Consider the following 54,769-nt stretch of genomic DNA (forward strand, 5'->3'; position numbering starts at 1 on the left):
CGGTGGCATCGACCTGCGCACCCTGCGACGGCTGTTCGACATCGCCTTCGACGCCGGGGTGAACCTGGTGGATACCGCCGACCTGTATTCCTACGGCCTGGCCGAGGAAATCGTCGGCCAGGCGCTGGGTGACAAGCGCGACAGCATCCTGTTGGCGTCCAAGGGGCGCAGCGCCATGAGCGACGACCCCAACGACAGCGGCGCCTCGCGCTATCACCTGATCCGCGCCTGCGAAAACAGCCTGCGCCGCCTGGGCACCGATCACCTGGATCTCTACCAGCTGCACAACTGGGACGGCGTCACGCCCATCGAAGAGACGCTGGAGGCCATGACCCACCTGGTGCAAAGCGGCAAGGTGCGTTACTTCGGCACCAGCAACTACACCGGCTGGCAAATGATGAAGACCCTTGGCAAGGCCGAGTTGCACGGCTTCACCAAGCCGGTCAGCCAGCAGATCTACTACACGCCGGAATCCCGCGAGGCGGAGTACGAACTGCTGCCGCTGGCGCTCGACCAAGACGTCGGCACCCTGGTCTGGGGCCCCATGGGCGAAGGCCTGCTGACCGGCTCGACCCGGCGCGGCAAGCCAGCGCCGAAGGGTACGCGCCAGGGCAGCGACTGGCCCGAGCCCTATGTCCACGATCCCGAGCGCGCCCTGGACATAATCGAGACCCTGGCCGCGGTGGGCGATGCCCATGGCGTGTCGGTGGCCCAGGTCTGCCTGGCCTGGCTCAAGGATCGGCCAGGCATCACCAGCCTGATCGTCGGTGCCCGTAGCGAAGCCCAGCTGCACGACAACCTGGCAGCCATGACGCTGGCGCTGACAGCGGAAGAGTCCGCACGGATCGAGGCGGCGACCCGGCGTGAGTCGCTGTATCCCTATTGGCACCGTATCGTCGCCGGGATGGATCGGCTGGATCCGGCCGAGCAACCCTTCCTGGCCGAGCAGCGCAAGACCCTGGAACAGCGCCGCGACAAATAGCTGAGCGGGTGACGGTCAGGCTGGGGGAGGGCCAGGCCTTGGGGTACTCTGGGCCATCCCCTTGCGGAGCCGTGCGATGAAGTCGCCTGCCGTCCTGTTCGCGCTTGTCCTCTCTGGCGTTTCCTGCTGGCACGCTGCGCCTGCCTGGGCCGATAACAACTATCGCCTGGGCGGTGGCTATGTGACGCCACCGCCGGGTGCCGCACCGCCGCCCATGCCCGCACCACCACCCGGCAACGGGGGACGCTGGCAGGGGAATGGGCAGGGTGGTTGGAATGGTAGTCCGCCCGGTCGCGGCGATGCGCCTGGACGCGGCAATGGTCCAGCCCTGGAGCGCTGGGAGCGCAATGATCCCCCACCGCCGCGGCCAAACTATCAGCCGGCCTGGCAGGATCGCCCCGTGCCGCTGCCGCGTCCGGGCTACATGATGCCGGCCCCTCACCAGCCCGGTCGGAATTATCCGCCGCCACCGCCTCGACCGGATCGGGACCCGAATTGGTCCGGCCCGCGTCCCGGTTGGGGCGCCAATCCCCAATGGCGGCCCGGCTTCGAGGTGCCCGGCGTACCGGCCGGCTTCACCCGCATCTGGTACCGCGACAGCCAGTACTACTATGCCGACGGCTACTGGTATCGACCCCAGGGCCCGCGCTATGTGGTCACCCTGCCGCCGACCGGCGTAAGGGTCAGCGCGCTGCCGGCCTTTGCCGAAACGCTGTGGATGGGCGGCACCACCTACTACTTCGCCGCCGGCAGCTACTACCGCACCGATCCGGGTGGCGGTTTCGTCACCGTCGCCGATCCCAATGTCGCGGCAGTGCCCGTTACCTCTGCCGCGCCTGCGTCCACGGGCGTCGGCTACGACGCCTACGACGTCACCGCCTATCCCTTGCAGGGCCAGCCACCCGGGCGCTACGCCACGGACCGATACGACTGCCGCCGCTACGCCGCCGGGGATTCCGGTTTCGATCCCGAGCGGCCGGGCGCGGTAGGCGACCCCTACCTGACCCAGCGTTTCCGCCAGGCCCTGGCCGCCTGCCTGGCGGGGCGGGGCTATCGGGTGGAGTAGCGATCAGTCGTTGCTCAGTTGCACCAGGGTGAAGAGTCCGAAGGGCGGTACGCTGCTGCGACTGGCGCGGCGCAGGTCCTCGCGGGAGAGGATGGAGTCCATGGCGAAGTCAGGGTGCCAGCCGAGCTTGCGCGAGGCCGGTGCCAGGGCCTTCTCCGCCAGCAGGCGCATGCCACGCTCGGCCTGGAAGTGGTTGACCAGCAGGAGGTGACCGCAAGGCTTCACTACCCGCCGCATTTCCTGCATCAGTTTGCGCGGATTGGGTACCACGGAGGCCACGAACATGGCCACGGCGATATCGAAGGAGCCGGTGGGCAGGCCGGTTTCCTCGGCGTTGGCTTCGAGCAGCGCCTCCACCGTGGTGATCTCATCGCGCGCGACCCGCTCCCGGGCCTTGGCCAGCATGTCCGGCGAGAGGTCGATCCCGGTGACGCGCTTGTCGGCGCCATAGTGGGGCAGGGCGAGACCGGTTCCTACCCCGACTTCCAATACCCGGGTACCCGCCAGGGCATTGACCGCCGCCACCGCACGCTTGCGGCCGGGCGCCGAGACGCCACCGAACACCCGATCATAGACATTGGCCCAGCGCCGATAGGCGGAAATGATGGCGGCATTGTCCAGCGCGGAGTGCGGCGCAGAGGTGTCGGCGGTATTTAGCGAATAATCGATTTTCTTCGAGTCGTGCATAGCGGCCTTGTCATTGTCGGTAGATGAAAGCAGAGGCGTTACGGAGCTAACTCTGGGCGGTGTGCGAAAGCGGAAAGTGCGGTCGATTGATGGACATCAGGCGCTTCGCTATTTCGTTGCATAGATTGCAGTGCGGCCTGATGCCCTGGTATCCGGGGCCTGCAGGCGAGATACGGTGAAAATTCCAGATCTCGTAGATACAGCGTTCTGGTTGTTTTAAACAATTGCCGTTTGTTTGGCTAGTTAAGTCGCCCTTGGTTTCTCATTGATGAGAAGTTGATGCTTTTAATTGTTTTTTAATTGTTCGTTCTTTTAATTTAAACGCTACTAAATTGTTTGTTCGTTCAATCAATCGGATTGAGCGGAGCACAAGGGGTACCTGTACGTTTTGCCAGCCGAGCGGCCAGGAAGGGGCCGTGTGGCAGAGAACTCCAGAAGCCCAAAGAGGAGGGGCGAGCAAGGCGGCCGTGATCCGAGCGCTTAGGCCGCTGTTGCAAATAGCTTTGATTATTCTTGGAGCGCGATCCGATCAAAACCCGCGCTTTAGAGCATCCGGGCAAGGTGAAAATGGTTGGGCGGGATATAGATAGCTAGCTTTATTTGCGTTCTATAAGCTAATTCTCAGCGCCCCTCTCATGCATTTAGCGTGTCTTCAGCCCGTCCAGTCATCCCACCCAGATGGCCGAGCATCACGCTATTGCTGCTATCCAGACCGCTTTGGCACCGCATTCCCCCGACTCCGTTACCCACAAGGCAAGCCTGGCATGCAGAAGGCTACGGGCTTCCTATTTCTTTATCGGTAAGGATTAGGTTGCTGTTATACGTTGCCATATTGGAGCGCTGTACCTACGGCTGTAGAGGAAAGTCCCCCATGGCAGAGGTCAGGCGTGGCACTGAGAGCCTAAATTGTTCGCTGGTGAATGCTGCTTTCACTCGGCCCTGACAGCTTGCTCGACCTCCTTGTCAGAGCTGACACAAGGCAGGGCGGTTGCACCGGTCATCATGCTTTCGGGGCCGAACATCACGCGTCTGCTGACTTGTGTTGTCCATGGATTCAGCATGGTAGGCACAGGTATCAGCGGAACACGTCCAGGCTTGTGACGCCGGGTCGATACGTTATTGTCTGAACGCTCAAGGATGACGACTGAGTGCTGTCTCGCTGCGGAAGGAGTTTCCCAGCTTGCGCTTTTCGCTTGGGTACCCCGTCATGAAAAGTAGGTTCTTACGTCCAGCCCAGGGTTTCACCCTGATCGAGATGTTGGTGGTCGTTGCCTTGTTGGGAATCTTCCTGGCCATAGCAGCGCCCAATTTCGCCGGTCTAATCCGTTCCAACAAGGTCCAGGCCGCTGCCGATGAAATGGTAGCGGTGTTGCAGTATGCGCGTGGTGAAGCCATCACCCGAGGGGTGACCGTAACGCTGACGGCTGATAGTGCAACCGCCTGGAATGCCGGCTTCAGTATCACCGCAGCGGGACAGATACTCAGGCGCATCGACGCCGGCGGTTTACAGAGTGGCGTAACGGTAAGCGCGGGCGTCGCTCAGGCAAGTTTCAGCGCGACGGGTACCACCGGTGCCACAACCAGCCAGTGTTTTACCCTTTGCCCAACCGATCAGGCAGGGCAATGTCGTTTTGTGGGTGTCAGTGTGACCGGACGTATCACCCAGCCATCCACCGACAAGCCACAGTCGGGAGAATGCACATGAGGAGGCTCCAGTCGGGCTTCAGCATGATCGAGGTGTTGGTCAGCGTCGTGCTGATCTGCGTGGGCATGCTCGGCATCGCTGCGTTGCAAAGCAAGGCGGTGCCTTTCACTCAAGACTCCATCCAGCGCAACGCTGCCATGATGCTGACCAACGATCTCCTAGAGCTTGTGCGTGCCAATCCTGCGGCGGTTGATAGTTATCTCAAGGCGCCTGGCAAAGGCTTCGCCAATGCACCGGCGAGCTGTCGCCCGACCCCAGCTGTTGCGGCCGACCAGCTTGCCTGCTGGGCAGCCCAGGCCGGTTCGCTGCTACCCGGTGCGGCAGACCTGTTGAACAGCTCCTTCTATGTCTGCCAGAACGCTACTCCTGGTCCCGCCGGTGCCGCGGCGTCCTGTAGCGGCGGCGACTACCTCGAGATCCAGGTGGCCTGGACCGCTCCAGTCGACAGCTGTCTGGACAGCGGTATCCCGACCGGCAACGGTACCAGTTCCATCTGCACCTACCGTTTGCGAACTCGACTCTGAAGGCCTGTTCGATGCTCAACCGCCTCATGAACGTAACGGCCCGGCAACGGGGACTGTCCATCGTCGAGCTGATGGTTGCCCTGGCGATCAGCAGCTTTCTGATCTTGGGGGTCACTCAGCTCTACATCAACAACAAGAAAACCTATCTGTTCCAGCAAAGTCAGGAGGTCAATCAGGAGAATGGCCGCTTCGCGCTGGCGCTGCTGAATCAGGAGCTGGCCAAGTCAGGTTATCGACGGCGACCGGACATTGCCGTTACTCAGGATTTTCCGGCTGATAGCGGAAGCTCGGGAACTGGGAACGCACTGGATTGCAACTTCGCTGCGGGCGCATCGGTGATCGGTAATGCCAGTAGTATCTGTATCCGCTATCAGGCGCGTGATGCCCAGGAAACCGATTGCCGTGGTCAGGCGCTCAGTGCCCAGTCGACCACCTTGGCCAACAACGCGGATGCTCCCTACGAATACTCGAATACCAGTCAAAACGCGGTCATCGTCGAGCGCTTTTCCCTGGCGGTTGATGCCAACTTCACCACTGGCACGGCTAACGAACGTCCAAATGCCCTGGTCTGCGCCAGCAATTTGCTAGCCTGCGGGAATGGGGTCTGTACCCGGATCAACGGTGATACCGATACCGCTCAGATGATCAGCGGTATTCGCGACCTGCGCTTCGACTACGGGGTCGGTGTCGACAGGAGCGTTTCCTCCTTTACCCCCACGCCCTCCACCAGTGCGGCCAACCTGATCCGGGCCGTGCGCTATTCGGCCCTGCTGCAGTCGGTGGCTCAGGGATTGCGAGATACCAGCGAAACACCGCCTGTCCTTAGCCAGTGGAACCAACGTTATTCCACGACTTTTACTGGCAATAGCTATCTGTACCAAGTCGCCCAGGACACCATCACCCTAAGGAACCTGATGCCATGACCGTCTCTCGACGCCAATCAGGAAGACGACAGCGTGGCGCGTCGTTGCTGATCGCGCTGGTGCTGCTCCTACTGTTGACCATTCTGGCCTTGACCAGTTTGCGGGGCGTCACCCTGGAGTCACGTGTCATGGGCAATATCAAACAGCAGCACAATCTGCAGAGTGCTGCCGAGACCGCGCTGAGGGCCGGTGAAGGCGTAATCGGTAAGGCCGTGGCCGCGCCAGACCTGACGAGCACCTGTACCGTGACCTTCTGTTTTCCCTATCAATTGCGCAATAACGCCTATCTGAACGCCAGTGGTGTTGCTCTGGGCAGCGAGAAGATCGGTGATCGCAGCGTACCCCTGGGATACATGACGCCGCTGTTCCGTAACGGCGATCCCAGCGCCACATTGAATGGCTACAGCATCCTGAGTTCCGGCACCACGCCTGAGACGCCCAATGCGCGCTGGTACGTAGTCGATCTGGGGCCGCTCGATACCGGTAGCGAGAACAATTGTGCGCTGACCGGATGCGGTACCCGCTACTACGAGGTGGACAGCTGTGCCGGCGCAGGCTGTGCGACCAACCAAGTCGGCCAACGGATCACCCTGAGATCCGTCATGGCGAAATCCTTCTAATCGGCAGGAACGCTATTCATGAATGCTCGTGGTCGCCGTTGCCTCCTGTTGTCTGCTCAGCTGTTCGCCTGGTCAATCGGTGTGCAGGCTGCTACCAACTTCCCTACCCAGACCCCGCTGTTCGTCAATAGCGCGGTACCACCACTCAACATGCTGGTAGTGGAACGCGACCATAAGCTCTATGCCCCTGCTTACAACGATGCGGCGGATCTGGATGGCGATGGTCTTTTGGATATCTACTACAAGCCCGCCTCCATCGACTACACCGGCTATTTCGATTCTGGAAAGTGCTATTCCTACGATACCCTCAATGGCTACTTTGTCCCCAGGAGTGCGGGGACGGCAATCACCGGTAGCCTCACTACCGGCACACCCAAGAAGTGTGGTACCAGCAATAGCAACGCGCCTTGGAGTGGGGATTTCCTCAATTACTTGACCACGTCGCGGATGGACGCGCTGCGCAAGGTACTCTATGGCGGATATCGCGACGTCGACACCGTCAGCAGCACTGTGCTGGAGCGCGCCTACGTGCCCGCTGATGCCCACTCCTGGGGCAAGGAATACAAGAGCAACTTGCGCGACGGTTACAACATTTCCGATTACGCGCCGATTGCTACGCCCAGCAACAGTTCCAGCAACTATGTGCTGTTCGCCAATACCACCTATGGCAACCAGCCGAGCCTGAGGATCATCCCGAGCACCTCCGATATCCGTATCTGGGGCTGGGTATCACGCGAGTCGACTCAGGGACAGAACACCGCAACCACCACCGCCTTCTCGGATGTGGGACTGTCAGCGACCGCCCCTGCAGGCACCCTTGTTAGTGCGTCCGGTCGCAACGTCTACAGCTTCAATGTGCGGGTCCAGGCGTGTGTCGGCGGGCTGTTGGAGAGCAACTGTAAGGCCTATCCCAACGGTCAGTACAAGCCGACTGGATTGCTGCATGACTATGGCGAAGGCAATCAGATGTACTTCGGTCTGTTGACCGGTACCTACAGCGACAACTTGCAGGGCGGCGCGCTCCGCAAGGCCATCAGTTCCTTTGGTAGCGAAGTCGATGGCAATACCGGAATCTTTGGGGTTGCCTCCACCTCAGGAGGGACCACGACCTATACCAAACAGGGCATCGTCGCCACCCTTGATGGCATCCAGTACTCTCAGGACAGTGCCTGCGCAGGCTGGGGTACCCCTGGCAATGACCTTGCCAATGGCAAATGTTACAACTACGGCAATCCGCTGGCGGAGATGTCCTACGAGGTTCTGCGCTATTTCAGCGGTGCTACTGCGCCTACCTCCGGCTATGCCTCCGGTTCGGTGGATAGCAGTTTGGGGCTGCCAGCGGTCACTACCTGGAGCAACCCCTACAATACTTATCCCTCCTGTTCGAAACCGTTCCAGACGCTGCTAAGCGACGTGAATCCAAGCTACGACTCGGACCTGCCGGACAGTGCCTTCAGCGCTACGTCCGTGCCCGCCACGCTTACGGGCTTTAGTGCGCGAACCTTGGGGCAGGCCATCTGGGACAGCGAAGTAGGCGGCAGTCGTAACATCAATATCGGCGAGGTGGCTGGTAGCAGTACCGACTACGCGCCTACTGCCAAGACAGTGACTGGGTTTGGCACGTTCCGTGGCCTGCCCGATGAACCTACTCGGCAGGGTACCTATAACGTGGCCAGTGTTGCCTACTACGGCAACAAGACCGCCTTGACCACCAGTGGACAACGGGTGAAGACCTTTGCTGTCGCGCTGTCCTCCACCCAGCCGCGCATTCAGCTGACCACCAGCCGCGGTACCTTGACTCTGGTGCCTTTTGGCAAGGTAACCAGCCAGGGTTCCAGCTATCAGGCAACCGAGCAGATCACCGGCTTCTATATCGACACCATGGCCAATCTCAGTGGCATGGCCGTAGATAGCACCAAGAACAATGGACGGCCGCTAATTAGCTTTCGCGTGGTCTACGATGACGCCTCCCAGGGCGGCGACTACGACATGGACGCCATCGTGTATTACACCTTGGCCGCCAACGCCGACGGTACGGTCACGGTCACCAGCGATACCCAATACTCGGTATCAGGTAACGATTCCCACATGGGCTATACCATGTCGGGCACCACGGCTGATGGTATCTACCTAGAGGTGACGGGCGGTGGTACCTCCTTTAACAGCGGCAACCAGCACAACCCGCTGGATACCCCGCCCGGCCGGTTGCCAGGCGCTTGCGCGAATAATCCCAATGCCTGTCCGGCGTTACCAGGGCGTAAGAGCAACAGTGTCGTGGTGAACGGCAGCCCCCTGACCACGCGTATTTTTACCCCGTCTTCCAGCTCCCTGGTTACCAATCTGCAAAATCCGCTGTGGTACGCAGCCAAATGGGGCGGCTACAACTACTCCAGCAGCAAGCCTTTGCCGGTCGCTGGTGACTGGGATTCCAACAAGTCTGGTACGCCGGACAACTACTTCCTGGTCACCAATGCCTCGACGCTCAAGACCCAGCTGTCGAACGCCTTCAACCAGATCCTGCAGAGCAACAACTCGGTAGCGGCTCCGGCAGTGCTGCCCTACCAGAGTACCAGCAGCGGTACAGCAACCCGCTACGACACCTACGCTACGGCCATGAACGCCAGTTACTGGAGCGGTGACCTGACCAAGAGCACCATTGAGATAACGCCCAGTACTACTGGTACTGCGACCAAGACCACCACCACGGTATGGAAGGCCAGTGCCCAGCTACCCGCCTGGAGCGCGCGCAACATCCAGATGGCCGCAGTTCCTGGAACGGGGAGTGGCCTGCAGGCTTTCACCTACGCTGCTCTGACAGGCCGTACTTATGGCGGGATCAATCTGCAGTCCAGCCTGGATGCGAACAAGGTCAATTTTCTCAAAGGTGATAACAGCCTGGCGACTTCTACCTATCGGCAGCGGTCGAGCCCACTGGGCGACATCATCAACTCTGCGCCAGCCTTGGCCAATGGAGCCCAGTATCTGACCAGTGCGGCAAACGCCCTTGAAAGCGGCAGTGACTACGGTGCCTTCAAGACCAGTCAGGCTACCGAAGCACCGGTGGTCTATGTGGGTGCCAACGACGGGATGCTGCATGGCTTCAATGCGATCTCAGGTCAGGAGACCTTCGCCTTCGTGCCCACGGCGGTGATACCCAATCTCTACCTGTTAGCCAAGCCGAACTACAACAATGCGACCGCTTCGCAGCACACCTACTATGTGGATGGCTCGCCAGTGATCGCTGATGTTTATTTTGGCGCCGCCTGGCACAAGGTATTGATCGGCACCCTCCGGGGCGGTGGTCGTTCGATCTTCGCTCTGGACATCACTGATCCGGATGCCATCAAGCTGCTCTGGGAGTTCAGCGGTGAGGCCAGTAGCGCTGGCGGCAACAGCCAGACCAATGCAGCGCTGGGCTACAGCTTTGGCACACCGCTGGTATCACGTCTGCACACCGGTCAATGGGCGGTGCTGGCTGGCAACGGGTACAACGGCAACGGTGGCACAGCGTCGCTGCTGATTCTCGACATCGCCACGGGCCGTCTGCTCAAGAAGCTGGATGCCGAGACCGCCACCCAGAGCAACGGGTTGTTCAATCTCAAGGTGCTGGACGTCAATTCCGACGGTATCGCCGACTACGTCTATGGCGGTGATCTGAAGGGCAACCTCTGGCGTTTCGATCTGCTAAACAACGGCAATCTCACCGCTACGGCGACTGTCGACAATTTCGCGGTTTCCTTCGGTGGCAAGCCGCTGTATGCAGCGCGGAGCAGCGACACCAGTGGCGTTATTCAGCCCATAACGGCAGCACCCTCGGTGATCAGGCATCCGTCCGGTACCGGCTTTATCGTGATGTTCGGTACCGGCAGCTACTTTGCCACCGAGGACAAGACCTCGACGGATCTGCAGAGCGTTTATGGTATCTGGGACAAGAATGTCTCGACTGCCTCGGTATCCAATACCGTCGCGACGTTGCCCGTGCTCAAACGCAGTAACCTGCAGCGGCAGAGCATCACTAGCGAGACCGCCGTAAGCGGTAAGAGCGCGCGGGTGCTGAGCAATACGGCGGTGGACTGGACGACGGCCAGTGGCTGGTATCTGGATCTGCAGAGCAATAACCAGTCGGTTGGCGAGCGAGTGGTGGATCCAATGACCGCCAGCGGCCAGACACTCGTGTTCAGCACCGTGACGCCCAATGCGGATGTATGCTCCTCTGGCATCAGCGGCTGGGCCTATGCGGTCGATCCGGCGTCCGGTGGCCGTACCAGCTTCAATGTCTTCGACCTCAACGGCGATGGCGTGGTCAACAGCTTGGACAGCCCCGATGGCATGGTCGTCTCAGGCTTCGGTACGATCGCGGGAGGGACTACCCTGTCAAACAATCAGATGGTCACTACAGACGGCATCTCTACTACCGTTAACAGAGGTGGCCAGATGTCCGGCCGGCAAACTTGGCGGGTAATACCGCAACAGTAATGAGTTCGGGAGACAATAGCAGCATGACCAGTACCCGAGGCTTCACCCTGATCGAGCTGATGATCACCGTTGCCATCGTCGGCATCCTGGCCGCCATCGCCTATCCGAGCTACCAGAACTACATCCTGCGCAGTCATCGTTCAGAGGGCATGGCCCTGCTCAGCGAGGCCGCGGCTCGGATGGAGCGTTATTATGCGCAGAACAGCACCTATTCTACGGCCACACTCAAAGGCTTGGGCTTAACCAGTGACGCCGACGCCAAGACCCTGGACTCGTCGAACAAGTACTACGCCCTGAGTCTTGGCACGCCAACCGCCACCGCCTACAACCTGAGCGTGGTGCCGAAGAATGCGCAGGACAAGGACACCTGCGGGACCTTGACGCTGGATTCGACTGGCCTGCGCGGTGCAGCGGGTACGACCGCAGATAAAGACGCCGCGACCGTTACCAACTGCTGGCGCTAATCTTCCCGCCCCTGCACCAGGCCGGCATCCCGGTCCTGTTCCACCCGATAGCCGCCGAAACCCAGGGTGACCCGCTGGGTGGCGTCGGCTTTGCCGGCGTCCTGGGCTTCGTGTTCGACCACCAGACGGTTGAGGCGGTTGAGCAGGTGCATGGATTCGTCGTAGGCGGTGCGGTAGAGGCTCAGGGTCGAATCCTGGGTCAGGTTGTGGCCGTAGACCACATGGAAGGTGAAGTCCGGCGCGGCGCGGTCCTGCAGGTAGAGGCGCTCGAAACCCGCCAGCAGGTCGCCGGTGAAATGCGCCAGCAGCCGGCCCGCGCCTTCCTGGCTCTCGGTGCCGCGCAGCAACGAGCGTGGCGTGAGCACCACCCGGTCTTCGTCGTCGAGGCGGGCATAGCCCTTGCGCAGCCATTCATCCAGCACGGTCCGGGCGCGGACGTCGCTGCCGACGCTGGCGACCAGGGCGTCGAAACTCTGCTCGCCACCGCGGCGCTGGGTGCGGGGCAGGGGGCGCAGATTGCCCTCGGCGTCGAGCAGGTCCAGGCGTGAGGTCCAGGCGCTGAGCACCTGCCATTCCAGGCTGGGCGTGCAGGGCGTGCGTTCCGGGCCGGCTTCGCGCAGGGCGCGAACCTCGCGACGGGGCAGGCCGGTCAGCACCGAGATACGGCTGTCGGAATTGGGCTTGTCGCGCAGGGGTTCGAAATCCTGGGCGACCTCGAAGTAGGTCTGGCGCAGCAAGCGATCGAAGGCCTGGTAGGTGACTCCGGAGGCGATGGCGATACGCACCAGCCGACCGATCAGGCTACGCAGGAGCAAAGGGACCTTGGTGGAAAGCATGGGGGAGGGCTCGACGCGACAGACGCCCCGTCATCTTCGCGGGGGCACGGGTGTCAGTCAAACCAGCCTGTCACAAAGTGTCGCGGACGCAGCCTGAGCTGTCGTCCGCAAGGTAGGGCCATCCCTCAGCCTGGGGTGCCCGATTCGGTTTCGCCAGCCACGTCCGGATCGTCCGGAAATTCCTCCGGCTCCATGTCGGCATAGGGCAGCTCTTCGGGGGGCGGGGTGTTGCTGGGGTTGTCGTAGGTCTTCTGGTCAGCGTCGCTCATGGTGGACTCCTGGGGTGGGTGACCATATCGAACCCCCCTTGGTCAGCGGCGTTCCCATGCGCCTGTCGGCAGCGACCTTGTATCGGAGGTGACCGTGGCCGGTTGAACGTCGTTAGCGCGATAGCGGTCCATTGGCTGACCGTCGCGTCCGATTGACGGCACCCGAGGAGTCCCGAGATGACCACGCCTGCCGCTGTCCACCCGCTGCCGTTCCAGCCCGCCTTCGAACAGGCGCCGGATGATGAAGCCGAGACCGTTCGCGAGATGGTCGCGGCCATGAGGGACATTACCGAGACCACCTATGCCAATGGCGGCCATGCCATCCGTAGCGTGCACGCCAAGAGTCATGGTCTGCTCACGGGCCAGGTGACGGTGCTGGATGGTCTGCCACCGGCCTATGCCCAGGGCGCCTTCGCCGTGCCGGGCAGCTATGCCGCGGTGCTGAGATTCTCGACCAATCCCGGCGACATCCTGGCCGACAGCGTCTCCACCCCGCGGGGCCTGGCGCTCAAGCTGATCGACGTGCCGGGCGAGCGCCTGCCTGGCAGCGAAGGGCAGGTGACCCAGGATTTCGTCATGCAGAACGCGCCGGCCTTTACCGCGCCGGATCCCAAGACCTTTCTCAAGACGCTCAAGCTGCTGGCCAAGACCACTGACCGTGGCGAAGGCCTGAAGAAGGCAGCCTCGGCGGTGCTGCGCGGTGCCGAGAAGGTGGTGGAGGCCTTTGGTGGCGAAAGTCCCACGCTCAAGAGTCTCGGCGGGCACCCGGAAACCCACATCCTTGGCGAGACCTTCTACACCATGGTGCCCTTCCTCTACGGCCCCTATTTCGCCAAGCTCAGCGTGGTCCCGGTAGCGCCCGAGCTGACTGCCCTGACCGATGCCCCGGTGGAGGTCAACGGCAAGCCCGACGGCCTGCGCGAAGCAGTCAACGCGCATTTCGCCCATCAGGGTGGCGTCTGGGAGATCCGCGTGCAGCTGGGTGTCGACATCGAGCAGACGCCCATCGAGGACGCCTCGGTGGTCTGGCCGGAAGACCTGACCCCCTATGTGACCGTTGCGCGCCTGGAGGTCCGGCCGCAACCGGCCTGGAACGAGGCACGCTCCCGCGAGGTGGACGATGGCATGGTGTTCAGCCCCTGGCATGGCCTGGCCGCGCATCGCCCGCTGGGTGGGATCATGAGATCGCGGCAGCCGGCCTACGAGATGTCTTCGCAGTTCCGCAGCGAGCGCAACGGTTGCCCGTTGCATCATCCGCGTGGACCGGTGGAACTGTAGACGCGGGCACCTAGTTGAGCGTGGCGAGCTCGGCGTCATCGAGTTCGCGCGCGCGCACTGCGGCCGGACGGCTTACCAGTCCGGCGACATAGCGTTCGAAGTGCGGCCGCTTCTCGATGGTGCCAAAGGCCATGCCCCAGGCGAGATGAGCGCCGACGTAGACATCGGCCGCGGTGAAGCGGTCGTCCACCAGGTATTCACCGGGTGCTAGGGCCGCTTCGAGGGTATCCAGCACCTCGGCGAGACTGCCATAGCCGACCGCGCCGCGTTTTTGCGGATCTTCGGGCAAGGTGACGCCCAGCGCCTGGTTGGTGGTCGCCGCTTCCAGCGGACCGGCCGCGAAGAACAGCCAGCGGTAGTAGCTGCCACGTGCCGGATCGCTCAACGGTGGCGCGAGACCTGCGGCGGGAAAGGCGTCGGCGAGATAGGCGCAGATGGCCGCCGTCTCGGTCACCAGGGCCGCGCCGTGCCGCAGCGCGGGAACCTTGCCCATGGGATTGATGGCGCGATAGGCCGGCGATTTCATCGCCGGGCCGTAGTCGATCCGCTGCACCTCATAGGGCTGCCCGAGCTCCTCCAGCAGCCAGCGCACGACGCGTCCGCGGGACATGGGATGGGTGTAGAGCACAGGCCGGTCGAACATGGTGGAGCTTCCTTGAGTTGTCGTACCGCTAAGCATAGGTAGGCGCTGGTCCAGCGTCCATGCAGAGGAGAGTGGGCACCCTTCTGCTAGACTGGTAAACCTTTACCAGCCGTTTCCAGGACTCCCGTGCCCGCATCCTTCGAATCCCTGCCGCTGGCCGAGGCCATGCAGGCCAACCTGGCCGAACTCGGCTACCTGAGCATGACGCCTATCCAGGCGGCCAGCCTGCCGATCATCCTCAAGGGCCAGGACCTCATCGCCCAGGCCAAGACCGGTTCGGGCAAGACGGCCGCCTTCGGCATCGGCCTGCTGACAGGGCTCAATCCGCGCTATTTCGGTTGCCAGGCCCTGGTGCTGTGCCCGACGCGCGAGCTGGCGGACCAGGTCGCCCGCGAGTTGCGCCGCCTGGCGCGGACCACGCCCAATCTCAAGATCCTGACCCTCTGCGGCGGCATGCCGCTGGGGCCGCAGATCGCTTCCCTGGAGCACGGCGCCCAGGTGATCGTCGGCACCCCGGGCCGGGTGCAGGAGCACTTGCGCAAGGGCACCCTGGTGCTGGACGGGCTCAATGTCGCGGTGCTCGACGAGGCTGACCGCATGCTCGACATGGGCTTCATCGAGGCCATCGCCGATATCCTCCGGCAGACCCCGGCGCGACGGCAGACGCTGCTGTTTTCCGCCACCTACCCGGAGGGTATCGAACGCCTCGCCGAGGATTATCTGCGCGCGCCGCTGCGCATCAGCGTCGAGAGCCAGCACAGCGAGACCCAGATCCGCCAGCGCTTCTATGAGATCGCCGCCCAGGACCGCCTGGCCGCCGTGGTGCGCCTCCTGCGGCACCATCGCCCGGCCAGCGCCGTGGCCTTCTGCCAGACCCGCCAGCAGTGCCAGGAGGTGGTCGAGGCGCTGCATGCCCAGCGCATCTCCGCCGCTGCCCTGCATGGTGATCTGGAACAGCGCGAACGGGACCAGGTGCTGGCGATGTTCGCCAATCGCAGCCTCTGTGTGCTGGTGGCCACCGACGTGGCCGCGCGCGGCATCGACGTGGCCGGCCTGGAAGCCGTGATCAACGTGGAGCTGTCCCGTGATCCGGCGGTGCATGTGCACCGCATCGGCCGCAGTGGTCGTGCCGGGGAACAGGGCCTGGCGCTGTCGCTGGTGGCCCCGGCCGAGGCCAGCCGCGCCCAGGCCATCGAGGTACAGCAGGGTTCGCCGTTGGACTGGCAGCCGCTCGGCGCCCTGCGTGATACCCCGGAACCGCTGGTGCCGACCATGCACACCCTGGCCCTGGCGGCGGGCAAGAAGGACAAGCTGCGCCCGGGCGACATCCTCGGCGCCCTGACCGGCGACGCTGGCCTGCCCGGTGCCAAGATCGGCAAGATCACCCTGTTCGACAACCAGGCCTTCGTCGCCGTGGAGCGCGACATCGCCCGCCAGGCACTGCAGCGCCTGAGCGAGGGCAAGATCAAGGGGCGGTCGATCAAGGTGCGGATGTTGTAGGCAGGAAAGGCCGTAGGTTGGGTTGAGCGCAGCGAAGCCCAACGGTGACTTAGCGTACCTTGGGCTGTTGGGCTTCGACGATAAAGCCGTCTCAACCCAACCTACGGCGCTAACCGGTGGTGTAGGCTGGGTTGAGCACAGCGAAGCCCAACGGTGACTTGGCGTACCTCAGGCTGTTGGGCTTCGACGATGGAGCCGTCTCAGCCCAACCTACGGTGCTAACCGGTGGCGTAGGTTGGGTTGAGCGAAGTGAAGCCCAACGGTGCCTCGGCGTACCTCGGGCTGTTGGGCTTCGACGATAGTGCCGTCTCAGCCCAACCTACGGCTGGTCACATCCTTCGATGGGCTTAATCGCGGCCATGGTGGTCCGCCGATGCGGCCGCTCCTACAAACCCTGAAACCTGTAGGAGCGGCCCATGGCCGCGATCAGCTCACGTCTCAATCCCCATCCGCCGTCTGGCCCGATGCGAGGAGCCGTTGCGCACCGCCCAGCGCAGCACCGGGGCGGTCGCGCCGATGCCCGTGCGAATCAGCCGCCGTTGCAGCGGGCCCTGCTGGAAACCCAGCTCCTCGCTGGCCCAGTCGGGCAAGAGGTCGATGCCGGCCTGCATCATCAGGGCACCGAAGGGCTTGGCCAGGGCGCTGGGCGCGGGTGCCTGCAGCAGCACCCGGCAGACCTCTCGGCTGCGGTCATCGCAGACCAGCTGCGGACGAATCGCCTGGTAGTAGGCGGCGATCTCCGCCCGCGAACGAGGGACCTCGGTCGCACCCAGGCGCTCGGCCACCAGGGCGATCTCGGCGTAGTAGCGATCCTGTTCCGTCCCTGAAAGGTGCGGATCGTAGTAGCGCAGGTAGGCCGCCAGGAAATGACTGACCTCGGCCACGTGCACCCAGGTCAGCAGCGCCGGGTCTTCGGCGCTGTAGGGACGGCCATCGGCGGCTTGGCCTCGAATGTGGCGGTGGATGGCCTGGACCCGGGCGATCAGCCGCTCGGCGTCGCCGCGGCTGCCAAAGGTGGTGGCGGCAATGAACTGGCCGGTACGCCGCAGGCGGCCGAGCATGTCTTCGCGAAATTTCGAGTGATCCCAGACGCCCGCCAGGGCCAGCGGATGCAGGGTCTGCATGAGCAGGGCGGCGATGCCGCCGATCAGCATGCAGGTGAAGTCGCTGTGCACCCGCCAGGGGACGCTGGCCGGCCCGAACAACCCGGGATCGCCCACCGGCTGTTCGTAGTCGACCTCACCCAGGGATAGGCCGGTGAGGCTCATCACCTGCCGCTCGATGCGGCTGCGGATCAGCTCCATGGGCTAGCGCGGCAGCAGGTAGAGGGCGGCGTACTGCAGCAGCATGATGGTCTTGCCATCCAGCAGCCGACCGTCGCGCGCCATGGCCAGGGCTTCGTCGAAGGGTAACTCCAGCAGCTCGATGTCCTCGCCTTCCTCGTGCAGGCCACCGCCCTCGGCGATGCGCTGGTCGGCCTGGTATTCACCGGCGAAGAAATGCAGCAGCTCGGTCACCGAGCCGGGGCTCATGAAGGCGTCGAACAGGTGCTGGACGTTGTCCAGGCGGTAACCGGTCTCTTCCTCGACCTCGGCCTTGATGCGCGCTTCGGGCGCGGCCGCGTCGAGCAGGCCGGCGGGGGTCTCCACCAGCAGGCCGTCGTCCAGGCCGTTGCCCAGGGTGGGCAGGCGGAACTGACGGATCAGCAGGACAGTGCGTCTTGCACGGTCGTAGAGCAGGATGGTGGCGCCATTGCCACGGTCGTAGGTCTCCCGGGTCTGGCGTTGCCAGCTGCCGTCGCGGCGCAGGTAGTCGAAGGTGGTCTTCTTGAGCAGGCCCCAGTCATCGGAAAGGGTCTCGACCTGCTGGATGCGAAAGCGGGGGGTGTCGGGCATGGGGGCTCGTCTGGGCGGAAGGCGTCGGGCCACGTTAGCAGAAGTGCTGCCTCTTTGACGCCCGGGCCGTGACCCCGGGTTCCGCCCAGCCGCCAGGACGGAACCGCTATCGACCGCTATCCACTAGAACCAGCGGTCGTTCTTCTTCCTGCCGCGGGTCATGGAGGGCAGGATCAAGCCGGCCAGCAGGCCCGCGCCGGCAATGCTGCCGCCATAGACCATGTATTGCATCAGCGCCTGCTTGTTCTCGTTGCCAAGTTTGGCCTGGGTGCTGCGCAGTTCCGACTGGGCCTGGGTGAGCTGGGCGTCGAGGTCCTTGCGGCGGCTCTCCAGTTCGTCGATCTGCTGCTTGCGCGAATCCAGGGTCTCCTGCATGCCCTGGACGCGATTCTTCCAGCTGTCATCGATGGTCTTGAGCTGGCCGCTCAGTTCGGCTACCTGCTGCTCCAGCTGCGGCAGGCGCTCGGCCTGGCCGGGCTTGTCCTGCAGGTCGCTGTTGGGAATCCAGACGGTGCTGCCGCCTTCGCCGCGCACCTGGCTGTAGTCGCCCTGGGTGCTGATCAGCTCGACCTTCTGCCCGGACTTGAGGGTGCCGACGATGCGATAGCCATCGGTGGGGCCGCTGCGGACGTAGGTAGTCAGGCTGTCACTGACCCAACGGGCATTGCCTTCCTGAGCGACAGCGGTACCGACGAAGGAGGCGAGGGAGGCGGCCAGGCAGAAGCCGAGATGGGGAAGGCGGGACAGCAGGCGAGATGGGGACATGGGCATGATCGGGTCTGTATGCGTGAGCTGAAAAGATGAAGGCCGTGATGACCAGGCCGGATTATTGTGGGGCAGTACCCTAGCAAGCTGCCGCGATCTATCCGCCAACCCGTAGCGCCCTCTGTTCGAGACGGTGAAACAGTTCAAGCTTTGGCGGTGGAAAGCGACGATTAGTGTCATCTTGCCGCCATACCTTCGGTGACGGAAGGCGCGCGGCCAGCCCAATAGCTTTCAAGAGTGTTCAAAGCCGGCGGAGCAGATCCAGGCTGACGGCTGCCAGTGCGCCCAGGCCTGCGCAACCAAAGGCCAATGCCTTGCCCCACCAGCGCTTCCAGGTGATCGCGCCTGCGACCATGCCCAGGCCGCAGAGCAGCAGCGCGGATTTGAGATAGAAGTCAGACCAGGCGAGCAACTGGTCGATGAAGTCGAAGAGTTCTTGAAATTCGTGCGGCATGGGGCCTCCTGGCGCGCTGGCGCTATTGAGTCGCCAACGGCAGGGACGTTCCCCGGCAGTCCGCGGCCAGCAGTCGTTCCGCCGAGCCCTGGTCGTCAGGCTGACTGCCCGCACGTCCGGCCAGCAGCAGGAACTGACGGCTGGCATCCTGGCTTGGCAGCGCCACCACGGCCAGCGACAGGCGTGGATCCGGCAGCGGATAGGGCGGCTGCCTGGCCAGGGCCGGGAAGAAGTCCGCCGCCAGCAGCTGCGTCTCGCTCAGACGGCGCGCCTGATAGCGACTCCCGGCCAGGTCCACGGGCAGGGCGCGCCAGTGTTCATCGATGTCTGGCGCGAGTTGCCACAGCTGCTGGCGCAGCGCGGGACGCAGGCAGGCGAGGTGCACGTGCAACTGATCCTGGCTGCGACCGCTGGGAGCATTGAGGGCGAGGGCGATCTGGGCGTCCGTCACCGGCGCCTTGCCCCAGGCGCTCAGATACCAGCGCTGGCGCCAGGCCCAGCCGAACCAGTCGGGTTGGCCGGGCTGCCACAGGGCCGGGCTCTCCAGCCCGCGCAGGGGGCGCAGGGGTACCAGGATGAAATGCTGGCGCTCGCCGGGTGCACGCAGCACGGCGAAGCCGGGATCCCTGACCACCTGGCGGCAGGGGGCGGGCAGGCCGGTCAGCCGGGCATTGGGCTCGCACAGACCAACCGTGACCTGGCGCAGCAGCAGGCGGCTGGAGCAACCTGACAGCGTCATGGCCAACACCAGCAGCGACAGCCACCGCCAGCACGACGGGCGGACGCTGGACGGCAGCGAACATCTGCGCGAGCTTCGCTTCCAATGGGTATCAAGGCAACGCAGTGGGAGATCAGCCATGGCCAACGGGTGGGCCGGAGACGGCGCGGTTCAGGAACAGATCGACAGCACGGTGGACGATGCGGTGCAACGCGCTCGCAGCCGTCTGCACCGAGGCGCGAGCCTCACCCATTGCGAGGAGTGCGGCGACGCCATCCCCGAGGCGCGCCGCCAGGCGGTCCCGGGTGTACACCTGTGCATCCGCTGCCAATCCGAGCAGGACGCGGAAGACCAGCGCGCCGGCGGCTACAACCGCCGTGCGAGCAAGGACAGTCAGCTGCGCTAGTGCTGGATTGGCTAGTGTCATGGTGCGGCGACCTGGACAGGGCTGGACGTCTCGCAGGATCGAGGCTGCTAAGGGTTTGTACCATACGGGTCTTGCGTCAGCAGCTGGCATGAGGTGTGCCGGCTGCTGAGCGAGGCCGCTAGCAGGAGTCAGTCGGGATGCACCGCATAGCCCCGCAGCCGGTTACCGTCAGGATCGAGTACGACGAAGCTGCGGCCGAACGGCAGGTTGGTTGGCGGTAAGAGTTCCTCGGCGCCCCGCGTGCGCCAGCGGTCATACAGCTCATCCACCGCCGGCATGCTGGCCACCTTGAAGCCCAGTTCACCCGTCGCACTGCCCGCGCCAACCGCGGGAACCACGGCGTCCCTTGCCCACAAGCCCAGGGCGAGACCGGACGGGAGCACGAAGAGGGCGAAGCCAGGGCCGTCCTCGACTGGGGTGAGATCGAGCAATTCGACGTAGAAATTCCGGCTGGTACGGACGTCGGTAACGTAGAACATCAGACTGGTGCTGTAGTGCATGGCGCATCTCCTCTGTGGTGATGCCGCCCAGTCTAGGACCCCCTGCTGCCAGTTTCTGGCAGCAGTCAGGCAGGGACGGAACCCTGGCGTTCCATCTGCCTTCGCCAGTCCCTGAGCAGGCTCTGACGGCGCTGTGGATAGCGTTCTTCGCAGGGCTGTACCGAGACGATGCGATCGGCACGAAAGCTGCGGAAGTCCTTACGCAACTCACACCAGCCGAGCAGCACCCGTGCGGCGTCGAAGTAGGCCAGTGCGAAGGGCCAGATGGTGCGCTGGGATTCGCTGTCAGCGGCATCGCGATAGACCAGGATGAGCTTGGTTTCCTGGCGTATGGCGTGACGCAGGATCGCCGGATCGACCTGGTTGCGAGGTGTTTCCCGACTCGGTCCGATGAGCAGGGTGGTCATGGCCAACTCATTTTGCAGCTCACTCGGCAGGACCGCGGAGATCCGCGCCAGGGCATTGCCGGCCGCCGCTGCCAGGCTGCCATCGGTGCGTTCTGCTACCCAGCGCGAGCCGAGGACCAGGGCCTCCAGTTCTTCGGGCGTGAACATCAGCGGTGGCAGCAGAAAACCCGGCTTGAGGATATAGCCGACACCCGGTTCGCCCTCGATGGCCGCACCCAGCGATTGCAGGCTGGCGATGTCGCGGTACAGGGTGCGCAGACTGACCCCCGTTTCCGCGGCCAAGGCACGGCCACTCACGGCGCGGCGGTGCCGGCGCAAGGCTTGGAGCAGATCGAACAAGCGTTCTGAGCGGGACATCCGCGCAGTTTAATCCTGCGGATGGCGATGCTCTAGCAGCAGTCGGGTGGGTTATGGCGTTGTGACTACGTTGGCTGGCTAGGGGCGTGAGGTGATGGGCTCAAGAGCTCGTTGGCCGTCTCCCTGAGGCGCGCGATCTCGATTTCTTGTGCCTGTCGTTCCTCGGGCGTGAGGGCTCGCTCGCCATATTCGCGGCTCAGAAAGAGGATGGCATCGTTGCCGTCTGGGGCGTCGCTGTAGCGGGGATGGGCCGCAATTTCGCCCAACAGTGCGCGCGTGATCGGCGCAATGTGAAAATGAAAGGAGAATCCCGCGGAAAAACCCAGCTTGTAGAACACCACTCTGTGCGGCGCATAGCAGTGCTTTAGAAGTCTCTCGGCGAAGCTCAGTTGCCCGCCAAGGTCAGCCAGGCTGGCTGCGTCGAGTTCGTTAAGGTCGCTAGCGCATCTTTGACTACTCAGGATCAAGCAACCGGGATACCGAGCATCCTGCCGATAACCGAGGCGCCAATGGGCGTTCTCGACTATCGCGGTCGTGTCCTTCCCATCCAGCCCTGCGGTCATCGATGCTGCTCTGCCTGGAAGTAGCAGTCAGTCTACTCGGCTGCCATGCGCGCGGTAGTCCAGCGTGCTCGGCTCAGCCGAAACAACCGATGCGGCCGCCGCGGATGGCCTGGGGGCAGGCGCGGATGTTCGAAGTGACCGGCGTCAGTCATCGCCAGGCGACGCATCACGGCCAGCGAGGGCTGATTGGAGGCGGCAGTGAAGGCGACCACCTCTTCGAGTGCGAGAGTGTCGAAGGCACAGGCCAGGGCCAGTTGGGCACCGGCGGTGGCATAGCCCTGGCCCCAATAGGGACGTGCCAGGCGCCAGCCGATTTCGACGGCGGGAGTGAAGGGCAGATCGGCCGGTGCCGGGCTGATGCCCAGCAAACCGAGCAGTGCGCCATCGGTGTAGCGCTCCAGCGCCCAGAAGCCCCAGCCACGCTCGGCGATGCCCTGGCGGCAGCGTTCGAGCAGCGCATCGCTGGCGGCCCGATCCAGGCAGGCGGGAAAGTGGCGCATCACTTCGGGATCGGCATTCAGCTTGGCGAACGCCGGGCCATCCTCCGCTCGCCACTGGCGCAACTGCATTTCAGCGTCGGGGAGCATCAGGGCGCAGCCGGGATCTGCAGGCCGCGTTGCACTGCCGGGCGGGCAAGGAAGGTGTCGAGCGCGCGGCGGACGTCGGGAAAGTCTTGGAAGCCGACCAGGTCAGCCACCTGGTAGACCTCCAGCAGAGTGCGGATCCAGGGGAAGGTGGCGATGTCGACGAGGCTGTAGTCCTCGCCCAGGATCCAGGTGCGGCCCCTGAGTTGGCCGTCCAGGACGCCGAGCAGTCGCCGGGCTTCTGCTACATAGCGCTCGCGAGGCCGCGGGTCTTCGATGTCCTTGCCAGCGAAGGTGGTGAAGAAGCCGAGCTGACCGAACATGGGACCGATGCCCCCATCTGGAACATCAGCCACTGGATGGCCTGGTAGCGCCGGGCCGGCTCCTGGGGTAGCAGGCGTCCGGTCTTTTCCGCGAGATAGAGCAGGATAGCGCCGGATTCGAACAGCCCCAGGGGTTCGCCGCCGGGACCGTTGGGGTCGAGGAGGGCGGGGATCTTGTTGTTGGGGCTCAGCGAGAGAAATTCCGCGGTGTGCTGGTCGTCCTGGCCGAAGTCGATGCGATGCACCTCGTAGGGTAGGCCGAGTTCCTCCAGCAGGATGGCGACCTTGACGCCATTGGGCGTGGGCAGCGAATAGAGCTGCAGGCGCTCGGGATGCCGGGCGGGCCAGCGCTGGGTGATGGGAAAGCGCGACAGATCGGTCATGGTGGACTCCTGGAAGAGGGGGCCCTGGATGAGACCGACCCGCGCGGCCTGGGTTGCGAGGCCTTGGCGAGGCGGAACTTAGCGTGCTGCCCGTCTCTCCATCTGAGAAGTGCCTGCCTTCAGCCCCGCACCGAGGACTTCCGATGCTTCCCCACAGTCAGCAGGGCAGTGGTTCGCCCACCTTCGTGCTCATGCACTTTCTCGGCGGTTCCCACCGCACCTGGTTTCCCACCGCCCCCTACCTGGATGGCGAACACCGCTGCGTGGCGCTCGATACCCCGGGCTTTGGCGATGCCGCCGAGGTCGACGGTTACAGCGTGGCCGAGATGGCCGATCAGGTGGATGCCAGCATCCGCGCCCTGGGCCTTGATCGTTGCATCCTGGTCGGCCACTCGATGACTGGCAAGGTTGCCGTGGTACTGGCGGCGCGGCGGCCGGAGTATCTGGTCGGCCTGATCCTGGTGGCGCCTTCGCCGCCCGGGCCGCAGCCCATGAGCGACGCGGATCGCGATGCTCAGCGCGCCTATGGCAAGAGCCGGACGGAAGCCGAGGCTTTCGTCGACGAATCCAGCGCCCATCGCCTGCCCGATGCCATCCGTGAAGTGGTGATCGCCGACGCCCAGCGACTGAATCTTGAGGCCTGGCGTGCCTGGGTCGATCACGGCAGCCGTGAAGACTGGAGCGACCGGATCGAGACCCTGGATTATCCGGTGCTGCTGGTTTGTGGCGCCGATGACCAGCAGGTGCCGGGACCGGAGGAACAACGCCGGACCACCCTGGCGGCCTTTCCCAATAGCCGGCTGGAGGTGATCCCCGGTGCCGGTCACCTGATGCCGCTGCAGACGCCCCAGGCCCTGGCGCGGCTGATGCTCGATTTCGCCCGGGACCTCTGACCGGTGGATTCGCTGACCCAGGCCGTGCTCGGCGCCACCGTCCAGACCGCGCTGCTGGGGCGCTGGCAGGGCCGCCGCGCCATTCTCTATGGCGCGGCTCTGGGCACCCTGCCGGATCTCGATGTGGTCATCGACTACGGTAACGCCGTGAACGAGATGACCTACCACCGTGGCTTCAGCCATTCGCTGTTCGTGCTGACCGGGGTGGCCCTGCTGCTGACCTGGCTGTGCGGGCGTTGGCGCGATCCGGGTTACAGCCAGCGCCGGTTGTTCCTGACCCTCTGGCTGGTGCTCATCACCCATCCCCTGCTGGATGCCTTCACCACCTACGGCACCCAGCTGTTCTGGCCTTTGCCGAGCACCCCGGTGGCCTGGTCCAGCGTCTTCATCATCGATCCGCTCTATACCTTGCCACTGTTGCTGGCGGTGCTCGCCGGGCTGGTGGCTGGCCCGCGTGGACGCTCGCCACGGCTGGCCGTGGCGGCGTTGGCGCTGTCCACGGGTTATCTGGGCTGGACGCTGGTGGCCAAGTATTCCGCCGAACACCAGGTGCGCGAGGTGCTGGCAACCCAGGGGCAGGCGGACGCGCGCCTGTTCAGCGCGCCCCTGCCGTTCACCAGTCTGCTCTGGCGAGTCATGGTGGACGATGGTCCGGAGCGCTACCGGGAAACCTGGGTCGGCCTGTTCGACGACCGCCCGCCGCAACTGGTCCCGCTGCCGCGTGGCGGCGAGCTCGCACCCATCCTCGCCGATTCCCCGGCCGAACAGCGACTGCGCTGGTTCACCGACGACTGGCTGAGGTACGACCGCCTCGGCAACGACCTGGTGGTGACCGATTTGCGTCTGGGTGCCACCGGTTACCACAGCTTTCGCTTCGTGCTGGCTCAGCGCGACACGAGCGGCTGGCGGCTGGTGGCCGAGCCTTCGTTGTGGCCGCGCGAGCGAGGTGGTCGCGAGCAGCTGACGGTAGTCTGGCGCAGACTCTGGCATCCGGAGCTACCGGCGCCGGTGGCGGAGTGGGCCGCACGGTTGTCGCGGCTGCCGGACTGACGCCAGGCGTCCAGTAGCACCCGCCACCAAGGACGGCGGGCTTCGTGCAATGCCGTCAGGCGATCCAGGCCGATGTCGGCCAGTTCTTCGTCCGACAGCTCCAGCAGGGTGCGGCGGGTGCTCAGCTGGCGCTGGAACAGCAGCCAGCAGCCGCTGGTGTGGGTCCGATCATGAAGGCGGGCGTCTCTGGGCATGGCGTCTCTCCTGTGCTGTCCCCATGCTCCGCCGTTGGCCCGTCCAGGGGCAGGTCCAGGCCGGTCGGTTGTCCGCCATACAGCCGCCTTGCAGCAGGCAGCTGTATGGTAGGTAGCGTGGCCATCTGTATGGCGCGCGATCCGGTCCGGCACCGCTATAGTCCGGACATGAATCGCTATCAGCTGTTGGCCGACGCGCTCGGCCGCCGTATCGAACAGGGCCTCTATCGACCGGGCGAACGCCTGCCGTCGGTACGGGCCCTGGCGCAGGAGCACGGGGTGAGCCTGGCTACGGTGCAACAGGCCTATCGGCTGCTGGAGGATCGCGGCCTGGTCGAGCCACGGCCCAAGTCCGGCTATTTCGTCCGCCTGGAAAGACGCGTCATCGAGTTGCCCCGGGTGACCCGTCCGGCGCGCTGGCCGGTGGAGGTGTCCGGCTGGGAGCCGGTGCGCGAGCTGATGACCAGCACCCCGGATTCGGTACGGGTGCAACTCGGCCGCGGCCTGCCGGATACCGAGGCGCCGACCCTGGCCCCCTTGCTCGCCGGCATGGCACGCCTGGCGCGGCGACCAGGCAATGCCGGACTGTCCTACGACAGCATCCAGGGTGTGGCGGCGCTGCGGGAGCAGGTCGCACGACTGCAACTGGATGCCGGCTGCGTGCTGACCGCCGACGAGATCGTCATCACCAGCGGTGCCCACGAGGCGCTGGCCACGGCGCTGCGGGCCACCTGCCAGGAGGGCGACATCGTCGCGGTGGATTCGCCGACCTTCCACGGGGTGATGCAGACGCTCAAGGGCCAGGGCCTCAAGGCGCTGGAGATCCCCACCGATCCGCGTACCGGCATCAGCCTGCCGGCGCTGGAACTGGCCCTGGAGCAGTGGCCGGTGCGCGCCATCCAGCTCACCCCCAGCTGCAACAATCCCCTGGGCTACTGCATGCCCGAGGCCAACAAGCGCCAGCTGGTGGCCCTGGCGCGCAAGCACGACCTAGCGGTGATCGAGGACGACGTCTACGGCGATCTGCTCTATGGCTATCCGCGGGCGCGGGCGCTCAAGGCCTTTGACGAAGACGACCGGGTGATCCTCTGCAGTTCCTTTTCCAAGACCCTGGCCCCCGGGCTCAGGGTCGGTTGGGTGGCACCCGGGCGCTATGCCGAGCGCATCCTGCACCTCAAGTACATAGGCACCGGCTGCACCGCCCCCCAACCGCAGCTGGCCATCGCCGAATTTATCGCCGCCGGGCACTACACCGTGCACGTCCGGCGCATGCGCGCCCAGTACCAGCGCAATCGCGACCTGATGAGTGCCTGGGTGCAGCGCTACTTTCCCGCAGGTACCCGGGTCAGCCAACCCCAAGGCAGCTTCCTGCTGTGGGTGGAGCTGCCCGAGGCCTGCGACAGCCACAGACTGAATCGCGAGTTGCTCGCCCAGAGCGTGCAGATCGCCTGTGGCAGCATCTTTTCCGCCTCGGGCAAGTACCGCAATTGCCTGCGCCTGAACTATGCCCAGGCCCAGCGCCCGGGCGTGGAGGAGGGGGTGCGGCGCGTCGGTGAAGCGGCGTGCCGGCTGCTCGATGAGGCGCTACCGCGGTCCGTGGCGGCGCTGGTCTAGCCGACCCTGGCGTACAGCGCGAAGTCCTCGCCACCGAGACGAGGTTTCGCCCGCCCTCTACACTGGCCGTTTTGAGCGAGGACTCCCTATGCCACCCCGTCTCTATCTTGCCGGTCCCGAGGTGTTTCGGCCTGATGCCGTCGCCCACGGCGAGGCCCTCAAGGCGCTGTGCGCCCGTCACGGCTGCACGGGCCTGTTTCCGCTGGACAACGCCATTCCCCCGGAGCTGACCGAGCCGCGCGAGCAGGCCGCCTGGATCTATCGGGCGAATCTGGCGCTGATCGAGCAGGCTGATGGGGTGCTGGCCAGTCTGGATTTCTTTCGCGGCGCCGAGCCCGACAGCGGCACCTGCTTCGAGGTGGGCTATGCGGTGGCGCTGGGCAAGTCGGTGGTGGGCTATGTCCCAGAGACAGGTAGCCTGGCCGAGCGGATTCGCGTGCGGCATCCCGAGTGGGTGGGGACCGGGCTGCTGGATAAAGAGGGTTGGACGCTGGAGGAATTCGGCTTGCCGCTCAACCTGATGTTGGCGGTACCGGCCAGCATCGTCGTCGGTGGGCCGGAGGTGGCCCTGGCGGTATTGCGCGAGCGGCTCGGCTAGCGAGTCAGGTGGGTACGACCCTCACCCCGGCCCTCTCCCGGGGGAGAGGGGGTGGTTGGAGCGGAGCGGTGGTCCGGAGATGTCTCTGGCGGTGTTGCACGAGCGGCTCGGCTAGAAAGTTAGATGGGTATGACCCTCACCCCGGCCCTCTCCCAGGGGGAGAGAGGGTGCTTGGAGCGGAGCGGTGGTCCGGAGATGTCTCTGGCGGTGTTGCGCGAACGGCTCGGCTAGCGAGCCAGGTGAGTACGACCCTCACCCCGGCTCTCTCCCGGGGGGAGAGGGGGTGGTTGGAGCGGAGCGGTGGTCCGGAGATGTCTCTGGCGGTGTTGCGCGAGCGGCTCGGCTAGCGAGTCAGGTGGGTACGACCCTCACCCCGGCCCTCTCCCGGGGGGAGAGGGGGTGGTTGGAGCGAGGTCAGCCGCGTGCCAGGGACGCCAGCTCGTCCAGCCCGCTGTGGCCGTCGGCATAGGCCGCGCGGAAGCTGTCGCGCTGCTGCCAACGGGCCCAGAAGGCCGCCAAGTGCTCGAAGCGCTCGTCCAGCGGGGTCTGGTTGGTGGGGAACTTGGAGAAGGCGATGGCGGTGCACAGGGTGATGTCGGCGAAGGTCGGCGCTGCGCCACCCAGCAGCCACTCGCGACCATCGGCCAGGTGCCGATCCACCAGGGCCGCGTGCATCAGGGCCTCCTTGCGGCAATGCTCGCCCCACTGCGGATTGTGGGTCAGCTCCAGCTTGTGGCCGAGGCCTTCGTGCTGCACATGGAACATGGTCACGATGCGATAGAGCACATGGACGAAGATGCGGTCGTTCCACATGGCGTCCTGGCCCTGCTCCAGCGGCGTTTCGCCCATTACCTTGCGCCCGGGATAGCTGTTGTCCAGATAGCGGGCGATGGCCGCGCTCTCGGCCAGATAACCGCCTTCGGCGAGCTCCAGGGTGGGCGTCTCGCCCCAAGGGTTGCGCTTGAGGTGCTGCCACTGGCGCTGCTCGCCCTCGGGCGCCATCTTCAGGATGACCTCCTCGAACTGATCGGCAATGCCCTTTTCATGGATGAACAGCCGCAGGCGTTGCGGATTGGGAAAGGCGGACGGCGAGGTGAAGAGGCGTAGCGTGGCCATGGCGGACTCCGGAAAGGGAAGAGACGAAGCATACGACTGCGGGCAGTCTGGCCGCGTTCGTACAAGGCGACCAAGGATGCCTGGCGAGGGCAGGGGCGAACAGCCAAGCCGCTGTATGCCCTCCATGCAGAGAGTCGATTGGTCAGGCCGGCGTTCAGCTCACGAGGCTGGCGACGATCCGTTCGCGCAGCCAGGCATGGGCTGGATCGCGGTGCAGGCGTTCGGGCCAGAGCAGCAGCCTGTCGAAGCCCAGGATGGCCAGCCAAGCGCCGTAGGTTGGCGCTGAGCGTCGCGAAGCCCAACAGGGTGCTTGGACCTTGGGTAGTGTTGGGCTTCGCTGGCACTCAACCCAACCTACGGAAACCGTGCCAGGTGCCGTAGGTTGACGCTGAGCGTGGCGAAGCCCAACAGCGTGGGTGGACCTTGGGGGGGTGTTTGGCTTCGCTGGCGCTCAACCCAACCTACGGGAACCGTGCCAGGCGCCGTAGGTTGGCGCTGAGCGTAGCGAAGCCCAACAGTGTGGGTGGACCTCGGGGGGTGTTGGGCTTCGCTGGCACTCAACCCAACCTACGGAAACCGTGCCAGGTGCCGTAGGTTGACGCTGAGCGTCGCGAAGCCCAGTAGCGTGGGTGGACCTGGGGGGGGGTGTTGGGCTTCGCTGGCGCTCAACCCAACCTACGGGAACCGTGCCAGGCGCCGTAGGTTGGCGCTGAGCGTAGCGAAGCCCAACGGTGTGGGTAGGCCTTGGATGGTGTTGGGCTTCGCTGCGCTCAACTCAACCTACGAATGCCGCAGCGAGCGCGAACCTATCGATCCAGTGGAAAAGGCTGCGCCGTTTTTCACGCTACAGCGCCGTAGGGTGGACGACGGCGTAGCCTCGTCCACGCGAGCGCCGCAACGCGCGTCGCCTCAGTTGGCTCTCTTGCTGTCCACCTGGTCCAGGCGGCCGCCGCGGAAGGTGAGGAAATAGAGCATGCCGTTCCAGGGGCCGTAGGCCCATTCCTCGACGAACTCCACCTGGCGATAGCCATAGCCGTCGGTGACCTGGCGCTCGCCCAGGGGCGTGACGCTCAGCGGCTCGCCACATTTGCCGCGTACTTCGTGGGTGGTGGAGCCGGTGGAGACCAGGGCGCTGCCGCAGCGCAGGGAGGCGGCCTGGCTGGTACCCGTGGCGAGCAGAAGCAGCAGAAGCAGAACGCGAGGGATCATTGGCGCTGGAACTCGATGCGAGTGAGGCGGTTGGCTTCGAAGGTGAGGATGTAAGTGGCGCCGTTCTTGGGGCCGTAGACCCATTCCTCGATCACCGCCTCGCGGCGTTCGTTGCGGCCCAGCTCGTAGCCCACCAGGTCGCGGTGGACCGGTTCGCCGCATTTCTGCAGCACTTCGAAGGCGCGATCACCCCGGCTGACCAGGGCGTTGCCGCATCTCATGGAATCAGCGGCGGCGCCGGTGGCGACCAGCAGGGTGAAGGCGGCGAGCAGGCAACGCATGTCCAGGTCTCCTGACCGGTCAGAGCACCCCGAGCTGCAACTGCGCGGCCGTGGGCGACTCGCCGGATGGGGTTTTAGTGCTGACGTCCAGCAGATAGACCCGCTGGGCATCGAGTTTCGCCGTGTCCACCAGATAGGTCTTGATGGCGCCCGCGCGTTGCTGCGCCAGGCTGCGCAGGAGACCGTCGTTGCCGCTCCAGGCTTCGAGGACCGCCTGGCGCAGGCGCGCCGTGCGGGTGGCATCGTCAAGATTATCCCATTCCTGCGGCGGTTGCGCCTGCAGACGCAGCCGGTACAGGCCTTCCAGCAGCGGAGCACGCATGTCGGCGGGGACCTGCAGCTGGCTCGGATCGGCCGGGACCTTGTCGCCGCGGCGTTGCAGCAGGTTGAAGTACTGGGTCTGGAAGTCCTTTTCCAGCTGGCTGGCGGCCAGGGCGCGACCGTCACTGGCGGCGCTGGCATGCCCCTTCACCTCCACCGTGAGTTGCGGCCGCTGGCGCAGGGCCGTGGCCAGCTTGTCCAGGTCACCACGGGCCTGGGCGGAGAGGGTGGTGCTGCCCGGCGCGAAGTCGATGGCGCTGAGGTCGGCTTCGTGGCTGCCAGCCAGCCCCGCCAGCATGCGGAAGGGGGCCTGGACGGCACGGCTGAGCACGTTGCGCAGGGTCTGCCAGACCACCGGCATGACGCTGAAGTTGGGGTCGTCGAGATTGCCGGCCACCGGCAGGCGCAGGTCGATGCGACCATGGCTGTCCTTGAGCAGGGCCACGGCCAGGCGTACCGGCAGGTCCACGGCGTCCTTGCTGTCCACCCGCTCGCCCAGTTCCAGCTGGTCGAGCACCACGTGGTTCTGCGCCTGCAGCTTGCCGTCGTCGATGCGGTATTGCAGATCCAGGTCAAGACGCCCCTTGCGCACCGCATAGCCGGCGAACTTGCCGGTATAGGGCGACAGGGTGGTGAGTTCGACTTGGCGGAAATAGGCGGTCACGTCCAGCTGCTGCAGCGGATCGAGAGGGTCGAGGCGTCCCTTGATCTCCACCGGCGCGAAGCGATCGACCTTGCCGGCGAGGTGGATGTCGGCCGGTTTCGAGGCGGCGGTGTCCAGGGTGCCGATGCCGCCTTCCAGCGACTGGATGTTAGTGGCGAAACCGGGCTTCAAGCTGTTGTCGGCGAAGTCGGCGCTGCCGTCCTTGATGGTTACCCCGCCGATGCGAATCTGCAGCGGCGGGGAGGTGTTCTTGGTCTCGCGCTTGGGCTGGGGCACCAGCAGGGCGCTGAAGTTGTTGCTCAGGTCCTCGTTGATTACCAGGGTGCCATAGGGCTGTTCCAGGTCGATCTTGTCGATGACCAGCTGCTTGCCAAGGGTGAAGGCGATGCCCTGCAGGTCCAGCAGCTGCCAGCGCATGAAGTCCTGCTGGTGCAGGGTATCGAGCACATGCACCTGGGTGACCTGGGCCGCGCCGCTGACGGTGAGCCCCAGCGGCTCGCCGGGTTTCAGGGCCACCTTGAGCCGACTGGCCAGCTGGCCGCTGCGGATCTCCAGGCGCACATAGGGGCTGAGATAGGGCTGGGCCTGGCGCAGGTTGAGTTCGTCGATGCCGACGTCGAAGTTGCCCTGCAGGGGGCTGAGCGCCAGCTGGCCGCTGGCGGTGATGCGACCGCGATCGCCCAGGGTGGTCTTGAGTGCCAGGTCGAAGGGTTTGTCGCCGGCGGTATCGAAGCCTTTGAGCGCCAGGTCCAGGCCGCTGAAATAGAGGCTGGCCGGGTCCTGGGGAACCCGGTCCACCAGGTGCAGCTGGTTGTCGCTGAGCTGGACGTCGTCGAGCTTCACGCGCCAGGCCGGGCCACTGCTGGGGGCATCGCTGGTGGGGAAGAGCTTCTGCCAGTCGAGCGTACCGTCCTGCTCGCGGTTACCCCAGGCATCCAGGCCGTTGCCGCGCAGGCGGGCGATGCTGACTTCGCGCTTCTGCAGATCCAGACCGATGCCCTCGGCGGCCAGGCGCTTGAAGCTGGCCTTGGGTTCGGCATTCACCGCCTGCACGGCGACGTCGTCCAGCGCCAGGCGGCCCTGGCTGAGCTGCAGTTGCAGGGTCTTGGCCAGGTCCAGGCGGTAGTGGGTGCTGGCTTCCAGGCGCCCCTTGCCCAGCGCCAGGGGCAGCTGGTTGCGCACATAGGGCCACCAGGGCACGAGGCTGACGCCCTTGAGGGTCAGGTCGCCTTCGCTGCGTAGCGGCAGGAGGTCCAGGCTGCCCTTCCAGGTGAGCTGGCCGCCCTGGGCGGTGGTGGCGGTCAGCGCCAGCTGACCCGGGGTGTCGCCGCTGCGGGTGCGGAAATCATGCAGCTGGGCATCCAGGGGCGTGAAGGTGGCTTCTACCGGCTGGGCACCCCGGGCATCGAGAAAATGCAGTCGGCCGCCGACCAGGGCGATGCGCTCGATATGCACCGGGAAGGGCTGGCCCGGCTCCGCATCCGCTGGCGTCGGCGCGGCGGTGGTGGTGGGTTCGCTGCGCCAGAGCTGGGCCAGATTGACCTGGCCGCCCTTGGCGATGCGTAGATCGACCTGGGGCTGGTCGAGGCGTACTTCGGTCAGGTGCAGGGTGCGGCGCCAGATACTGTCCCACTGCAGATCGGCATAGAGGCCCTCGGCTGCCACCGTGGGGTGCTCCGCTGGACCGATCAGCAGCTTTTCGGCGTGCAGCTCCAGGGTGAAGGGATTGAGGCTCAGGGCCTGCAGGCTGGCCGGCTGGGTGAGACGCTCGGCCAGCGTCTGGTTGAGGTAGTGCAGGGCGAGGCGCGGCCCGACCAGGAAACCGAGCAGACTGTAGAGGGCCAAGAGCGCGAGCAGCACGAGGCTCGCTTTCACAATTCTGGGCATGCAGGCATCTAGGACGGCGAAGGTGGCGGGATTATGGCACGCCACTCCTGGTGACGAGGGCGGTGCCCGTCCCAAAAGCGCTGCTGGCTACGTGGGTCCTCAGCCACAGGGGGACGGGAGCGGCTGCAGGATCGATCACATTTTCGCCAACCCGGACGAGCGGCGCGGGCGCACGACCGATCGGTGGTCAGGTGGGCGGGAAGGCTTCTGGTAGAGGCATTAAGGCCTCTGCCGAAGGCTCTAACACGGCACTTTGCCATGATCCGCTGGTCGGTCCGGATTAAGTTTGACTTAAGGACCGCCGACTAGTCTCGCGAACAGGTTGCATTCTCAGGAGGAGGCGCGGCGATGGGTCGAAGGATCCGTGGCAGGACGACAGGAGGGTATCGGCAACCGCGAATCGAGAATCCGCGCCGCCGCCGGGAGTACCAGATGTCCAGTCCGATCCAGCTTTGTTCGATCCAGAAGAAGATCCAGTTCCTGCGTACCAGCTTCAGCTATGTCGGCTGGTCGCTGTTCGGCCTGCTGCTGTGGGACGTGGCGGTCACGGTGGACGCCATGCTGTTCGTCGAGGATCGCTTCGACCTGCCGCTCACGCCCCTGACTCTGCTGTGCTCGGCGCTGGTGGTGCTGATCAGCTTTCGCAACAGCAGCGCCTACGCCCGCTGGTGGGAGGCGCGCACCCTCTGGGGCGCCATGGTCAACAGCTCGCGCAGTTTCGGCCGCCAGGTGCTGACCTTGATCGACGATAACGGCAAGGCGCAGAACAGGGTCAAGGCAGTGTTGCTGCGCCGGCACATGGGCTACCTGCATGCCCTGCGCGCCCAGCTCAAGCGCCAGGACCCGGCCCAAGCCGCGGCCCCCTATCTGGCCCGTCACGAACTGACGCTGGCCGAAGGCAGCCTCAACTTCGCCAACGACATCCTCGCCGGCACCGCCGAGCTGATCGCCAGCGAATACCGCCAGGGCCGCCTGGACAGCATCCGCCTGGCGCGACTGGAAGAGACCCTGGTGGACATGTCCAACTGGCAGGGCGGCATGGAGCGTATCGCCAACACGCCCTTGCCCTATCCCTACGTCTGCTTTCCGCAGCTGTTCAGCTTTCTGTTCTGCATCGCCATGCCGCTGGGGCTGGTGTCGACCCTGGGCTGGTTCACGCCGCTGGTGTCCACCGTGGTCGGCTTCATGCTGCTGGCGCTGGAGCGCATCGGCAGCGATCTGCAGGCGCCCTTCGCCGACAGCCAGCACCAGATCACCATGGACAAGCTGTGCGCCACCATCGAGGCCAACCTGCTGTCGATGCTGCGACCGCGCAGCGAGGAGGGCAGTGCGGTGGCGCTGGCCCAGACCGATGCCGAGCTGCCCCTGGCACGTCAGGTGGCCTGAGGCGCGACCTGCGACGACCGCCACCCAAAAGTGTGAAGACGTGCGGAAACTGCCGTGCCAGAGGGATTTCTTTGCTGTCGGTACGGCACTAGCTCCGCTTCGCTCCGGTCACATTTTGTAATCTCCCCTGGCAGCGGTGGTTGGCTGGGAGCCGTCGAATCATACCGACGGCCTCTGGCGGGCTAGGGCGAGAGGTGCCGTGGGGCGTGTTGTCCTGCGACTCTTCATCTCGCTACGGATGCCCGCTCATGTCCGAAACCCGTGCCCCGGCCACCGCGGGCAGCGCCGAACCCTCACGCCGCGCGCGCCATGCCCTGGATGCCCTCAACTTCACCCTGGCCGACGTCCGCGACGGCCTGGGCCCCTATCTGGCCATCTACCTGATCGCCGTGCGCGGCCCGGGCGAGGGCTGGAACGAGGCCACCGCGGGTCTCATCATGACCCTGGCCGGTATCGCCGGGCTGATCGCCCAGACTCCGGCCGGCGCCCTGATCGACCGTACCCGGCACAAGCGCCTGATGGTCGGCATCGCCGCCCTGGTGGTGACCGTCTCCAGCGTGATGCTGCCCTTCGTCTCCAACTTCTATGTGGTGGCTGCCACCCAGTCCCTGGCCCATGCCGCGGCAGCCCTTTTCGCCCCGGCGCTGGCGGCCATCACCCTGGGTATCGTCGGGCCCAAGGCCTTCACCAGGCACATCGGCCGTAACGAAGGCTTCAACCACGCCGGCAATGCCGTCTCGGCAGCCCTGGCGGGTGGCCTGGCCTATTTCTTCGGTCCCACCGTGGTGTTCTGGCTGATGGCCTTGCTGGCGGCGGCCTCCATCGTCGCCATCGTCCGCGTTCCCCAGGACGAGATCGACGATGACCTGGCCCAGGGCCTGAGCGACGCAGAGGGTGCCCGCGACGCCAAGCCGGTATCGGCCTGGCAGGCGCTGCTGGCCAATCGCAAGCTGCAACTGCTGGCGCTGCTGGCCGCCATCTTCCATCTGGCCAATGCCGCCATGCTGACCTCGGTCGGTCAGCAGCTGACCCACATCGTCGGCAAGGACAGCGCCACCTCGCTGGTCGCCGTCTGTATCGTCGCCGCCCAGTGCGTGATGGTGCCGGTGGCCATCCTGGTAGGGCGCAAGGCCGACGTCTTCGGGCGCAAGCCGATCTTCCTGTTCGCCTTTGCCGTGCTGGCGCTCCGCGGGGTGCTCTATACCTTCTCCGACAGCCCCTACTACCTGGTGGCGGTGCAGTTGCTCGACGGTGTCGGCGCCGGCATCTATGGCGCCCTGATGCCGGTCATCGTCGCCGACCTGACCCGGGGCAGCGGCCGCTTCAACGTCAGCCAGGGGGCCATCGCCACCGCCCAGGGCCTGGGCGCCGCGATCAGCGCCACCATCGCCGGGATCATCATCGTCCGCTTCGGCTATGCGGCGGCCTTCACCACCCTGGCCGCCATCGCGGGCGTGGGCTTTGTGCTCTATCTGCTGCTGATGCCGGAAACCCGGGATCACCGCGGGGCTTCCGATGCCCAATCCGGCTCCATGGGGCCTCCGCAATCGGCCGGACTAGGCTAATGTCTGCCGCTTTCCCGCTCGACAGAAGGCACTAGGCGTTCATGGGGTCACTCGCGCTCTCTCCTCACCTGCTGACCTGGATCATTGCCGGGTTAGCCACCCTTGGGGTGGTCTCCCGGCCCTTCGGCTTGCCGGAGGCGCTGTTCGCCGTCGCCGGCGCGGCGTTACTGGCCGTCTTCGGTCTGTTGCCACTGGATGGCGTCTGGCACGGTATCGCCAAGGGCACTGACGTCTATCTGTTCCTCATCGGCATGATGCTGCTGGCCGAGATCGCCCGGAAGGAAGGGCTGTTCGACTGGGTCGCCGGCCATGCGGTGCGCGCGGCCAAGGGTTCGGCGTTGCGGCTGTTCGCGCTGGTCTATGGCGTCGGCATCCTGGTCACGGTGTTCCTTTCCAACGACGCCTGCGCCGTGGTGCTAACGCCGGCGGTCTACTACGCCACCCGCGCGGCGAAGGTGAAGAATCCGCTGCCCTATCTGTTCTCCTGCGCCTTCATCGCCAACGCGGCGAGCTTCGTGCTGCCGATCTCCAACCCGGCCAACCTGGTGGTGTTCGCCGAACATATGCCGGAGCTGGGCCGCTGGCTGGCGCTGTTCACCCTGCCGTCGATCCTGGCCATCGTGGCGACCTTCCTGACCCTCTGGGCGACCCAGGCCAAGGTCCTGCGCGCCGAGCGCCTGTCCGAGGGGGGCGCTGTGGAAGCCCTGCCCGCCACCGGACGCATCGCCGGCTGTGGTCTGATCCTGACCATCCTGGTCCTGCTCGGCGCCTCGGCACTGGATCTGGAGCTGGGTCTGCCAACCTTTCTCGCCGGCTTCGCCACCTTCCTGGTAGTGGTGGCCTGCAAGCGCGGTGGCGGCCTGGAGCTGCTCAAGCACATCTCCTGGAGCGTGCTGCCACTGGTGGCCGGGCTGTTCGTGCTGGTGGAGGCCCTGGAGACCACCGGGGTATTGCAGGCGCTGGCCAATCAGCTACAGGCGGCCGCCCAGGCGACGCCGGAACGGGCTGCCTGGGGCGCCGGCCTGCTGGTGGCCTTTGGCAGCAACCTGGTCAACAACCTGCCAGCCGGCCTGCTGGCCGGGGCGGCGGTGCAGACCGCCCAGGTCTCGGAGAAGATCGCCGGCGCCGTGCTGATCGGCATCGATCTCGGCCCCAACCTGTCCATCACCGGTTCCCTGGCGACCCTGTTGTGGCTGGCCGCGCTGCGCCGCGAGGGGCTGTCGGTGAGCTTCTGGCAATTCCTCAGGCTGGGCGCCGTGGTGATGATCCCGGCGCTGGTGTTGGCGCTGGCCGCGCTGATCCATCTCTAAGGCGCTGACCGGCGGTCCCCCGGCGTGGCGGCATTGTCGCTGCGCTTAGGGCACTATCGGGATACCTCTGCTGGAGAGAGCCGCCCATGACCGTCGCCCGCTATACCGGATTCGCCCAGGCGCTGCACTGGCTGACTGTCGCGCTGCTGTGCCTGCTGCTACCCTTCGTCTGGGTGGCGGAAAATTTTCCGCCCGGGCCGGTGCGCACCCTCTGGTATCTGCTGCACGAATCCACCGGGATCTCGGTGTTCCTGCTGATCCTGATCCGCCTGACCTGGCGCTGGCGGCATGCGGCGCCGCCGGCCAACCCCCGTGACGGTCGCCTGCTGCAGCTGCTCGCCGGGCTCAATCACGGCCTGCTCTACGCCGTGCTGCTGATGATGCCGGTGACCGGCTACCTGATGGCCGGGCAGGGACAGCCGGTACCGGTGTTCGGACTGTTTTCCCTGCCCGGCTTTCCTCGCCACGAAGCCCTCGGCATCCTCGCCAATCGCATCCATGTGGCTGGCCAGTTCGCTGTCTACGGGTTGGTGATGCTGCACGTGGCGGCGGTGGTCTGGCATGTGGCGATCCGCCGTGACGGCACCCTGGAGCGGATGCTGCCCGAGCAGCGGCCTTAAGCGTCAGGCCCCTTCCACCAGCAGTCGATCGCGCTCCAGCAAGGCGGGCAGGGTCTCGCGCAGGTGGTCCACCAGGGTGCGGATCTTGGCGTCGAGAAAGCGCCGCGACGGATAGAGCGCATGGATGTCCAGGGCATAGAGCCGGTGCCCGGGCAGTATGCGTTGCAGGCGGCCACTGGCCAGGCCGGCGACCGCGGCGTACAGCGGCAGGGCGCCGATACCCAGGCCGCTGGCCACGGCTTCGGCCAGGGCATCGGCGGTGTTGACCTGGAAGGGCGGCCGATCCACCGCCACCTCGGCTATCCCTTCAGGCCCCTCCAGCAGCCAGCGATCCGGCGCCATAGCCCGATTGACCAGGCGCAGGCAGCGATGCCCGGTAAGGTCGGCGGGCGTGGTCGGGTGCCCATGGCGGTCCAGATAGGCAGGCGCCGCGCAGAGCACGCTATGGGTACTGCCCAGATGCGCCGAATGGAAGGCCGAATCCGGCAGACCAGCGGCCAGGATCAGCGACAGGTCGTAGCCTTCCTTGAGGATGTCGGTGAAGGTGTTGGTCAGCTGCAGGTCCAGATCCACCTCGGGATAGCGCTCGGCATAGCCGGCCAGGCTCTGGATCAGATAGTGCTGGCCGAGGCCGGTCATGGTGTGGATGCGCAGCCGGCCACGCGGCACGGCCAGGGCGTGACGGGCCTCGGCATCGGCTTCGTCGAGGTCGGCGAGGATCCGCTGGCAGCGCGCCAGATAACGTTCGCCGGCGTCGGTCAGGCGCAACTGGCGGGTGGTGCGGTGCAGCAGCCGGGTCTGCAGGTGCTGCTCCAGCTGGCTGACCGCCCGGGAGACATAGGCGGTAGTGAGTTCCAGCTGGCGTGCGGCGGCGGTGAAACTGCCGGTCTGGGCCACGCAGGCGAAGGCGCGCAGATTGAAGAGATGATCCATGGACGGGGCAGGGCGGTGGAAAGGGGCATTGTGGGCCATTACCCGCCCGTTGGTTAACGCTCTTTGCCGTCACACCCGACTTAATCGCCGTGGGGCGGGCTTTCTAGAATGGCCGCCGAGGCGCTGCGCCTCCTCCCCTTCGGTCGCTCCCGTCGTTGCCCACCATGCCCTTCGCTTCGCCGCTCTTCGCGCGGCATCCCACTGCTTCCCCTCCTAGACGCTGGCCCAGCCTGAACGCCTGGCGCCGCGCCGGTCGCGAATGGGCCCGTACCGATGGCCAGACTTGGGCCTTCATCGCCAAGGCGCTCTTGGCTGCCACCCTGGCCCTGTGGCTGGCCTATCGCCTGGAACTGCCGCAACCGAGCACCGTGCTGGTCACCGTGTTCATCGTCCTGCAGCCGCAGAGCGGCCAGGTGCTGGCCAAGAGTTTCTACCGGATCCTGGGCAGTCTCGCCGGGCTCACCTTCACCGTCGCTGCCATCGCCCTGTTCGCCCAGGAGCGGGTGCTCTTGCTCAGCGCCCTGGTGTTATGGATCGGCTACTGCACCCGGGGCGCGGCGCGCTATCGCGACTTTCGCAGCTATGGCTTCCTGCTGGCCGGTTACACCGCCTGCCTGGTGGGGCTGCCGGCGGTGGCCCAGCCCCAGGGCGCCTTTCTGCAGGCGGTGTGGCGTCTGTTGGAGATTGCCCTGGGCATCTGCTGCGCCGGGGTGGTGAGCGTGGCGATCCTGCCGCAGACCACCCGTGGCGTCCTGCGCCGGACCCTGGCCCAGCGCCTGCGCGATTTCCTGGCCATGGCCCATGACGGTCTGCTGGGCCAGCTCGACGGCGAACGCTTCGCCGGGCTCAGTGCGCGTTTCGCTGCCGATTCCGTGGGCTTCGAAAGCCTGCGCAGCGCCAGTGTCTTCGAGGAGCCCTATCTGCGCCGACGCAGCGGACGCTTGGCCGCCCTGGGCAATCGCCTCATGCTGCTCAACACCCGCTTCCACGCGCTCTACCAACTGCTCGATCGCCTGAGTGATCGGCCCCCGGCCGTACGCCAGGCGCTTGCGCCCGCCCTGGGGCTGATCGCCGCCGCCCTGGCGCCGGCCCTGGGTCGCCTGCCGGAAGAGCGTGACCTGCGCCGCCTCAGTGAACGCCTGGCCACGGAGCGCGAGACGCTGATGGCCGCGATCCGCAGTGGCCGCCAGCAGCTGATCCGGACCGCGCCCGCCACCCAGGCCGACCGGCTCGACTACGACACCGCCGCCGAACTGCTCTATCGCTTCGCCGAAGATCTGCACCTGCTGCTTGGTGCCCAGCTGGCACTTGAGGCGCCGGCAAGTACGACACCCACACCCCGGGAGACCTTCACGCCCCTGGCCAGTCGCGCGGTGGCCTGGATGGCCGGGCTGCGCAGCGCCCTGGTGGTACTGGGCGTGGGGCTGTTCTGGATCGAGACCGCCTGGCCGAGCGGCGCGGCCTGCACCCTGGCAGTGGCGCTGATCTCGGCGCTGGCCTCCACCTCGGCCGATCCGCGCCGCTATTGCCTGCAACTGGCCGGCGGGACCCTGGTCGGCGCCCTGGCCGGTGGGCTGCTGCAATTCCAGGTCTTGCCCTGGATCGACGGCTTCGCCCTGTTGCTGCTGGTCCTGATGCCAGTGTTCGCCGCTGGCGCCTGGCTGATCACTCGACCGCGGCTGGCGGGCTATGGCACCGGGCTGATGGTCTGGTTCTGTTCGGCGGCCCTGCCGGGCAATCTGCCGCGCTACGACGCCGATGTCTTCTGCAACACCTACCTGGCCTACGGGGTGGCCTGCGCGGTGGCGGTGGTGGCCGTCAGCGTGCTCCTGCCGCCCAGCCAACCGTGGGTCTGGCGCCGGCTGGAAGATGCCCTGCGCGAGCGGCTGATCCACGCCATCGGGGCGCCCCTGGTCGGTCTGAGTGGCCGCTTCGATTCCGGCCTGCGCGATCTGCTCAACCAGGTGCAGGTGCTTACCGTCGGCCAGCCGGAGGTGCAGCGCCGGCTGCTGCGCTGGACCTTCCTGAGTCTGGAGCTGGGCCACGCCATCATCGAGTTGCGCCTGGAGCAGGCCGCGCTGCCACCCTTGCCCTGGTATCGCCAAGAACGTGCCTGGCGCCTGGCCATTCGCGCCCTGGGACGGGCCTTGGTGCGATTGTTCCGCAAGCCCGACGCCGCCAACCTGGCCCGCGCCCTGGCCGCTGTGGACCACGCCATCACCCTGGCGCACCAGGCCCAGCGCCACCTGGAGCCCAATCCGGGCGACTTCGATCGCTCACCGCTGCGCCGTATCGCCAGCTACCTGCATTTCATCCGCACCTCGCTGCTGGCGCCGGATTCGCCCCTGGCCGGGTACCTGCCGCCGGCCCGGCCACCGGCGCGGGACGAAGGCTGAGCAGCGCTTCTGGAAATATTGGCTAGGCTTACGAACGGGGAGGGCCGTCAGGCCCTCTGCCATGCGACTTTCGGCACAACCAGAACAAGGCCCGCCTGCCCATGCCCGTCCGCTTCGTCCGTCCGCTGCTCTGTTCCGCCAGTTTTCTGCTGACCCCCCTGGCGTCTGCCCTGGAAGCCCCAGGTGCCCCCGGCGCCGCACCCTTTTGGTCCTATTCCGGCAAGACCGGCATCGGTACCAGCTACGAGGCCTATCGCGACGGCGCCTACAGCGACCAGGCCAGCACCGGCCGCGTCTCGCGGGTGTGGTTCTCCCTGGCCCAGGGCGTGGTCACCGAGACCATGCAAGGCCTCATCCATGAGGCGCAGCTGCGCGAAATGCAGCTGGTGATCCGCGGGCCCGACTTCACCCACCTGGAGCGCGACGACACCGATAGCTGCATCGAATACCTGGCCACCGATGCCGCCGGCCGGCCCACCTCGCTGGCCTACAAGATCGTCAACCGCGACCGCCAGGGGCGCTACGAGATCGAGAAGCACGTCTTCACCGACCCGAACCAGGATACCCTGGTCATGCGTGTCATTTTTCGCAGCCAGGACCCACGCATCCAGCCCTATCTCTATGTCGATCCGGCGCTGGCCAACAGCGGCAGCCACGACCGCGCCGCGGTGAAGGGTGGGGTGCTCTACGCCAGCGAAGGCGAGCACGCCCTGGTGGTGAAGGCCAGCCAGCCGCTGCAGACGCCTACCGTAGGTTTCGTCGGCAGCTCCGATGGCCTCGACGACCTGCGCCGCAACGGCAAGCTGACCCAGATCTACAGCAGCACCGGCGACCAGGCCGGCAACGTCGCCATGCTGGCCAAGCTGCCGCTCAAGGGCGCCGAGACCACCCTGGACGTGGTGGTGGGCTTCGGCGCCAATCCGCGCCAGGCCGAGGCGGCGGCCGATGCCACCCTGGCCCGCGGTTATCAAAAGGTGCTGGCCCACTACAACGGTGAGGGCGACGCCATCGGCTGGCAGGACTACCTGGCCGGCCTCGACCAGCTGCCGCGCCTGCAGGCCCAGGCCGGCGACGGCGGCAAGCTGCTCAATGCCAGCGCCCTGGTGCTCAAGGCCCAGGAGGACAAGACCCACGCCGGCGCCCTGATCGCTTCGCTGTCCAATCCCTGGGGTGAAACGGTGCCGGCGGGCAAGGGCACCACCGGCTACAAGGCGGTCTGGCCACGGGACTTCTACCAGTGCGCCATGGCCCTGCTGGCGCTGGGTGACCGGCAGACGCCCAAGGTCGCCTTCAGTTACCTCAAGCAGGTGCAGGTGGATGCCAATACCGCGCACAAGCCGGCCGACAGCTCCGCCTTCATCCATCAGCAGAAACGGGGCGACGAGGTACGGGCACCGGGCGCCACCGGCTGGTTCCTGCAGAAGACCCACGTCGACGGCACCATCGAGTGGGTCGGCGTGCAACTCGACCAGACCGCCATGCCCATCATGCTCGGCTATCGCCTCTGGCAGGGTGGCCTGCTCGGCGACGCCGAAATCGACCGCTGGTACCGCGACATGCTCAGGCCCGCGGCGGATTTCCTCGCCCGTGACAGCCAGGTCAACCTGGGCTGGAACACCTGGCAGGTCAAGCCGCCGCAGACCCAGCAGGAACGCTGGGAAGAGCAGTGGGGCTATTCGCCATCCACCACCGCGGCGGTGATCGCCGGTCTCGCCACCGCCAGCGAGCTGGCGCGCCATGCCGGCGACGAGGCCAATGCCAGCCGTTACCGCGAGACCGCCCGGCGCTATTCCGGCCAGGTGGAAAAGACCATGGCCACCACCCAGGGCAGCCTGGGCGCCGGTAACTACTACCTGCGCATCACCCAGAACGACGATCCCAACGACAAGGGCAAGCTGGTGGACAACAACAGTCGTCCGGGCCTGCCGGAGGACCAGGTGCTGGACGCCGGCTTCCTCGAACTGGTGCGCTACGGCGTGCGACCGGCCAGCGATCCCCTGGTACAGAAAAGCCTGGCGGTGCTGGACGACGAAGGCCTGCCGGAGAATCTGCGGGTCAAGTACAGCTTCCAGTATCCCGGCGTCACTGGCACCTTCCCCGGCTGGCGGCGCTACGGCAACGATGGCTATGGCGAGAGCGAAAGCTCCGGCATCAATTTCCCCGCCACCGAGCAGCCGGTGCCCAACTCGGGGCTGCGTGGCCGGGTCTGGCCGATCTTCACCGGCGAGCGCGGCCATTACGAGCTGGCGCGCCTGGCCCTGCAGGGTAAGCCGGACCCGGCGGCGCTGGGCAAGCTGCGTGACACCTACGTCCGCGGCCTGGAGCTGTTCGCCAACGCCGGCCTGATGCTGCCCGAGCAGGTCTGGGATGGTGTGGGCGACAACCGGCGTCATGGCTACCAGATGGGGCAGGGCACCGATTCCGCCACCCCCCTGCCCTGGTCCCACGCCGAATACGTGAAGCTGCTGCGCTCCATGGCGGATGGCCAGGTATGGGATCACTACCCGGTGGTGGCGCGAGCACTGGTGCCCTGAGCAAAGGATCCGACGAACGGCGCGCGACCGTCAGGCCGCGTGCCAGGGCTGCTGATCCGCTGCAACGAAACGGCATTGTCCAGGGAACGCCTGTAACAAGACTTGTCTGATGGGCGTTCTCAGGCTTTCCTGAGGCGGGCGGATCTTTCCGCTCGCACGGTTCCTTTCCTTCTTCCGGTCTTCCTGCCCACGGTCGCGTACCGCGCGGTAGCGTGCCCGGCTGTCGCTGTTCCTGCGTGCCTGTCCCGGCGAGCGCCCGTCCGCTCAGGGGGCAGGCCTCTTCTGGCTCCGCCAACAAAGGTCACGGATATGACTGACGTCGCTCTACCCATCGCCCTCTACCTGGGTACCCTGGTGCTGCTGGCCTTCGCCCTGCGCCGCAGCCCGCTGCTTACCCAGGAGACCCTGGCGCGTTCCTCACCGCTGGATGCCCTGCGCGGCATCCTCGCCACTGCCGTGGTCTGCCTGCATTTCGTGCTGACCTATCACCTCAAGGCCGAGGGCCAGTGGCGCGAACCCGACAGCGACCTGCTCTACAACATGGGCGTGGTACCGGTCTCGCTGTTCTTCATGATCACCGGCTACCTGTTCTTCGGGAAGGTCTACCGGCGCACGCCGAATTGGGGCGAGCTGTTCCGTTCGCGGGTGCTGCGGGTCATGCCGCTGTATCTCTGCGTGGTGGCCGTGGTGGTGCTCTTCACCCTGATCCGCACCCACTTCGTCATCGCCGACGGCCAGCACTTCATGCTCGAACTGCTCAGCTGGGAGTTGTTTTCCGGCTTCAGTCTCAACGGCCTGGAGGAGAGCGGCTGGATGACCGCCGGCGCCCACTGGACGCTGCGCTACGAGGCGCTGTTCTATCTGGCTCTGCCGATCATCGCCGCGCTGTTCAATCGTCGCGGCTTCGGGCTGCCGCTGCTGGTCTCGGTGCTGATGGTGGGCGGCCTGGTCGCCGCCGGCTATCACTATCACGTGCTGGGCGCCCGCTTCGGGCTGCTGTTCCTGCTGGGGTTCCTGCCGGTGTTCGTCAAGGTCCATCGGCCGGCGCTGCTGGCGCGGCTGCGCACGCCCCTGGTGGCGGTGCTAGTGCTGGCGCTGGTCGGCTACGCCATGCTGCAGCCGGACTACAGCCTCAAGCAAATGCTGGCGCTGGCCTTGCCCTTCGCCGCCATGGCCGCCGGCAACGACCTCTTCGGCCTCTTGCGCAGTCGTGGCCTCAAGGTCCTCGGCGAGATTAGCTACAGCCTCTATCTCACCCACGGCCTGCTGCTCTATGGGCTCTTCACCCTGCTCGACCTGGGTTCGGTCGAGACCCTGGGCACGATCGGCTTCATGGCGCTGCTGCCGCCGGTGCTGGTACTCGCCTGCCTGCTGTCGATGCTCAGCTACTGCTGGATCGAACGTCCGCTGATGCACCTGGGACGAGCCCCGCAGCGTCGCGAAGTGCCGGCTTGAGCGAGGTCGATGGCGCGCCGGGATGCTCCAGCAAGAAGGCCAGGGCCTTGGCGCAGGAGTCTTCCACCTTGAGGGTCAGCAACTCGTCCGCCCGGGTCCGGCCATAGCCCAGGGCGGCGATGGGCAGCCCGGCGCGGGCCGCGGCCTGGGCGAAGCGAAAGCCCGAATAGACCATCAGTGACGAGCCCACCACCAGCAGCGCATCGGCGCGGCCCAGGTGGGCGAAGGCGCGCTCCACCCGCGCGCCGGGCACGTGTTCGCCAAAGAACACCACGTCCGGTTTGAGCAGAGCACCGCAGCGCGGGCAATCGGGCACCTGGAAACTCATGAAGTCCACGCCTTCCAGATCGGCATCGCCATCCGGCGCGGTAGCCGCGTCCAGCTGCAGCCAGTCGCCATTGAGTTCGCCCAGCCATTGCTGGAATTCCTGGCGCGGCAGGCGCATCTCGCAACCCAGGCAACGGATCTGGTCGAGGCGGCCGTGCAGGTCGATCACCGCCTCGCTGCCGGCGGCCTGGTGCAGCCGATCGACGTTCTGGGTCAGCAGCATCTCCACCTGGCCACGCCGCTCCAGGGCCGCCAGGGCCTGGTGGGTGGCGTTGGGCCGCGCCTGGCAGAAGCGCGGCCAGCCGATCAGGCTGCGCGCCCAGTAGCGGCGGCGCAGCAGTTCGTCGCCGACGAAGGCCTGCAGGGTGACCGGTTGCGGGCGCTTCCAGGCGCCGTCGCGGTCGCGGTAGTCGGGAATGCCGGAATCGGTGCTGCAACCGGCACCGGTGAGCAGCAAGATCCGCTCGTGCCGGGCGATAAAGGACTGAAGCTCGGGCAGGGACATCGGGCACCTGGAGTTGCGGGCGATATCCCCAGCTTGGAAAGGCTCAGGCCGGGAGGCAAGCCGCAGCTGACGAACGTCCTGTCCGGCATGCGGCGCTCCGCCCGAAGGCAGCCTTGCTAGAACACCGGGACGTAGATGTAGATCTGCGAGTCCTGGGCATCCACGCCCGTGAAGGCCTCGGTGTAGTGCTCGAAGCAGGCGCCCGGACGCGGTTGCAGGCCGCGGGCGGGGAGCAGCTCGGCGAACAGCCGGCCCAGGCTCTTGGCCACGCTGGGCGCGGTGCCCAGGTGCACATAGCGGGCATAGCGGCCTTCCGGTATCTCCTGACGCACCATGCCGGCGGGCAGCGGCGTACCTGGCGCCGTGGCCACGGCGGCCAGGTAATGCATGGCGCCGGCCTGACGCCAGCTCAGGCCATACCATTCGGCCTCGCCTTCACGTCCGGTGATTTCCCCGGCACGGTCGGCGAAGCGCCGCCAGAGGGCGGCGATGTCTTCGCCCTGTCCAGGCTCAAACAGCAGGCCGGTCACTTCCAGGGCGGGATGGTCGACGATTTCCAGCGACATGAGACTCTCTCGAAGATGCAATGAAGGCCGCCACCTTACTCCAGCGGCGCCTCGCGGTCAGCCAGGGCAGGGCATAACCTGGCTGGGCCAATGGTCGCAGCCTAGCCGAGCTGCCGTCCCCGTCCATCCTGGGCATGCCTGTCGCCTTGACCTGGAACTCAGTCAGGCAACGGCTGCGATGCCCAGGCGCCCGGCAGCGGTTCAGCTCTAGGCGGGAAGCGTTTGAGCCAGGGCAACACCAGCCAGGCGCGCGCTGGCCAGCAGGCGCTCCAGGCTCTGGCCGTGCCGTGCACTGGCGGAGAGTCCGGCCATGGTGGTAGCGACGAAATCGGCCAGCTCCTGCGCCTGCCGCGGCTGGCGTGCGGCAATGCTGGCGCGGATGAGCTCCTGCGCGGCCTGGTGGTAGCCATTCGCCGCCGCGCGTGCCTGGGGATCGTTGCAGTGGGCTCCCTCCAGCACCAGGCAGCCGGCGGCCTGCGGATCGGCCGCATAGCCGCGCGCCGCCTCTTCCAGGACCTGGGTCAGGGCGACGACCAACGGCTGGTCGGCTTCCAGGATCTGTTGCAGCCGCAGGGCGCCGTTCGAGACATAGCGCTCCAGCACCTTGAGATACAACTCGCCCTTGCTGCCGAAGGCCGCATAGAAGCTGGGTGGATTGATCCCGAGTGCCTGGGTCAGATCAGCGACGCTCACACCGTCATAGCCTCTTTCATGGAACAGCCGCTGCGCCTTGGCGACCGCCTCGTCCGGATCGAAGCGACGCGGCCGGCCGCGAGCGGTGGATTTAATTGTAGTGCTCATTACAAAATGCTTTGACAGAGGGCGGGGGACGTTTATTGTAGCATTCACTACATTAATCAGGAGGCAGGCTCATGACGAATTTCGCAGGCAAGAAGGTGCTGGTGCTGGGCGGCAGTCGCGGCATAGGCGCGGCCATCGTGCGACGCTTCGCCGCCGAGGGTGCCCGAGTGATCTTCACCTATTCCAGCTCGAAGGACGCCGCCCAGGCGCTGGCCGCGGAAACGGGCAGCATCGCCGAGGCGACCGACAGTGCCAATCGTGATGCCGTGATCGCCCGGGTCCGCGACAGCGGCCCCCTGGATGTGTTGGTGGTGAATTCCGGCGTGGCGCTCTTTGGCGATGCCCTGGAGCAGGACCCGGACGCCGTCGATCGCCTGTTCAGCATCAACGTGCAGGCGCCCTATCACGCGGCGGTGGAAGCCGCGCGGCAGATGCCCGCGGGCGGGCGGATCATCGTCATCGGCTCGGTGAACGGCGATCGCATGCCGGTCCCCGGCCTGGCCGCCTATGCTGTGAGCAAATCCGCCCTGCAGGGGCTGGCCCGCGGCCTGGCGCGGGATTTCGGACCGCGCGGCATCACCGTCAACGTGGTGCAGCCGGGCCCTATCGATACCGAGATGAATCCTGCCGATGGCCCCATGAAGGAGCTGATGCACAGCTTCATGGCGATCAAGCGCCACGGCAGCGCCGAGGAAGTGGCCGGCATGGTGGCCTGGCTGGCTGGACCGGAAGCCGGCTTCGTCACCGGTGCCATGCACACTATCGACGGCGCCTTCGGCGCCTGATTGTCCCCGGGCGAGTCGCCGTCTGAGAGGTTGACCCCAGACGGTATCCGCTCGCCAGGAACCTGTCGCCGCAAAAGCGCTAGCCGTAGCGCTTGAACGCCTCGATGGCCAGGCCGTTGCCGATGTTGCCGAAGCGGTCGCCATCCACCAGGCGGGCGCCCGGGAAGCGCCTGGCCAGGGCCTGGCGCAGGGCCGGGATGCCGCTGGAGCCGCCAGTGAAGAACAGGCTGTCGACCCGTGCCGGATCGAGCTCGGCACGGGCCAGCAGGTCGTCCACGCCGCGGCTCAGGCGCTCCAGTTGCAGGGCGATGGCGGCGTCGAACAGCGGGCGCTCCAAGTCCGCCGCCAGGCCGGTCTCGATGCGATCCAGGCGCAGGGTACGGCGCCAGTCGTCGGTCAGGGCGATCTTGGCGTCTTCCACCTGAATCGCCAGCCAATGGCCGGCGCGCTGCTCGATGAGCTTGAACAGGCGGTCCATGCAGCGGGTGTCCTGGGCGTCGTATCTCATGTCGCGCAAGCCCAGCACGCTCTTCTTGGCGTAGACGGCATTGATGGTGTGCCAGGTCGCCAGGTTGATGTAGTGGCTGGTGGGCATGGTGGCGCCACTCTTCATGGCGCTGCCGTAGCCCAGCAGCGGCATCACCCCTTCCAGGCTCAGCTGGCGGTCGAAGTCGGTACCGCCGACATGCACGCCGCCCGTGGCGAGGATGTCGCCGGCGCGGTCGGCCAGGTTGCGGCGCTCCGGCGCCAGGCGCACCAGGGAGAAGTCCGAGGTACCGCCGCCGATGTCGACGATCAGCACCAGCTCTTCACGCTCGATGCTGCGCTCGTAGTCGAAGGCGGCGGCAAGGGGTTCGAACTGGAAGGAGATGTCGCTGAAGCCTACCTGGCGCGCCACGGTGGCCAGGGTGTCCTCGGCCTCCTGGTCAGCGACCGGATCGTCATCGACGAAATGCACCGGACGGCCCAGCACCACGGCGTCGAAGGGGCGATCGGCCTGCTGTTCGGCACGCTGCTTGAGGGTGCCGAGGAACAGGCCGAGCACCTCGGTGAAGGGCAGGGCGCTGCCGAGGATGCTGGTCTCGCCCTTGAGCAGGTTGGAGCCGAGCAGGCTCTTGAGCGAGCGCAGCAGGCGGCCCTCGTAGCCTTCCAGGTATTCGTGCAGCGCCTGGCGGCCATAGGCCGGGCGACGTTCCTCGGCGTTGAAGAAGATCACCGAGGGCAGGGTGGCCTTGCCCTCTTCGAGGGCCAGCAGGACCTCGCCCGAAGGCCTGAGCCAGCCGGCGGTGGAGTTGGAGGTACCGAAGTCGAGGCCCAGGGCGCGGGCGGGTAGAGCAGCAGACATGTCAGGATCCGTAACGCGAGCAGCCGCGCAGTTTAGCCGAGACGCGCGAGCAGGCGAACCCTGGCCGGATGCCAGCAGGGTCAACTAGCGCCTCTTCATGACTCTGGCGGTGGCGGGAGAGCAGCGGCGCTAGCCCTTGCGCGGCGGCTCGCGCGGCTCGTCCAGGGTACAGACGTCATCCTGGCAACGCCGGCTGCCCTCCGGATGCGGCAGCCAGGTCAGGCCCGGGCGCAGCTTCAGGAAGAGTCGATAGCCCAGTTCCAGAACGGGCCGCAGCGGCCGCCAGCCCAGCGGCCGGGCCCAGCGGCCCAGTCCGGCGGTGCGCCAGCTCCAGTAGGTGGCGTCCAGGCCCTTGAACCAGCGGCCGTCGGCATCCCGGGCGTGGAGCAGATCGAGCATGGCCTGGCGCGGCGGGGCATCGGCGGGTGCCTGGGTCTGGTAGTCCGGCGCGGCCAGGTCGACCAGGTGCAGGCGACTCGGATCGGCATGGCGGCGCAGCCAGGCGATCTCGCGAGCGCAGAGCGGGCAGGCGCCATCGTGAAACAGGGTCAGGGGCAGGCGGGGTGCTTGCATCGTGGTCTTCCCAAGGGTCTTGCCTATCTGGACCGGCAGGCGGGGCAGCCGTTGCGCTTTCCGCCGAACGGTAAGCGCAACGGTGCCCTGTGGCGAGTCGGAATCAGAGACGCCGGATGACGGCACTGTACGCAATCAATGAGCGAGGTCGGTATGGATCTGGGAATCAAGGGGCGCGTCGCCCTCATCACGGGTGCCAGTGGTGGCATAGGTCTGGCCACGGCGACGCTGTTGGCCGAAGAAGGCGTCAAGCTGGTGCTGTCCGACCTGGAGCAGGGCAAGCTGGAGGAAGCGGCCAAGCGCCTGCCGGGCGAGCCGCTGCTGATCGCCGCCGACATGACCGACCAGGCTGCGGTGGACAAGCTGGTGGAGCAGGGTGAGGCCCGTTTCGGCCAGATCGACATCGTGGTCCACACCGCGGGTGTTACCGGTGCCAAGGGCGATCCCCTGGAGCTGAGCGACGCCGACTACCAGGAAGCCTGGGCCACCGACTTCTTTTCCGCCGTGCGTGTCGGCCGCGCCGCCATTCCGCGCATGCGCACGCGGGGCTGGGGTCGCTTCGTCTGCATCACCTCGGAAAACGCCGTCCAGCCCTACTGGGAAGAAGCCGTCTACAACGTGGCCAAGGCCGCCCTGGCCGCCTTCATCAAGAATCTGTCCTACCAGGAGGCGGCCCATGGCGTGCTGTGCAATACCGTCTCGCCGGCCTTCATCGAGACCGGCATGACCGACGGCATGATGGAAAAGCGGGCCAAGGAACTGGGCGTGTCGGTCGAGGAAGCCATCGAAAGCTTTCTCGACGAAGAGCGGCCCGGCATCGTGCAGAAGCGTCGCGGCAAGGTGGAAGAGGTGGCCGCGGCCATCGCCCTGCTGGTGTCGGAGCGTGCCTCCTTCATCAATGGCAGCAATCTGCGCGTCGACGGAGGCTCGGTCCAGGCCGTGCAGAACTAGGACGAGCGGGGCGGCTCCTCGGTCGTCCCGTCTTCCTGCCCCTGCTGGCGGCGCACCGCCTCTTCCAGGGGAATGAACTCCACCTGGCGATCCTTGACCACCGGTGGCAGGGTGATGCCCATGGAGACATAGATGCTGGTGAACATGTCGATGCCCATGTCCGCCGGCTTCACCCAATCCACCGGCACATAGAGCAGCCCGCCGCCCACCGGCACCGGCGCCGAGGGCACCAGCACGGCGTGATAGTGGCGGCCATCGATGTCGATCACCGCCGGGTTGGGCAGCAATGCAAGCACCGCCACGCCCTGGCCCCCGAAGAAGCACCACACCGGACTCATGGCGCGGATATCCGCCCCGCCTTCCTTGCGGTCGAGCAACTCGACGAACCGCTCGGCCAGGCCATAGAGCTTGCCCACTACCGGAATGCGGCGGAAGGTCACGTCGGCGAACCAGCCCAGCGGCCGGCGCAGCCCCAGCTTGACCGCCAGTCCCAGTGGATAGAGCAGCACCAGCAGCAGCAGGGTACCGAGGCCATAGGCGGCCATGGAGTTGCCGACGAAGGGGTGGCCGACCGCCACGAACAGCCTGCCCAGGGTGGTGTTGGGTCCGATCAGCCCGTTGAGGAAGCTGACGATCCAGCCGATCAGCGCCAGGGTCAGGACCAGCGGCAGGAGCAAGAGCAGGCCGGCCAGCCAGGTGGATACGACGCTTTCGATACTGCGGCGAACGAAGGGCATGCAAGAACTCGACGGCTAAAGCGCCATTCTATACGGCCCGGGTGCGCTCAGCGTCGGCCCGGACCGACTTTCTGAGCGCGCCTCGATCACAGCCAACGGCGATAGAAGGCGGCCTCCTGTTCCAAGGCATCGGCCTGGTTGGCCGCTCGGCGAAAGCCATGGCCTTCATCGGGATAGCGCCTGACCACCACCGGTATGCCGCGCGCCTCCAGGGCCGCGGCCATGGCGTCGGTCTGGGCCGGGACCACCACGGCGTCCTTGAGGCCCTGCAGGAAGATCACCGGCGCTTGGATGCCATCCGCGTGCAGCAGCGGGGTACGCGCCTCGTAGCGCGCGCGGTCGGCCTCGGGATCGCCGATCAGCCAGTCCAGGTAGTCCGCCTCGAACTTGTGGGTGGCCTTGGCCAGCGCCAGGGGATCGCTGACGCCATAGAGGCTGGCGCCGGCGCGGAAGACGTCGCGGAAGGCCAGGGCGCAGAGCACCGTGTAGCCACCGGCGCTGCCACCGCGGATAAAGGCGCGGTGCGGATCCACCAGCCCCTGGGCGCCGAGGTGCTCGACCACCGCGCAGGCATCCTCGACGTCCACCTCGCCCCAGCGCAGGTGCAGCGCCTGGCGATAGGCCCGGCCATGGCCGCTGCTGCCGCGATAGTTGAGATCGGCCACGGCGAAGCCCTGGCGGACCCAGAACTGAATGCGGGCATCGAACACCGGATAGGTGCAGGACGTCGGACCACCATGGATGCTGACCAGCAGCGGGGGTGGGCCCTCGGCCTGGACGTCGGGTAGATAGAGAAAGCCCTGGGCCTGGCCATCGCCGCTGGGGTAGCTCAGCGGCTGCGGCGTGACGATGGTGGCCTCCGCCAGGGGCGCCACGCCACCGGTGACGATCTCCACCGCACCGCTCTGGCGGTCGATGGCCAGCACGGCCGACGGCCGGGTCGGCGCAGCGGCGATGCAGTAGCAGTGATCCTCGTCCAGGGCCAGGCCGCGGAAACGGCTGAAATCCTCAGCCAGACGCCGGATCTCGCCATTCGCCCGCCGCTCGCCGAGGAGGCCGAAGCCGGCGTCCTGCCAGGTCGCCAGCCAGCCTTGCGCCGTCGGCAGCCAGCTGGACCCGCCCAATTGCCAGGGCGCCGCGGCATGATCCGCCGCCGGTGCCTCCTGGGGGGCGAAGCCTTCCGGGGTCTCGCACCAGGGTTGCCACCAACCCTGACGATCGCTCAGTGCCCAGAGCCGGTGCTCGCTATCGAAGAGCGGCTGTTGCAGCGATTCGTCGGGATCAGCCGAGACGACCGTAGGTGCGCCAGGGCGTCCTTGAGCGTCCAGTACCGCGGCCAGCAGACGAGTCCGCGTCCAGGGCTGGTGCGGCCTGTCCCACTCGATCCAGGCCAGGCGACGGCCGTCGGCGCTGGTACGCGGCGCCGCATAGAAATCCGCGCCCTCGGCCAGCACCTGGCGCTCGCCGCCCGAGCTCAGGGCGACCAGGCGATGCCGCGGCGGCTGTTCGCTGCGGTCTTCCTCGACCGCCAGCACCCGCTGCCGGACGCCATCCCAGTGCAGGTCGCCGTAGCGCCAGCGTTCGCCGCCCGCCAGGCGTTCGGGGGCGCTGCCGTCCCGCGGTTGGCGATAGATCGCCTGATCGGCTTCATTGACGAACAGCGGTCCCTGGTCGGCCAGGCAGAGGGCGCCGCCACCGTATTCGTAGACCTTGCTGCGCAGGCTGAACCCCGCCGGCGTGAGGCACTGCGGTGCAGCGCCGGATGCGCGCAGCCACAGCCGGGTGGCGCCATCGGTAGGGTCGTACTGGCTCCAGTAGAGGCCACTGGCGTCGACCTTGAGTTCGGCGAAGTCGATGCCGGCGGCAACGGCCTGGGCCGGCGTGAGCGAGGTAGGGGCGGTCATGGCGACTCCAGAAGTAGGAACAGCCGTTAGCCTAGCAGCTGTGTGGGACGGTCTGGGGGGCGTGGCGGCCCGTTGGGCTTCGCTGTGCTCAACCCAACCTACGGGTGCGCCGCTTTTCCCCTCTCCCGCTGAGGGAGGGTTGGGGTGAGGGGGCGGATCGTTGGGCTTCGCTGCGCTCAACCCAACCTACGGGTGCGCCGCTTTTTCCCCTCTCCCGCTGGGAGAGGGCTGGGGTGAGGGGGCGGATCGTTGGACTTCGCTGTGCTCAACCCAACCTACGGGTGCGCCGCTTTTCCCCTCCCTTTGGGAGAGGGCTGGGGTGAGGAGGTAGGGGTGTTGGGCTTCGCTGCGCTCAACCCAACCTATGGGCGCGCCGCTTTTCCCCTCTCCCGCTGGGAGGGGGCTGGGTGAGAAGCAGGATTGTTGGGCTTCGCTGTGCTCAACCCAACCTACGGGGACGCCGCTTTTCCCCCTCTCCCTCTGGGAGAGGGCTGGGGTGAGGGAGCAGCCCGTGCGGCATCTGTCCTAGAACAACCCCAGCTGCTCCCCCGGCGGGGCGAACTGGCTGCAATCCAGGCCTTCGCCCTCGCAGCGTTCCAGGCCGAAGCGGCGGCGGGCCAGGCGAAAGCGCTGGGCCAGGAGCTCGGCGAACTGGCCTTCGCCCTTCATGCGGATGCCGAAGCGACTGTCGTAGTTCTTCCCGCCACGCGACTGCCGGATCAGGCTCATCACATGGGCGGCGCGTTCGGGGAAGTGCGTCTGCAGCCACTCCTCGAACAGGTCGGCGATTTCCAGTGGCAGCCGCAACAACGCATAGCCGGCCGAGCGGGCACCGTGGTCGCGGGCCGCTTCCAGCAGGGCCTCCAGTTCATGGTCGTTGATCATGGGAATCATCGGCGC

The 54,769-nt window shown here is 66.0% G+C and carries 50 protein-coding genes and 3 pseudogenes (2 of these 53 running past the window's edge); 24 read left to right on the top strand and 29 right to left on the bottom strand.

All coding sequences use genetic code 11. The annotated features are described in order from the left end of the window. Together ACUCV0_RS19345 and ACUCV0_RS19350 are read left to right on the top strand one after the other, a co-directional pair. A protein-coding gene (locus ACUCV0_RS19345) for an aldo/keto reductase (protein ID WP_482213417.1) crosses the window boundary here: on the top strand, nt 1–982 show its 3' portion. 95 nt of this gene lie to the left of the window's left edge; the window shows 982 of its 1,077 coding nt (coding positions 96–1,077); its start codon lies off the left edge, out of view; its stop codon occupies nt 980–982. Nucleotides 983–1,058: 76 nt separating this feature from the next. Next, nucleotides 1,059–2,048, top strand: coding sequence for a DUF6515 family protein (locus ACUCV0_RS19350; RefSeq protein WP_482213418.1), 990 nt, complete (start codon nt 1,059–1,061; stop codon nt 2,046–2,048). Nucleotides 2,049–2,051: 3 nt separating this feature from the next. Here ACUCV0_RS19350 and ACUCV0_RS19355 read toward each other — a convergent pair whose 3' ends face one another. Next, nucleotides 2,052–2,735, bottom strand: coding sequence for a class I SAM-dependent methyltransferase (locus ACUCV0_RS19355; protein ID WP_482213419.1), 684 nt, complete (start codon nt 2,733–2,735; stop codon nt 2,052–2,054). Nucleotides 2,736–3,942: 1,207 nt separating this feature from the next. On the opposite strand from ACUCV0_RS19355, the gene ACUCV0_RS19360 reads away from it, so the two are divergent. From ACUCV0_RS19360 to ACUCV0_RS19385, 6 genes are read left to right on the top strand one after another with little or no spacing between them, the layout of a single operon-like run. Continuing rightward, a complete protein-coding gene (locus tag ACUCV0_RS19360) occupies nt 3,943–4,440 on the top strand; it encodes a GspH/FimT family pseudopilin (protein WP_454253776.1) in 498 nt (165 codons plus the stop codon). Then, nucleotides 4,437–4,964: a type IV pilus modification protein PilV gene (gene pilV, locus ACUCV0_RS19365; RefSeq protein ID WP_454253775.1), complete on the top strand. Its 528-nt coding sequence runs from the start codon at nt 4,437–4,439 to the stop codon at nt 4,962–4,964. The genes ACUCV0_RS19360 and pilV overlap by 4 nt, the downstream gene beginning before the upstream one ends. An 11-nt stretch (nt 4,965–4,975) precedes the next feature. Beyond that, on the top strand, nt 4,976–5,887 hold the full coding sequence (locus ACUCV0_RS19370) for a PilW family protein (protein WP_454253774.1): 912 nt from the start codon (nt 4,976–4,978) through the stop codon (nt 5,885–5,887). After that, entirely contained in the window at nt 5,884–6,507 is a 624-nt protein-coding gene (locus ACUCV0_RS19375; protein WP_454253773.1) for a PilX N-terminal domain-containing pilus assembly protein, read from the top strand. The genes ACUCV0_RS19370 and ACUCV0_RS19375 overlap by 4 nt, the downstream gene beginning before the upstream one ends. 18 nt (nt 6,508–6,525) lie before the next feature. Further along, nucleotides 6,526–10,983, top strand: a complete 4,458-nt coding sequence (locus ACUCV0_RS19380; RefSeq protein WP_482213420.1) for a pilus assembly protein — start codon at nt 6,526–6,528, stop codon at nt 10,981–10,983. Nucleotides 10,984–11,006: 23 nt separating this feature from the next. Continuing rightward, nucleotides 11,007–11,447: a type IV pilin protein gene (locus tag ACUCV0_RS19385; RefSeq protein ID WP_271653111.1), complete on the top strand. Its 441-nt coding sequence runs from the start codon at nt 11,007–11,009 to the stop codon at nt 11,445–11,447. Here ACUCV0_RS19385 and ACUCV0_RS19390 read toward each other — a convergent pair. Then, nucleotides 11,444–12,283, bottom strand: coding sequence for a DUF6502 family protein (locus tag ACUCV0_RS19390; protein WP_434775070.1), 840 nt, complete (start codon nt 12,281–12,283; stop codon nt 11,444–11,446). The two genes, ACUCV0_RS19385 and ACUCV0_RS19390, sit on opposite strands and share 4 nt — an antisense overlap. Nucleotides 12,284–12,408: 125 nt before the next feature. Continuing rightward, nucleotides 12,409–12,552: a hypothetical protein gene (locus ACUCV0_RS19395; protein ID WP_017642700.1), complete on the bottom strand. Its 144-nt coding sequence runs from the start codon at nt 12,550–12,552 to the stop codon at nt 12,409–12,411. A 177-nt stretch (nt 12,553–12,729) separates the two neighbouring features. Here ACUCV0_RS19395 and ACUCV0_RS19400 point away from each other — a divergent pair, with 177 nt between their 5' ends. Continuing rightward, nucleotides 12,730–13,830, top strand: a complete 1,101-nt coding sequence (locus ACUCV0_RS19400) for a catalase family protein (protein WP_271653108.1) — start codon at nt 12,730–12,732, stop codon at nt 13,828–13,830. 10 nt (nt 13,831–13,840) lie between these two features. Here ACUCV0_RS19400 and ACUCV0_RS19405 read toward each other — a convergent pair whose 3' ends face one another. Next, a complete protein-coding gene (locus ACUCV0_RS19405; protein ID WP_059316276.1) occupies nt 13,841–14,473 on the bottom strand; it encodes a glutathione S-transferase family protein in 633 nt (210 codons plus the stop codon). A 126-nt stretch (nt 14,474–14,599) separates the two neighbouring features. Here ACUCV0_RS19405 and dbpA point away from each other — a divergent pair, with 126 nt between their 5' ends. Continuing rightward, a complete protein-coding gene (gene dbpA / locus ACUCV0_RS19410) occupies nt 14,600–15,973 on the top strand; it encodes an ATP-dependent RNA helicase DbpA (protein WP_271653107.1) in 1,374 nt (457 codons plus the stop codon). Between the two features lie 431 nt (nt 15,974–16,404). Here dbpA and ACUCV0_RS19415 read toward each other — a convergent pair whose 3' ends face one another. From ACUCV0_RS19415 to ACUCV0_RS19435, 5 genes are all read right to left on the bottom strand, one after another. Continuing rightward, nucleotides 16,405–17,277, bottom strand: coding sequence for an oxygenase MpaB family protein (locus tag ACUCV0_RS19415; RefSeq protein ID WP_059316275.1), 873 nt, complete (start codon nt 17,275–17,277; stop codon nt 16,405–16,407). Between the two features lie 3 nt (nt 17,278–17,280). Beyond that, the gene (locus ACUCV0_RS19420) at nt 17,281–17,868 is read right to left on the bottom strand and encodes an NUDIX domain-containing protein (protein ID WP_271653105.1); all 588 of its coding nucleotides are present in this window, start codon (nt 17,866–17,868) and stop codon (nt 17,281–17,283) included. A 123-nt stretch (nt 17,869–17,991) separates the two neighbouring features. Next, complete coding sequence (locus ACUCV0_RS19425; RefSeq protein WP_442964853.1) at nt 17,992–18,633, bottom strand: TIGR04211 family SH3 domain-containing protein; 642 nt, start codon at nt 18,631–18,633, stop codon at nt 17,992–17,994. A gap of 241 nt (nt 18,634–18,874) precedes the next feature. Continuing rightward, a complete protein-coding gene (locus ACUCV0_RS19430; RefSeq protein WP_059316272.1) occupies nt 18,875–19,087 on the bottom strand; it encodes a hypothetical protein in 213 nt (70 codons plus the stop codon). A 22-nt stretch (nt 19,088–19,109) separates the two neighbouring features. Beyond that, nucleotides 19,110–19,826: a CDP-diacylglycerol diphosphatase gene (locus ACUCV0_RS19435; protein ID WP_482213421.1), complete on the bottom strand. Its 717-nt coding sequence runs from the start codon at nt 19,824–19,826 to the stop codon at nt 19,110–19,112. 118 nt (nt 19,827–19,944) lie between these two features. On the opposite strand from ACUCV0_RS19435, the gene ACUCV0_RS19440 reads away from it, so the two are divergent. Then, complete coding sequence (locus ACUCV0_RS19440; RefSeq protein ID WP_017642690.1) at nt 19,945–20,211, top strand: DksA/TraR family C4-type zinc finger protein; 267 nt, start codon at nt 19,945–19,947, stop codon at nt 20,209–20,211. Between the two features lie 149 nt (nt 20,212–20,360). Here ACUCV0_RS19440 and ACUCV0_RS19445 read toward each other — a convergent pair whose 3' ends face one another. From ACUCV0_RS19445 to ACUCV0_RS19465, 5 genes and pseudogenes are all read right to left on the bottom strand, one after another. Beyond that, complete coding sequence (locus ACUCV0_RS19445) at nt 20,361–20,732, bottom strand: VOC family protein (protein ID WP_059316269.1); 372 nt, start codon at nt 20,730–20,732, stop codon at nt 20,361–20,363. Nucleotides 20,733–20,797: 65 nt separating this feature from the next. Continuing rightward, complete coding sequence (locus tag ACUCV0_RS19450; protein ID WP_059316268.1) at nt 20,798–21,496, bottom strand: helix-turn-helix transcriptional regulator; 699 nt, start codon at nt 21,494–21,496, stop codon at nt 20,798–20,800. A 65-nt stretch (nt 21,497–21,561) separates the two neighbouring features. Continuing rightward, nucleotides 21,562–22,059: a hypothetical protein gene (locus ACUCV0_RS19455; RefSeq protein ID WP_271653102.1), complete on the bottom strand. Its 498-nt coding sequence runs from the start codon at nt 22,057–22,059 to the stop codon at nt 21,562–21,564. 32 nt (nt 22,060–22,091) lie between these two features. After that, complete coding sequence (locus tag ACUCV0_RS19460) at nt 22,092–22,646, bottom strand: GNAT family N-acetyltransferase (protein WP_482213422.1); 555 nt, start codon at nt 22,644–22,646, stop codon at nt 22,092–22,094. Next, a pseudogene (locus ACUCV0_RS19465) lies at nt 22,646–23,349 on the bottom strand (glutathione S-transferase N-terminal domain-containing protein). The gene ACUCV0_RS19460 and the pseudogene ACUCV0_RS19465 overlap by 1 nt, the downstream one beginning before the upstream one ends. Before the next feature lie 143 nt (nt 23,350–23,492). On the opposite strand from ACUCV0_RS19465, the gene ACUCV0_RS19470 reads away from it, so the two are divergent. After that, nucleotides 23,493–24,242: an alpha/beta fold hydrolase gene (locus ACUCV0_RS19470; RefSeq protein WP_482213423.1), complete on the top strand. Its 750-nt coding sequence runs from the start codon at nt 23,493–23,495 to the stop codon at nt 24,240–24,242. A 3-nt stretch (nt 24,243–24,245) separates the two neighbouring features. After that, nucleotides 24,246–25,292, top strand: a complete 1,047-nt coding sequence (locus ACUCV0_RS19475) for a metal-dependent hydrolase (RefSeq protein WP_482213424.1) — start codon at nt 24,246–24,248, stop codon at nt 25,290–25,292. 86 nt (nt 25,293–25,378) lie between these two features. Here ACUCV0_RS19475 and ACUCV0_RS19480 read toward each other — a convergent pair. Further along, nucleotides 25,379–25,486 (bottom strand): annotated as a pseudogene (locus tag ACUCV0_RS19480) (hypothetical protein); the annotation flags it as partial. Between the two features lie 168 nt (nt 25,487–25,654). Between ACUCV0_RS19480 and ACUCV0_RS19485 the strand changes: the two are divergent. Then, complete coding sequence (locus tag ACUCV0_RS19485) at nt 25,655–27,100, top strand: aminotransferase-like domain-containing protein (RefSeq protein WP_482213508.1); 1,446 nt, start codon at nt 25,655–25,657, stop codon at nt 27,098–27,100. 88 nt (nt 27,101–27,188) lie between these two features. Then, nucleotides 27,189–27,698 (top strand): nucleoside 2-deoxyribosyltransferase, encoded by a 510-nt coding sequence (locus ACUCV0_RS19490; protein WP_482213425.1) that lies wholly within the window; start codon nt 27,189–27,191, stop codon nt 27,696–27,698. A gap of 414 nt (nt 27,699–28,112) precedes the next feature. Here the strand turns inward: ACUCV0_RS19490 and ACUCV0_RS19495 are convergent, their stop codons facing one another. The 5 genes and pseudogenes from ACUCV0_RS19495 to ACUCV0_RS19515 form a co-directional block, all read right to left on the bottom strand. Continuing rightward, the gene (locus ACUCV0_RS19495; RefSeq protein WP_059316260.1) at nt 28,113–28,814 is read right to left on the bottom strand and encodes a glutathione S-transferase family protein; all 702 of its coding nucleotides are present in this window, start codon (nt 28,812–28,814) and stop codon (nt 28,113–28,115) included. 154 nt (nt 28,815–28,968) lie between these two features. Continuing rightward, nucleotides 28,969–29,076: pseudogene (locus ACUCV0_RS19500) on the bottom strand (LysR family transcriptional regulator); the annotation flags it as partial. A gap of 647 nt (nt 29,077–29,723) precedes the next feature. After that, complete coding sequence (locus ACUCV0_RS19505; RefSeq protein ID WP_323148536.1) at nt 29,724–30,023, bottom strand: DUF2845 domain-containing protein; 300 nt, start codon at nt 30,021–30,023, stop codon at nt 29,724–29,726. Beyond that, complete coding sequence (locus ACUCV0_RS19510) at nt 30,020–30,304, bottom strand: DUF2845 domain-containing protein (protein ID WP_482213426.1); 285 nt, start codon at nt 30,302–30,304, stop codon at nt 30,020–30,022. Before ACUCV0_RS19510 ends, ACUCV0_RS19505 begins: the two co-directional genes overlap by 4 nt. A 19-nt stretch (nt 30,305–30,323) precedes the next feature. Next, nucleotides 30,324–33,176, bottom strand: coding sequence for a DUF748 domain-containing protein (locus tag ACUCV0_RS19515; protein ID WP_482213427.1), 2,853 nt, complete (start codon nt 33,174–33,176; stop codon nt 30,324–30,326). Between the two features lie 432 nt (nt 33,177–33,608). Here ACUCV0_RS19515 and ACUCV0_RS19520 point away from each other — a divergent pair, with 432 nt between their 5' ends. From ACUCV0_RS19520 to ACUCV0_RS19535, 4 genes are all read left to right on the top strand, one after another. After that, nucleotides 33,609–34,562, top strand: coding sequence for a bestrophin family protein (locus ACUCV0_RS19520; protein WP_482213428.1), 954 nt, complete (start codon nt 33,609–33,611; stop codon nt 34,560–34,562). 248 nt (nt 34,563–34,810) lie between these two features. Next, the gene (locus tag ACUCV0_RS19525; protein ID WP_482213429.1) at nt 34,811–36,127 is read left to right on the top strand and encodes an MFS transporter; all 1,317 of its coding nucleotides are present in this window, start codon (nt 34,811–34,813) and stop codon (nt 36,125–36,127) included. A 41-nt stretch (nt 36,128–36,168) separates the two neighbouring features. After that, entirely contained in the window at nt 36,169–37,437 is a 1,269-nt protein-coding gene (locus ACUCV0_RS19530) for an arsenic transporter (RefSeq protein ID WP_323148541.1), read from the top strand. An 86-nt stretch (nt 37,438–37,523) separates the two neighbouring features. Further along, nucleotides 37,524–38,057 (top strand): cytochrome b, encoded by a 534-nt coding sequence (locus tag ACUCV0_RS19535; RefSeq protein WP_482213430.1) that lies wholly within the window; start codon nt 37,524–37,526, stop codon nt 38,055–38,057. A gap of 3 nt (nt 38,058–38,060) precedes the next feature. On the opposite strand, the gene ACUCV0_RS19540 is transcribed toward ACUCV0_RS19535, so the two are convergent. After that, a complete protein-coding gene (locus tag ACUCV0_RS19540) occupies nt 38,061–38,990 on the bottom strand; it encodes a LysR family transcriptional regulator (RefSeq protein ID WP_482213509.1) in 930 nt (309 codons plus the stop codon). A gap of 164 nt (nt 38,991–39,154) precedes the next feature. On the opposite strand from ACUCV0_RS19540, the gene ACUCV0_RS19545 reads away from it, so the two are divergent. From ACUCV0_RS19545 to ACUCV0_RS19555, 3 genes are all read left to right on the top strand, one after another. Further along, the gene (locus tag ACUCV0_RS19545; protein WP_482213431.1) at nt 39,155–41,386 is read left to right on the top strand and encodes an FUSC family protein; all 2,232 of its coding nucleotides are present in this window, start codon (nt 39,155–39,157) and stop codon (nt 41,384–41,386) included. Between the two features lie 101 nt (nt 41,387–41,487). Next, nucleotides 41,488–43,920 (top strand): glucan 1,4-alpha-glucosidase, encoded by a 2,433-nt coding sequence (locus tag ACUCV0_RS19550; RefSeq protein WP_482213432.1) that lies wholly within the window; start codon nt 41,488–41,490, stop codon nt 43,918–43,920. A gap of 309 nt (nt 43,921–44,229) precedes the next feature. Then, nucleotides 44,230–45,375: an acyltransferase family protein gene (locus ACUCV0_RS19555; protein ID WP_434775054.1), complete on the top strand. Its 1,146-nt coding sequence runs from the start codon at nt 44,230–44,232 to the stop codon at nt 45,373–45,375. Here ACUCV0_RS19555 and ACUCV0_RS19560 read toward each other — a convergent pair. From ACUCV0_RS19560 to ACUCV0_RS19570, 3 genes are all read right to left on the bottom strand, one after another. After that, on the bottom strand, nt 45,302–46,207 hold the full coding sequence (locus ACUCV0_RS19560; protein ID WP_482213433.1) for an NAD-dependent protein deacetylase: 906 nt from the start codon (nt 46,205–46,207) through the stop codon (nt 45,302–45,304). The two genes, ACUCV0_RS19555 and ACUCV0_RS19560, sit on opposite strands and share 74 nt — an antisense overlap. Before the next feature lie 116 nt (nt 46,208–46,323). Continuing rightward, entirely contained in the window at nt 46,324–46,773 is a 450-nt protein-coding gene (locus ACUCV0_RS19565; RefSeq protein WP_313647803.1) for a GyrI-like domain-containing protein, read from the bottom strand. A gap of 207 nt (nt 46,774–46,980) precedes the next feature. Continuing rightward, the gene (locus ACUCV0_RS19570) at nt 46,981–47,574 is read right to left on the bottom strand and encodes a TetR/AcrR family transcriptional regulator (RefSeq protein WP_482213434.1); all 594 of its coding nucleotides are present in this window, start codon (nt 47,572–47,574) and stop codon (nt 46,981–46,983) included. 71 nt (nt 47,575–47,645) lie between these two features. Between ACUCV0_RS19570 and bdcA the strand changes: the two genes are divergently transcribed. Further along, nucleotides 47,646–48,359 (top strand): SDR family oxidoreductase, encoded by a 714-nt coding sequence (gene bdcA, locus ACUCV0_RS19575; RefSeq protein WP_482213435.1) that lies wholly within the window; start codon nt 47,646–47,648, stop codon nt 48,357–48,359. Nucleotides 48,360–48,438: 79 nt separating this feature from the next. Here bdcA and ACUCV0_RS19580 read toward each other — a convergent pair whose 3' ends face one another. Beyond that, nucleotides 48,439–49,704 (bottom strand): Hsp70 family protein, encoded by a 1,266-nt coding sequence (locus tag ACUCV0_RS19580; RefSeq protein ID WP_271653080.1) that lies wholly within the window; start codon nt 49,702–49,704, stop codon nt 48,439–48,441. A 129-nt stretch (nt 49,705–49,833) separates the two neighbouring features. Continuing rightward, complete coding sequence (locus tag ACUCV0_RS19585; RefSeq protein ID WP_059316244.1) at nt 49,834–50,277, bottom strand: thiol-disulfide oxidoreductase DCC family protein; 444 nt, start codon at nt 50,275–50,277, stop codon at nt 49,834–49,836. 153 nt (nt 50,278–50,430) lie between these two features. Here ACUCV0_RS19585 and ACUCV0_RS19590 point away from each other — a divergent pair, with 153 nt between their 5' ends. Further along, nucleotides 50,431–51,228: an SDR family NAD(P)-dependent oxidoreductase gene (locus tag ACUCV0_RS19590; RefSeq protein ID WP_059316948.1), complete on the top strand. Its 798-nt coding sequence runs from the start codon at nt 50,431–50,433 to the stop codon at nt 51,226–51,228. Here the strand turns inward: ACUCV0_RS19590 and ACUCV0_RS19595 are convergent. The 3 genes from ACUCV0_RS19595 to ACUCV0_RS19605 all read right to left on the bottom strand — a co-directional run. Further along, nucleotides 51,225–51,965 carry a DUF502 domain-containing protein gene (locus ACUCV0_RS19595; RefSeq protein WP_482213436.1) on the bottom strand — a complete coding sequence of 247 codons (741 nt, stop codon included), beginning with the start codon at nt 51,963–51,965 and terminating at the stop codon, nt 51,225–51,227. The genes ACUCV0_RS19590 and ACUCV0_RS19595 overlap by 4 nt on opposite strands. Before the next feature lie 86 nt (nt 51,966–52,051). Then, on the bottom strand, nt 52,052–53,869 hold the full coding sequence (locus ACUCV0_RS19600; protein WP_482213437.1) for a S9 family peptidase: 1,818 nt from the start codon (nt 53,867–53,869) through the stop codon (nt 52,052–52,054). 525 nt (nt 53,870–54,394) lie between these two features. Then, a protein-coding gene (locus tag ACUCV0_RS19605) for a PA0069 family radical SAM protein (RefSeq protein WP_482213438.1) crosses the window boundary here: on the bottom strand, nt 54,395–54,769 show its end. Its footprint extends 690 nt past the window's final position; the window shows 375 of its 1,065 coding nt (coding positions 691–1,065); its start codon lies beyond the right edge, outside the window — the gene reads right to left on this strand; its stop codon occupies nt 54,395–54,397.

The organism is Pseudomonas sp. VMV1 (assembly GCF_056790235.1).

What these genes read in the sequence shown, in the direction of transcription:
- ACUCV0_RS19350 (WP_482213418.1), top strand. Translation starts at nt 1,059, where the DNA reads ATGAAGTCGCCTGCCGTCCTGTTCGCGCTTGTCCTCTCTGGCGTTTCC.
- ACUCV0_RS19355 (WP_482213419.1), bottom strand. Translation starts at nt 2,735, where the DNA reads ATGCACGACTCGAAGAAAATCGATTATTCGCTAAATACCGCCGACACC.
- ACUCV0_RS19360 (WP_454253776.1), top strand. Translation starts at nt 3,943, where the DNA reads ATGAAAAGTAGGTTCTTACGTCCAGCCCAGGGTTTCACCCTGATCGAG.
- pilV (WP_454253775.1), top strand. Translation starts at nt 4,437, where the DNA reads ATGAGGAGGCTCCAGTCGGGCTTCAGCATGATCGAGGTGTTGGTCAGC.
- ACUCV0_RS19370 (WP_454253774.1), top strand. Translation starts at nt 4,976, where the DNA reads ATGCTCAACCGCCTCATGAACGTAACGGCCCGGCAACGGGGACTGTCC.
- ACUCV0_RS19375 (WP_454253773.1), top strand. Translation starts at nt 5,884, where the DNA reads ATGACCGTCTCTCGACGCCAATCAGGAAGACGACAGCGTGGCGCGTCG.
- ACUCV0_RS19380 (WP_482213420.1), top strand. Translation starts at nt 6,526, where the DNA reads ATGAATGCTCGTGGTCGCCGTTGCCTCCTGTTGTCTGCTCAGCTGTTC.
- ACUCV0_RS19385 (WP_271653111.1), top strand. Translation starts at nt 11,007, where the DNA reads ATGACCAGTACCCGAGGCTTCACCCTGATCGAGCTGATGATCACCGTT.
- ACUCV0_RS19390 (WP_434775070.1), bottom strand. Translation starts at nt 12,283, where the DNA reads ATGCTTTCCACCAAGGTCCCTTTGCTCCTGCGTAGCCTGATCGGTCGG.
- ACUCV0_RS19395 (WP_017642700.1), bottom strand. Translation starts at nt 12,552, where the DNA reads ATGAGCGACGCTGACCAGAAGACCTACGACAACCCCAGCAACACCCCG.
- ACUCV0_RS19400 (WP_271653108.1), top strand. Translation starts at nt 12,730, where the DNA reads ATGACCACGCCTGCCGCTGTCCACCCGCTGCCGTTCCAGCCCGCCTTC.
- ACUCV0_RS19405 (WP_059316276.1), bottom strand. Translation starts at nt 14,473, where the DNA reads ATGTTCGACCGGCCTGTGCTCTACACCCATCCCATGTCCCGCGGACGC.
- ACUCV0_RS19415 (WP_059316275.1), bottom strand. Translation starts at nt 17,277, where the DNA reads ATGGAGCTGATCCGCAGCCGCATCGAGCGGCAGGTGATGAGCCTCACC.
- ACUCV0_RS19420 (WP_271653105.1), bottom strand. Translation starts at nt 17,868, where the DNA reads ATGCCCGACACCCCCCGCTTTCGCATCCAGCAGGTCGAGACCCTTTCC.
- ACUCV0_RS19425 (WP_442964853.1), bottom strand. Translation starts at nt 18,633, where the DNA reads ATGTCCCCATCTCGCCTGCTGTCCCGCCTTCCCCATCTCGGCTTCTGC.
- ACUCV0_RS19430 (WP_059316272.1), bottom strand. Translation starts at nt 19,087, where the DNA reads ATGCCGCACGAATTTCAAGAACTCTTCGACTTCATCGACCAGTTGCTC.
- ACUCV0_RS19435 (WP_482213421.1), bottom strand. Translation starts at nt 19,826, where the DNA reads ATGACGCTGTCAGGTTGCTCCAGCCGCCTGCTGCTGCGCCAGGTCACG.
- ACUCV0_RS19440 (WP_017642690.1), top strand. Translation starts at nt 19,945, where the DNA reads ATGGCCAACGGGTGGGCCGGAGACGGCGCGGTTCAGGAACAGATCGAC.
- ACUCV0_RS19445 (WP_059316269.1), bottom strand. Translation starts at nt 20,732, where the DNA reads ATGCACTACAGCACCAGTCTGATGTTCTACGTTACCGACGTCCGTACC.
- ACUCV0_RS19450 (WP_059316268.1), bottom strand. Translation starts at nt 21,496, where the DNA reads ATGTCCCGCTCAGAACGCTTGTTCGATCTGCTCCAAGCCTTGCGCCGG.
- ACUCV0_RS19455 (WP_271653102.1), bottom strand. Translation starts at nt 22,059, where the DNA reads ATGACCGCAGGGCTGGATGGGAAGGACACGACCGCGATAGTCGAGAAC.
- ACUCV0_RS19460 (WP_482213422.1), bottom strand. Translation starts at nt 22,646, where the DNA reads ATGCTCCCCGACGCTGAAATGCAGTTGCGCCAGTGGCGAGCGGAGGAT.
- ACUCV0_RS19470 (WP_482213423.1), top strand. Translation starts at nt 23,493, where the DNA reads ATGCTTCCCCACAGTCAGCAGGGCAGTGGTTCGCCCACCTTCGTGCTC.
- ACUCV0_RS19485 (WP_482213508.1), top strand. Translation starts at nt 25,655, where the DNA reads ATGAATCGCTATCAGCTGTTGGCCGACGCGCTCGGCCGCCGTATCGAA.
- ACUCV0_RS19490 (WP_482213425.1), top strand. Translation starts at nt 27,189, where the DNA reads ATGCCACCCCGTCTCTATCTTGCCGGTCCCGAGGTGTTTCGGCCTGAT.
- ACUCV0_RS19495 (WP_059316260.1), bottom strand. Translation starts at nt 28,814, where the DNA reads ATGGCCACGCTACGCCTCTTCACCTCGCCGTCCGCCTTTCCCAATCCG.
- ACUCV0_RS19505 (WP_323148536.1), bottom strand. Translation starts at nt 30,023, where the DNA reads ATGATCCCTCGCGTTCTGCTTCTGCTGCTTCTGCTCGCCACGGGTACC.
- ACUCV0_RS19510 (WP_482213426.1), bottom strand. Translation starts at nt 30,304, where the DNA reads ATGCGTTGCCTGCTCGCCGCCTTCACCCTGCTGGTCGCCACCGGCGCC.
- ACUCV0_RS19515 (WP_482213427.1), bottom strand. Translation starts at nt 33,176, where the DNA reads ATGCCCAGAATTGTGAAAGCGAGCCTCGTGCTGCTCGCGCTCTTGGCC.
- ACUCV0_RS19520 (WP_482213428.1), top strand. Translation starts at nt 33,609, where the DNA reads ATGTCCAGTCCGATCCAGCTTTGTTCGATCCAGAAGAAGATCCAGTTC.
- ACUCV0_RS19525 (WP_482213429.1), top strand. Translation starts at nt 34,811, where the DNA reads ATGTCCGAAACCCGTGCCCCGGCCACCGCGGGCAGCGCCGAACCCTCA.
- ACUCV0_RS19530 (WP_323148541.1), top strand. Translation starts at nt 36,169, where the DNA reads ATGGGGTCACTCGCGCTCTCTCCTCACCTGCTGACCTGGATCATTGCC.
- ACUCV0_RS19535 (WP_482213430.1), top strand. Translation starts at nt 37,524, where the DNA reads ATGACCGTCGCCCGCTATACCGGATTCGCCCAGGCGCTGCACTGGCTG.
- ACUCV0_RS19540 (WP_482213509.1), bottom strand. Translation starts at nt 38,990, where the DNA reads ATGGATCATCTCTTCAATCTGCGCGCCTTCGCCTGCGTGGCCCAGACC.
- ACUCV0_RS19545 (WP_482213431.1), top strand. Translation starts at nt 39,155, where the DNA reads ATGCCCTTCGCTTCGCCGCTCTTCGCGCGGCATCCCACTGCTTCCCCT.
- ACUCV0_RS19550 (WP_482213432.1), top strand. Translation starts at nt 41,488, where the DNA reads ATGCCCGTCCGCTTCGTCCGTCCGCTGCTCTGTTCCGCCAGTTTTCTG.
- ACUCV0_RS19555 (WP_434775054.1), top strand. Translation starts at nt 44,230, where the DNA reads ATGACTGACGTCGCTCTACCCATCGCCCTCTACCTGGGTACCCTGGTG.
- ACUCV0_RS19560 (WP_482213433.1), bottom strand. Translation starts at nt 46,207, where the DNA reads ATGTCCCTGCCCGAGCTTCAGTCCTTTATCGCCCGGCACGAGCGGATC.
- ACUCV0_RS19565 (WP_313647803.1), bottom strand. Translation starts at nt 46,773, where the DNA reads ATGTCGCTGGAAATCGTCGACCATCCCGCCCTGGAAGTGACCGGCCTG.
- ACUCV0_RS19570 (WP_482213434.1), bottom strand. Translation starts at nt 47,574, where the DNA reads ATGAGCACTACAATTAAATCCACCGCTCGCGGCCGGCCGCGTCGCTTC.
- bdcA (WP_482213435.1), top strand. Translation starts at nt 47,646, where the DNA reads ATGACGAATTTCGCAGGCAAGAAGGTGCTGGTGCTGGGCGGCAGTCGC.
- ACUCV0_RS19580 (WP_271653080.1), bottom strand. Translation starts at nt 49,704, where the DNA reads ATGTCTGCTGCTCTACCCGCCCGCGCCCTGGGCCTCGACTTCGGTACC.
- ACUCV0_RS19585 (WP_059316244.1), bottom strand. Translation starts at nt 50,277, where the DNA reads ATGCAAGCACCCCGCCTGCCCCTGACCCTGTTTCACGATGGCGCCTGC.
- ACUCV0_RS19590 (WP_059316948.1), top strand. Translation starts at nt 50,431, where the DNA reads ATGGATCTGGGAATCAAGGGGCGCGTCGCCCTCATCACGGGTGCCAGT.
- ACUCV0_RS19595 (WP_482213436.1), bottom strand. Translation starts at nt 51,965, where the DNA reads ATGCCCTTCGTTCGCCGCAGTATCGAAAGCGTCGTATCCACCTGGCTG.
- ACUCV0_RS19600 (WP_482213437.1), bottom strand. Translation starts at nt 53,869, where the DNA reads ATGACCGCCCCTACCTCGCTCACGCCGGCCCAGGCCGTTGCCGCCGGC.